The organism is Saccharothrix mutabilis subsp. mutabilis (genome assembly GCF_039521145.1).
Taxonomy (GTDB): domain Bacteria; phylum Actinomycetota; class Actinomycetes; order Mycobacteriales; family Pseudonocardiaceae; genus Actinosynnema; species Actinosynnema mutabilis.
Genome location: NZ_BAAABU010000001.1, coordinates 625217 through 682887, shown reverse-complemented (window position 1 = coordinate 682887; position 57671 = coordinate 625217). Strand labels below are relative to the sequence as shown.

Below are 57671 nucleotides of genomic sequence, written 5' to 3'. Positions count from 1 at the left end.
CTTGGCCGCGAACTGGCCGTAGAACCGGTAGTTCATCAGGAACAGGTCCGGCGGTTTCCCGCCCGCGATGGACGTGGACAGCCGCGCGATCAGGTCCTTGCGGTCGCTCGCCTCCACCAGCTCCACGTCCGCGCCCGGGTTGGCCTTCTCGTAGGCGGCCTCCAACGACCGGTAGGCGGCCAGCTCGTGCGGGTCGCCGAACACCAGCAGGCTCGTCGCCGACCCCTCCTCGGCGCCCGCGCACCCCGCCGCGACCAGCGCCGCCGCGACCACCAAGGCACGTGCTCTCATCGGGAAACCCCCTTCAGGTCGCGTTGGGCGACCACGAAGACCACCAGCGCCGGCACGGTCGCCACGACCGCGCCCGCCAGGAACACCGGGAAGTCCGCCGCGTCCAGCGTCGCCAGCGACCGCAGCGCCAGCGGCAGCGTGAACAGCTCCCGGTCGTACAGGAACACCAGCGGGTCGAGGAAGTTCGACCAGGTCAGCACGAACGTCAGCGCGGCCACGCCCGCCGTCGCCGGCCGCACCAGCGGCAGCCCGACCCGCCACCAGGTGCGCAGCGGCGACAGGTCCTCCATCGCGCACGCCTCCCACAGCTCGCCCGGGACCGCGCGGAAGGCCAGGTAGTAGACCAGCGGGAACAGCGGCGACGTGGCGATCAGGGCGGGCGCGACCAGCGGCACGAGCGTGTCGGTCAGCCCGGCCAGCCGGAACACCGCGAAGCGCGGCACCAGCAGCGCCACCGCCGGCACCATCAACGCCACCAACGACAGCGCCGCCACCCAGCCCGCGACCCGCCGCGGCAACCGGGCCATCGCGAACCCCGCCATCGACGCCACCGCCACGCTCAGCGGCACCGCCACCAGGCACACCAGCGACGAGTTCAGCGTCGCCCGGACCAGCCCGCCCAGCTCCGCCGCGAGCCGGTAGCCCTCGGTGGACACCGGCGAGGGCACCAGGTCCGGCGTGGTCGGCGGCGGCAGCCCCGGCCGGTGCAGCGACCCGGAGACCAGCAGCGCCAGCGGTGGCAGGAACACGGCGAGCACCGCCACCGCACCCCAACGCCGCCACACCCGCGATCCCCGCTCCCTCCACGGCTGCGCCCCGAAGCTGGGTCACAGTGCCACAGCCGCCCGAACCGGGACAACGGTCGGGCGTAAACCGTGAAACACCCCCGCAATTCGGCCCTACCGGGCACCCGGGCCCGTCGGGACCATGTGCGGCAACCCTGCCCACCGGAAGGCCTGCCATGCGCCGCAGAACGGTCATCGCCCTGCTCGGCACCTCGATGCTCTTACTCCCGGCCGCCGCCGTCCCCGGCGTGGCCGACCGCGTCGTCGGCACCCTCGCGGTCGAGAACGACAACCCCCTCGGCCCCGCCGGCAGCGACGAGTGGTTCGCCCGCCAGCGCCTGCACCCCGAGACCGTCGACATCGGGGCCAACCTCGGCAGAGCCGTGCGCGAGGCGACCGCCTTGCGCGACGGGCACTCCCGCACGCTGACCGCCCAGGCCGCCTGGCAGTCCCTCGGCCCGGGGCTGGGCGGCCGGATCTCCGACATCGCCGTGGACCCGACCCGCCCCGACACCGTGTACGTGGGCGCGGCCTCCGGCGGCGTCTGGAAGAGCACCGACGGCGGCACGACGTTCAGCTACTCGTGGCGGCGCGACCTGCCGCAGTCCACCGGCGCGCTGGCGGTGAGCGGCAACGGCACCCTCTACGTCGGCACCGGTGAGGGCGCGCCGGGCTCGGCGTCCTACTCCTTCCCCGGCAACGGCGTCTACCGCTCGACCGACGCCGGCGCGACCTGGCAGCACCTGGGCCTGGACGGCACCGACCGCATCGGCCGCATCTCGATCGACCCGACCAACCCGAACCGGATCTTCGTCGCCGCCGCGGGCAAGCTCTACCAGCCCGGCGGGACGCGCGGCATCTACGCCACCACCGACGGCGGCACGACGTGGCGGCAGGCGCTGGCCGGCGCGAACACCACCACCGGCGGCATCGACGTGTCGATCAGCCCGTCCGAGCCGAACTACGTCTACGCGGCCATGTGGGACCACACCCGCAAGCCGGAGGGCCGCACGTACGGCGGTGTCGGCACCGGCGCGTACCGGTCCTCCGACGGCGGCCAGACGTGGACGCGCCTGGGCGGCGGCCTGCCCGCGCCGGACGCCAACAACGGCCGCCTGGGCATCGCGGTCGCCAAGTCCGATCCGACCCGGCTGTACGTGATCTCGGCCGACACGCCCGGCAACTTCCAGGGCTTCTGGACCTCCACCAACCGCGGCGACACCTGGACCAAGATCACCAACACCGGCTCGCTGTCGTCCTCGCAGTCGACGTTCGGCTGGTGGTTCGGCCGGATCTTCGTCGACCCGGCGGCGGCGCAGCACATCTGGGTGCCGGGCGTGCCGATGCTGGAGTCCTCCAACGCGGGCACGAGCTGGACCAGCAACAGCTCGTCGTTCCACGTCGACCAGCACGCCGTGGCCGTGGACCCGCGGGTGTCGGGCCGGGTGTTCATCGGCAATGACGGCGGTGTCTACCGCTCGACGTCGAACGGCTCGCTCAACGGCACGTGGACCAAGGCCCGCAACCTGTCCAACATGCAGTTCTACACCGTGGCCGTCTCGCAGCAGGACCCGACGCGGATCAGCGGCGGCTTGCAGGACAACGGTTCCGTGCGGTCGTGGGCGGGCTGGGGCCAGATCTACGGCGGTGACGGCCTGGCCAACCTGATCGACCCGACCAACCACAACAAGGTCTACGCGTGCGCCCAGAACGGCGCGTGCGTCCGGTCCACCGACGGCGGCAACACGACGTCGTCGTTCGGCAGCACGACCTCGACCCGGCGCGGCTGGCTGACCCCGGTCGTGCTGGACCCGAACAACCCGGCGATCGTGTACTACGGCGGCAACCGGCTCAACCGGTCCACCAACTCCGCCCAGACGTTCTCGGTGATCTCCAACGACCTCACCCACGGCACCTGGGCGACGATCAGCGCGATCGGCGTGGCCAAGAGCGACGGCCGGGTCGTCTACGCGGGCACCGAGGACGGCCGGATGTGGGTCACCCGCGACACCGGCACGACGTGGCGGGAGATCACCGCGGGCCTGCCGACGCGGTTCATCACCCGCGTCACCGTCGACCCGACCGACGCGAACCTCGCCTACGTCACGGTTTCGGGCTACCGCAACGGTTCCGACCTCGCGCACGTGTTCCGCACGTCCGACGGCGGCACCACGTGGACCGACATCTCCGGCAACCTGCCCGACGCGCCGGTCAACGAGATCGTGCAGGACCCGCTCAACCGGTCGATCCTGTACGTGGGCAGCGACGTCGGCGCGTTCGTGTCCACCAACGGCGGCGGCAACTGGTCCCCGCTGGGAACCGACCTGCCGATCGTGCCGGTGACCGACATCGCCCCGTCCGTCGCGAGTGGACAGACCGTGCTCACCGCCGCCACCTACGGCCTGGGCATCTACCAGCTCCGGCCCTCGACGGCCCCGGCGAACGACTTCGCGATCTCGGCGACGCCGTCCTCCGCCGCCGTCGACCCGGGCGGCACGGCGACCGCCACGCTGGCCACGTCCGTCGTCTCGGGCTCGGCCGAGTCGGTCGCCCTGACCGCCACCGGCCTCCCGGCGGGCGCGACGGCCACGTTCAGCCCGACCTCGGTCACGGCGGGCGGTTCGGCCACTGTCACGATCGCCACGTCGAGCACCACGCCGGCGGGCACGTACCCGATCACCCTGACCGGCACGGCGGCCTCGGCCACCCGCAGCGCGACCTTCACGCTGACGGTCAACCAGACCGGCGGCGTGTGCACCGGCACCAACCCCAACGACGTGGCGATCCCCGACAACACCACGGTGACCTCCACGATCCCGTTGACCTGCCAGGGCACGGCGTCGGCGACGTCCTCGGTGGAGGTGCACGTCAAGCACACCTACATCGGTGACCTGGTGGTGACCCTGGTCGCGCCGGACGGCAGCACGTACGTGCTGCACAACCGGTCCGGCGGCGGCACCGACAACCTCGACAAGACCTACCCGGTCGACCTGTCGGGGGAGAACCGGTCCGGGACCTGGACGCTGCGGGTGCAGGACGCGGCGGCCCAGGACGTCGGCACGCTCGACACCTGGACGCTGACGCTGTGACCCCTCCGGTGGGGGCGGCACGGCGCCGCCCCCACCGGCGTCACCGCACGGGGTCGGTCACGCAGTTGTCCCGGTCGGCGGGGTCGCCCACCACCCGCACCCGCCCGTCCCACCGACTCAGCGGCGAACCGCGCCGAGGCCCCGCCGGGACGGCGCGGGCTTGGGCTGCTCCTCGGTCTCGTCGCTCATGGCCGCGTACGCCGCCAGCCACCCCGACGCCCGGTAGTCACCTCGACGGGTGAACACCGCGAGCCCCTTGTCCGGCTCCTCGCCCTCCGGGAAGGGCACCTCACTGGCGGCCTTGGTGCTCACGGCCGGCCCGAACCGCTTCCCCCGCCACGCAACCGCTTGCGCGGCAACGGTTCCCGTCACCCGGGCGAGGTCGTCCCGCACCTCCAGCACCGCGCCGGTGACCCGTTCGCGCAGCAACGCCGTGTACCCGGCCTGGTCCAGCCCGCACTCCGCCGGCGGACGCCCCGGGGGCCAGTCGGGCGAGCGCACCCCGCGGGCCACCGCCGACCGCCACATCTCCGGCACCAACTCGTGCGCCCGCGCCCGCGTGGCCATCTGCTCGCACAACCACAGCAACCGGCCCGCACCGCGCCGCGGCGTCAACGCCCGCCACCGCACCCGCTGGTCCAGATCGGCCGCCACCACGGCGATCCACGGGTGCACGGTCCCCAGCGCGCCCTGCGCCGCCAGCCACGACAGGAACCGGGGAGCCTGCTCGAACACCGGGTGCAGGGTGGACATCGGGATGCCCGCCGCGACCCGCCGGGTCCGGCCCGCGAACAGGTGCGGCGACCGGGCGGCCAGCAGCAGCCCGGCGCGGGCCAGGTCACCGGGAGCGGTCGTCGTCTGCGACCCCAGGCCCTTCACCGACGCCGTGTTGGTCACCTGGGACGCCCGCCCGCCGGCCTTGACCACCGTCGCCACCGCCGGCCGCACCGGGTCGGGCACCGGCAGGCCGGCCAGGTCCCGCACCGCCACCGACAGCACCAGCACCAGCGCGTCCTCGGCCGCCTCCGGGTCCGGCGGCACGGGCAGCAGCCCCAGGGCGTAGCGCAGGCGGTGACCGGTGTGGGTGGAGACCATCATCCGCGCGGTCAGCCGGCCCAACTCGGTGATCGCGAGCGCGCCGTCCCGCTCGATGAGGTGCCCTTCCGACACCAGGAACGCGACGGCGTCCTGCACCGGTTGCAGGGCGTCGTCGCCCTGCGCGTGGGCCAGGGTCTCCACCCACCACGCCTCGGCGTCGGCCAGGCACGTGATCCGGCCCTGCAACACCTCGGCCAGCACGTGGTCGGGCAGGCTCTCGTGGATGCGCGAGTACACCGAGTACCCCGCCACCAGCCGGGTCTGCCACGCCGCCCGCTGGTGCTCGTCCACCACCAGGTACGACCAGCCCTCGGTCTCACCCGCGCCGATCCGCCCGGCCCGGCCGAACATCTGGAGCACCATCGAGGTGTCCATCGGCTCGCCGCCCACGGTGGTGTCCCGCACGATCACCGCGCGCGCCGGCAGGTTCACGCCGGCGGCGACGGTCGAGGTGGCCACCAGCACGTCCGCCTTGCGGTCGCGGAACGCGCGTTCGGCGGCGTGTTTGTGTTCGTAGTCCGCGTAGTGCATCCGGACGCCCACCTCGGCGCACACGCGGGTCAGGCCGTCCACGTCGTCGGCCGCGACGCTGTGCACGGGCGCGCCGCGCTCGGCGGCGATCGCCATGGCCGTGGACCGGACGTTGCGCTTGGACCCGCAGAACACCAGGACGCTGCCCTGCTCGGCGGTGTGCCGGGTGGTCAGGTCGACGACGACCTGTTCGCGCATCCGCGCCGCGGCGGCGAAACCGGACGCGGCCGGGACGGTCGGCAGCTGCCAGGTCACCCGCGACGGCCGCCAGGTCGTGGCGACCAGGTCCGCCTCCAGCCACTCGGCGACCTCGGCGGCGTTGGACACGGTCGCGGACAGGCCGACGATCCGCACCGGCGAGTCCGCGCCCCGGACCCGGGCCAGCAACGCCTCCAGCAGCGCGCCGCGACCCGGCGTGCCCAGCAGGTGGATCTCGTCCACCACCATGCAGCCGACCTCGCCCAGCGCGGCCTGCAACGAGGCGGCCCGGCAGATCGCCTCGAACTTCTCCGTCGTGGCGACCCACAGGTCGGCGGCGCGGACCCGTTCGACGTCCACGGCGTACTCGCCGGACAGCCGTTCCACCCGCAGGCCCTGCGCGCGCCAGGACTCCAGCTCGCGATCCAGCTCGTCGGTCAGGGACCGCTGCGGCACCAGCCAGGCGGCCTTGCGGCCCTCCTCCAGGATCGTGCGCAGGACGGCCAGCATGCCGATCGCCGTCTTGCCCGCGCCGGTGGGCGCGGTGATCAGCAGGTGCCCGTCGTCGTCCAGGATGCGCGGCGCGGCCTGGGTCTGCGCCGGGTTGAGCACCGGGAAGGGCAGGAACGGCAGGTACTCCGGCGGGACCAGGTCGGCGACCGGGGTCGGGTCGGGCGCGGGTCCGGGCGGGTCGTGCAGCTTCCACAGGACGTCGAACGCGAGGCGCGCGGCCCACGCCTTGTCGTCGCCGACCGGTTCGCACCGCTCGGGCACGATGCCGCCGACCGCGGACAGCCAGGCGGTGGCGCGCAGGGGTTCGCCGGGTTGGCGGGAGACGGTTTCCTGCTCCAGCCAGTGCTTGAGGGACCGGTGCTCGACGCCCTCCTGGGTGAGCAGGGCGCGCAGCTCGTCGAACTCGGGGCGGTCGGGCAGGACGACGCGGGCCCCGGTGACGCCGGGCGGCGGTTTCAACGTCGGGTCGACGGTCTTGCACCACCAGACCGGGGCGGGGTCGGTGAGCAGGTGCGCAGGGAGGGTCGGCGTGTCGTCGGCCTGGGTGGGGACGGCTTCGGAGCCCGCGAGGATCGACCGGATGCGGGCCGCCATGACCGTGGTCGACATGCGCCGCACGGGCCGCGCCGGGGTGCTTTCGGCGGTGTCGGTGTCGGCCGGGTCGGTGATGTCGGTGCCGGTGTCGGCGGTGTCGGCCGGGTCGGCGGTGCTGGGGTCGGTGTCGGCGGCGGGCCCGGCGCTGGTGGCGGGTTCGGCGGTGGCGGTGTCGGCGGTGGCGGGGTCGGTCGTCGCGGGCTGTGGCCTCCGGCCCCCGGTTCCATTCTCCTCCGGGGCACCGACAATCCCGTCCCGTCGCGAGGGGCGTTCGAAGACGCGGGCTTCCTGGGCCAGGGCGGCGAGCTGGGCGTCTTCGGCCGCGCGTCGCGCCACCGCTTCCGGGCGCAGGTCGCCCAGCACCGACTTCTGCGACAGCTGCAACTCGCGCAGCGTGAACGACGCCGGGCACGTCACGCACACCACCGCCGCCTGCAACTGCTGCTTGCCGCGGTGCGGGTGGGAGCGGAACAGGCCGTGCAGCTCGCCTGCGCAGCGCGGGCAGCGCTTCTCCACCGGGATCGGGGACAGCTGCCAGCCCGGCTCGGCGTAGCGGGCGATCGCGGGTGCGGGGCGGACGCCCCACCGGCTCTCGACGACGCCCGCGACGGACGTGTCGGCGCCCGGCGGGCTGGACGATCCGCGCACCACTCCCGCCCTCCCCGTCCGGCCGCTGAGCACGCGATGCTAACCCGTTCGCCGTACCCGCCGCAGGCGGCGCAGGTCAGACGGGGGCGGAGGCCGGCAGCTCCTGCGCCAGGCCCACCGCCGCCCGCACCGGGTCGCGGTCGAACCGGCTCGGGAACGCGTCGTGCACCCGCCAGCCCGCCCCGTGCAGCGCCCGCCACCGCGCCAGGTGCGCCGCCGCGCCGTCGGGGTGCGGCCGGGTCTCGACGGCGACCGCGTCCACGCCCTCGCCGACGACCAGGTCCAGCCGCCACTCGCCGACCGGGTAGCCCGTTCGCACGGTCCGCCCCAGCGCGCGCAGCGCCTCGGCCACGCGGGCGGTCCACTCGTCGGTCGGTTCCGCGCCCCCGGTCCCGGTCGGCGGCACCTCCGCGTGCCGCAGGTACGCGCCGACCAGCCCGACCGGCCGGGTCGCGGAGGTCACCAGGTGGACCCGTAGGCGGGCGCGGGTGGTCAGCACGGCCAGGAGGTTGCGGTCGCCGGCGAAGCGCCACGCGTTCGGCTTGTCCTCGTCGGTCAGCGCCAGGCTCACCACGACCTCGTCGAACTCCGAGCCCTGCACCCCGTGCACGGTCCCGACGCGCACCCCGCCCCCGGTGATCTCCTCCAGCGACAACCGGTCCAGCAGCGCCGCCTCCAGGGCGTCGGCCTGCGCGCGGAACGGCGTCACCACGCCGATCGACCGCACCCCGGCGGCGATCCGGCGGCCCACGTGGGCCAGCACGGCGTCCGCCTCGACCGGGTTGACGCCCTTGCGGTCGCGGGCGCCCGGGACGTGCTCGGTGTCGATGCAGTCCACGTCGGCGACCGCCGGGTGGGTGGTCAGCAGCGCGATCCGGCCGTCGTAGAACTCGCGGGCGGCGAACCCGATCAGGTGCGGCGCGCAGCGGTGGTGCTCGGTCAGCCAGTGCACGCCGGCCGCCGCCGCGCCCGCGTCGAACAGGCTCACCTTGGGCACGTCCAGCCGGTCGGCCAGCTCCCCGGTGCCCTCGGCGGCCACCGCGTCCCGCACGGCCTGGTCGCCGACGAACGACACGTGCCGCAGCTGGCGCGGGTCGCCGCCGATCACCGCCCGCCTCCCGCGCAGCAGCGCGGGCGCGGCCAGCGGCTGGTCGACGTGGCCTGCCTCGTCCACCACGACCAGGTCGAACATGCCGGGCACGGCCGGGAGGATGTCCTCGACCTCCGCGAGCGTCCCGACCCACAGCGGCAGCGCGGCGACCAGGTCGTGCGGCGCGACGTCGGCCAGCGCCCGCCGCCGGGCCGCCGGTCCCGAGCGCAGCGCCCGCGCCAGCGCCGCCACCGCCCGCCGCGGACCCGCGCCCCGGCCACCGGTCCGGGCCGCCAGCCACGCGGCGGTCGCCCGGTGCCGGCCGGCGTCCTCCTCGGCGAGCAGGTCGCGCAGCGCGGCCAACGCCGTGCCGCCGCTCGCGGCCAGCCGGACGTGCGCGGCGGACTGCTCGGCGGCCCGCACCGCGGCCTCCAGCTCGACCGGGTCGCACGCGTCGGCCGCGCCCGCCAACCGCCGGGCCGACCGCAGCGCCCACCGCGTCCGCAGCCCGCCGAACAGCCCTTCGCGGGGCTCCAGGAGGTCGCGCACACGTGCGAGGTCGACGTCCTCGAACGCTTTCGGCGCGACGGCCCGGTGCGCCGCCATCAACGCCTCCCGCCGCACCGCCTCCGCGGCCAGGTCCTCGTCCCGCAGCGCGTCCGCGACCGCGCGTTCGACCCGCGCCACCGCCGCGTCGGCCGACCGCCGCGCCCGGTCCAGGTCGTCCGCGTCCCGGTCGGCGGGGGCCAGGCCGTCGGCCAGCTCTCGGGCCATCTCCTGGCGCAGCTCCGAGTCGCCGAACAGCACCGGCACCGGACCGCCCGCGCGGCGCAGCGCGGCGCCGAGCACGTCGGCGGCGTTGCGGGTGCGGCTGGCCAGCAGCACCGACTGCCCGGCGGCCACGGCGTCCAGGGCGATGGCGGCCAGCGTGTGGGTCTTGCCGCTGCCCGGCGGCCCGCCCACCACGGTCACCGGGGCCGACCGGGCCGCGCGGACGGCGGCGCGCTGGCTGGGCGTCAGCGGCAGCACCTCGGTGACCGGGCCGCCGTCCGGCTGGACCTCGACCGGCGCGTACAGCCTGGCCAGGGCGGTGTCCTCGATGCCCGACACGGCCGCCCACGTGTAGAGGGCGGTGCCGCGCCCGGTGCTCACCACGGGCTCACCCGCGTGCAGGCCCGCGCCCTTCACGACGACCAGTCGGTCACCCCCGACGAAGGTCCCGGGGTCGTGGAAGGCTTCCAGCACGGGCACGTCCGGGAACCCGCCCGCCGCCAGGGCCGCCGCGATCCACTCGTCGGTCGGCGCCAACCCGGTCTCCAGTTCGGGCGCCCGCTGCCACCGCGCCAGCGGGTACACCGCGAGGTCACCGGCCGGGTGGATGCCGTACCGCCGCCCGCCCGCGTGGTGCAGCCGCACCGGCCGCGACACCAGCGGCAGGCACACCCGCCGCCGCTTGCCCTCGACCTCCGCCGGCCCGCACAGGAACGCCCACCCCAGCCGCAGCAACCGGTCCTCGCGGTGCAACGCGTCGAACGCCGCCAGCCGCTGCACCGCGTCCTTCAAGTACTGCCCGGCGGGGCACGGCACCGGCTCCGCGTCCGCGCCGGCGGTCAACGCCGTCCACGCCACGGGCGCGTCGGCCAGCCACACCAGGCCGGCGGTCTTGGCGACGTCCACGTGGACGCGTTGCGGCTGCTCGGACGCGCTCAGCCGCGCCAGGGTGCGCAGCACTGCGGAAACGGTCACGGCGGCATCCTGCCGCACAGCGCCCCGACCGTGAGCCCACCCGGCGGCATCGCCCGGCGGCATCGCCCTGCGCCTGGCCCGCACCGGCACCTGACCTCAGCTGGGCGCGCGGTCCGCCTCGACGGCGGTGATCACCCCGAACGCGAACAGGTGCACCAGGCAGTGGTCGGTGTACGTGTCGCCGCGCCACGCCGCCACCTCGTCCTCGGTGATCCTCTCCGGGTCCCGCGCCGCCAGCACGGCGAGCGCGGCGCCCCGGCGGTCGGCCGGCGGCAGATCGCCGGGCAGCGGGACACCGCGCGTCACGGCCTCGTGCACCGCCTCGCGGGCGGGTTCGGTCAGCAGGTGACCGCCGAGCAGGGCGGCGTCGCGCAGGGGCGTGCCGTCCTCAGGCCAGTGCTCGATCGCCGGGGCCTTCGCGACCGCGCCCGGGTCGTCCAGCAGCACGGCGGCCATGCGGCCGAAGAAGTGCAGGGCCACCACCGCACCCGGTGAGCCCGGGTCGCCGTCCACGAGCGCCCGTTCCCGCCCGCGCAACAGGTTCCAAGCCGGGACCAGCAGTTCGGGAGCCGGTGAGAGGGCCTCGACCACCGGGACGACGCTGCCGAACACAGCCTCGACCTCCCGGCGCACCTCGGCGACGGCGGCGTTGTCGACGGGCGTGACGAACTTGGGCATTCAGGCCTCCGGGCGCGTGCTGGGACGGGTGGTGACGGCGATGACCAGCACGAACGCGGTCAGCGCGGCGAGGGTGCGGGCGATGTTGAACGCTTCCCAGCGGTCGAGGATCGCGGCGTAGTCGGCGGGTGGCGTGCCGACGGCCCACTGCTTGATCCGGCCGTTGATGGGAACGTTGCCGAACATCGTGATCAGGAACGACGAGAACGCCAGCACGGCGGCGCCGGCGGCGGCCCACCGCGCGCGGCCCCGCACGAGCACGGCCAGCACCAGCGACCCGAGGACGGCCACGGCCATGGTGCCCTGGACGACCCGGCCGTTCACGCGCATGAGGGCGGTGTGGAAGGTCAGCCGCACGTCGAGCGGGACCACGTCGAACGCGGACGCGACGTTGACCGCGCCATAGGTGTAAATGCCGGCGAGGAGGCCCGTGGCGAGCAGGGCCGCGCCGGAAACCACTCTGATCTTTGACACGCTGTCAAACATAAGCGCATGGGCTAAACTTTGACAACATGTCAGACGTAACGCGCACCCGTCGCCGGCGCGCCGACGCCGACCGGAGTGCGGCGGCCGTCCTGCGCGCGGCGTTGGCCCTGCTCGCCGAACGGCCGAACGCGAGCGTCGAGGACATCGCGGCGGCGGCGGGGGTGAGCCGGCAGACCGTCTACGCGCACTTCAAGACACGTGACGCACTCATAGGTGCGGTGATCGACGCCGTAACGGCAGAGGTGACTTCCGAACTGGACAACGCGCGCCTGGACGAGGGTCCGGCGGCGGACGCGTTGTTGCGCCTGCTGGACGTGAGCTGGAACGCCCTGCGCCGCAACCCGGTGCTGCTCCACCTGTCCGCGCCGGAAGGCGACCACGCGCGACACGTTCCCGTGGTGGACCACCTCCACCGGGTGCTGGCGCGCGGGCAGGAGTCGGGCGAGTTCACTGCGGACGCGCCGATCCCGTGGCTGGCCAAGGCGATCGTGGTGCTGGGCCACGCGGCGGGGGAGGAGGTGGCCGCCGGGCGGATGAGCCTGGACGAAATGCCGAGCACGCTCGCGGACAGCGTGCTGCGCCTGTGCGGCGCGAAGCAGGCCCAGCGGACCGCGCGGGACGCCGGGGCGCGCCGCATCGGTTCGTCCACAGTGGACTAGGCTTCCTGCTCCTTCTCCATGGCGCGGTTGAAGTCGGACTTGCCGGCCTGCCAGCCGTCCTCGTCCGCGCCCAGCCGCCAGTAGCCCGAGATGGACATGCGTTCGCGCGGCACCCGGCGTTCCAGCCGCAGGTGCCCGCGCAGCGTCTTCACGGCGTTCGCCTCGCCGTGCACGAACACGTGCACGTCACCGGGCGGGAAGTCCAGCGTCCGCACGGCCTCCACCAGCGCCTCGCCGCGCCGACGGCCGTTGCGGTGCAGCCACGTGACACCGGGCACCGGGTGCTCGTCCTCGGGCCCGTCGACCTCCACGAACACCTTGGCCACCGCGCCCGGCGGCAGCGCCTCCACCGAGGCGGCGATGGCGGGCCACGCGCTCTCGTCCCCGGCCATCAGGTGCCAGTCGGCGTCCGGGTCGGGCGCGTAGCCGCCGCCGGGACCCGCGAAGTGCAGCACGTCCCCGGGCTGCGCCTTGGCCGCCCACGGCCCGGCGACGCCCTCGTCACCGTGCACCACGAAGTCGATCCACAGCTCATGCCCGTCCCACCGCCGCACGGTGTAGGTGCGGGTGCGCGGCCACTGGTCGCGCGGCATGCTCGCGCGGATCTCACCGAGGTCGAACGGCTCGGGGTAGACGACGTCCTCGCGCGGGAACTGCAGCTTGACGTAGCTGTCGGTGAACGGCCCCACCTCGAACCCGTCGACGGCGAACACCACCCGGATCATCTGCGGCGCGATCCGCTCGGCGCGCAACACACGACCACTCCTGGTCCGGGACCGATCGGACATACGACGCAACTCCTCGCCACCAAACGACACACGCGAGTTCCACCGTACGCGCCCACCTCGCAGCCCCGCCGCCGCCCGGTGGTCCGCCGGTTTCGGCGCGGTCCAGTGCGGTCGGGTTCAGTGCGGTCGGGTTCAGTGCGGTCGGGTTCAGTGCGGTCGGGTCCTAGGGCGGTCGAGGATCAGGGCAGTCGGCGGCGGCCCGCGAAGCCCAGGTCGGCGCGGTGGTACCAGTCCAGACCCGCGTCGCCCTCCAGCCAGCACAGCAGCACCGGCACGCCGTCCAGGTCGGCCGGGAAGTCGACCAACAACGGCGCGAACCCCTTCAGCTCCGCCCCGGTGCCCTGCACGGTGCTCATCAGGTCGTCCAGCCGCGCCTGCGCCGCCTTGAACTCCGCCAGCCCGCCCAACGGCGACGTCTCGCCCGCCCCCAGCGCGGCGGACAGCTCGGCGGCATCGGCCCGCAACGCGACGATCTCGTCCAGCACCGGCCGCAGCCGGTCCAGTTCGCGCCGCGCCTCGGCCAGGGTGAACAGTCCCATGTCGTCCTTGCCCGATGATGGTGTGGTGCGCCCAGGCTAGTCCGGGCAACCGTGTCTCCCGCGCACGAGTTCGCCCGGCACGTCGTCACGCTCGGAGCACGGCGAGGATCTTCTCCGGCGGGTTGGTGACCGACGAGTCCCGGCACGGCCAGTAGTCGGTGAACGCCCGCCGCGTGCGCGGGTACCGAGTGGTCAGCTCGCGGATCGCCGACGCCGCCGAGATCGGCGCCAACTGCGCGCCCACGCAGTAGTGGATGCCGTGCCCGAAGGTCAGTTGCTGGCGGGCGGTGGTGCGGAACGGGTCGAACTCCGCCGCCGTGGGCCCGTGCACGGCCGGGTCGCGGTTGGCCGCGCCCACGTTGATGAACACCAGTTCGCCCGGCTCGATCACGCTGTCGTGCACCTCGACGCGCTCACGGGCCACGCGCGGGGTGAGGTTGCGGACCGCCGGGTTGTGCCGGGCGCCCTCCTCGACCACCAGCGGCGCGGTCTCGGGCGCGGCGGCCAGCGCCGCCCACCCGTGCGCGGTGCGCGGGGACAGCAGGACCCCGAGCAGGTTGCCGATGGTGCCCGCGGTGGTCTCGTGACCGGCCACGATGAGCAGCAGCACGTTGTTGACCAGCCACCGCGCGCTGTCCGGCTCGGCCGGGTCGGTCACCCGGACCAGGTCGCTGATCAGGTCGTCGGCCGGGCGCCGCGTCCGGTCCGCGACCAGCCGGCCCAGGTACTCGGCGACCGCCGCCGCGGCGGGCCCGGTGACCGCCGGGTTCTCCGCGGTCAGCGCCTGCGTCCACGGCACCAGCACGGCGTGGTCGGACTCGGGCAGGTCGAGCAGTTCGCACAGCACGTTGAACGACATGGGGTTCGCATAAGTGCTCACCAGGTCGAGCGGAACGTCGTGGGGCAGCGTGTCCACCAGTTCACGCGCGATGCGTTCGATGCGGGGCCGCAACGCCTCGATGCGGCGTGGCGTGAACACGGCCGCGATGGGCTTGCGGAGCCTGCGGTGCAGCGGGTCGTCGGAGTTGAGCGCGGAGACGGCGTTCATCGGGTTGACCATGCCGGGCAGGCCGAGCCGCGAGAGTTGTGCGAGGTAGGCGGCTTCCAGGGCGTTGCCGTCCTTGGACAGGCGTTGGTCGGCCGCGAGTCTTCGGGCCTCGTCGAGGCCGACGGTGACCACGGCGACCGTGACGCCGGTGGGCAGCACCGCCCGGGTCACCCACTGCCCGCGATCGCGCAGGGCGTCCTCGACCTCGTGGTGCTCGTGGGCGCGCAGGCCCTCCCCGCCCAGGAGGACCTGTGTGCGCGGTTCGGTCGAGGTCGTCAACGGGTCTCCTCACGGGGGAACGCCCCGCGCACCACCAGTTCCAGCAGGGGGCGCGGGTCGGTGTGGTCGTTGCGGGCCACGCGGTGCAGGATGACGCCCTCGCAGCACGCGGCGATGGCCTGCGCGGCGGTGAGCGGGTCGGGCGCGCCGAGTTCGGTGAGCACGGCGACCACCGACTCCTCCATCACGGCGCGCACCCGGCTCAGGGCGTCGCGCAGCCCCGGCTCGTGGCCCGCCTCCAGGAACACCACCAGGCGCGCGGCGGTCCACGTGCGGTCCGGGCCGGTCAGGTGGTCGAGGAACGCGCAGATGACGTCCACCAGCTCGGCGGGGGTGGTCGGGACGTGGGCGCTGCCGCCCATGTCCCGCAGTTCGTGCGCGGCGATCCAGTCCACCACGCCCGCCAACAGCGCCGCGCGGGTGCGGAAGTGGTTGGACGTGGAGCCTTTGGGCAGGTTGGCGTGCTCGTCCACGCGTGCGTGGGTGAGGGCGCGGAGTCCTCCGGTCCCGAGGAGCTCGACGGCGGCGTCGAGAGCGCGGGTCCGCGTTGCCGTCACCCGGACACTATAAACGTAGTGACAACCGGCCGATCCACTATGACCCCAGTACCGTTGGCACATGGTGGAGTTTCCCGCTCTTGAGGGCGTCTCCCACCGCTTCCTCGACCTCCCGGGGCTGCGTGCGCACGTGGCCGAGGCCGGTGACGGAGACCCCGTACTGCTGCTGCACGGCTTCCCCCAGCACTGGTGGGAGTGGCGCAAGGTCGTCCCGGGCCTGGCCGGGCGGCGCCGGGTGGTCTGCCCGGACCTGCGCGGCGCGGGCTGGACCGACGCGCCGCGCCGCGGGTACGGCTACGAGCCCCTGCGCGACGACCTGGTGGCCCTGCTCGACGAGCTCGACCTGGACCGCGTGGACGTGGTCGCGCACGACTGGTCGGCGATCGTCGTGTTCCGCATGTGCCTGGACGACCCGGACCGGTTCCGGCGGTTCGTGGCCATCGGCGTGCCGCCGCTGTTCATCGACCTCGACCGGCGGATGCTGGGCGCGCTGCGGCACGCGTGGTACCAACTCGCGCTCGTCACGCCCGGCGCCGGCCCCTGGCTGCTGCGCCGCGGCGGGCTGCCGCACTACCTGCTGACCGGCTTCGCCGCCCCGGGCGCGTCCACGCCGGCCGACGTCGAGATCTTCCTCGAACGGCTGCGCGACCCGGCCCGGGCGAAGGCGGGCTCGCTGCTGTATAGGAAGCTGATCACGCCCGAGTCGGTCCGCATCTTCTCCGGCGCTTACAAGAAGGCGCACCTGAAGACGCCCACCCGTGTGCTGTTGGGCACCCAGGACCCGGTCGTGCGGCCGGACCTCGTGCACGGGTACGAGGACCAGGCGGACGACCTGGAGGTGGTGGCGGTGGCCGGCGCGGCGCACTTCATACCCGAGGAACGGCCGAAGGACGTCGTCGCGCGCGTACTGGAGTTCGTTGACGCGCCTTAATCGCGTTCCAGCGACGCTTTCAGACGCTTGGGAGCCGCCACGCGGTAGCTCTCGACGAGCAGTTCGGCGACTTCCTCCCAGTCGGTGTCGTCGTCCAGGACCAGACCCACGACGTTGGCCGCCCAGCGGGGCTTGAAGAACGGGTGCGGCGCGTTGGACAGCGCCGCCAGGTCCGCGCCCGCCGCGCGGAAGGTCAGCACGCTGCCCGCCGCCAGCCCGGACGCCTCGGCGTAGGACGGCGGACGCCCCTCCTCGATCTCCAGCACGTGCCCGAACGCCCGCTGCCCCACGCGCCACCGCGTGCCCCGCCAGGCCCGCTCCTCGACCACCTCCGGCAGGCCGGCGCACACCGCCCGCAGCCGCTCCAGCACCTCGTCGGGCACTTCCGCGTAGTCCGCCACCGTTCCCCCTCGATTCGACCTGCGCCGATTCTGCCCGGTCGGATCACGGCGAGGTTGCTTTGCCGCCGAGTGATCCGTTTTTGTCGGTGCTCGTCGTTAACCTCCCGCCATCACGTTGTGATCGACTGGTTGGAGGAGCCGTGGGCTGGCTGGACGCCGCTGCCGGGTATCAGGTGCGGCTGGGTGAGGGCGGGCGCGTCCAGTGCCGCAACGCCAAGGGGAAGGTGCTGTCCTCGGTGCCATCGTCCATCAAGGACGATCCGCAGGTCGTGCAGCTGCGCCAACTGGCCGAGTGGCTGGCGCGGCACGAGGCCGAGTGCCTGGCCACCGTGGACGGTTGGATGGTGCGGTCGCTGCCGGTGCCCACCGCGCTGCTCGCGGAGGTGTGGGCGGACGCGGCGTGGGCCGCGGTGCTGCGCGACCTGGTCGTGGTGGCCGACGGCGAGGTCGGGTTCCTGCGCGACGCCGACGCCGAGCGCGGGCTGGGCGTGGTGACGCTGGACGGCGACACGGTGCGCCGCAAGCCCGAGGCGGTGACCGTGCCGCACCCGGTCCTGTTGGCGGACCTGGAGGAGCTGCGCGAGTTCGGCGCGGAGCTGGGCGTGGAGCAGAAGGTGCAGCAGCTGTTCCGGCAGACCTTCGCCAAGCCCGCGCGACTGCCCGCGCGCAACACCGTCGACGACTTCTCCGGCGGCAAGTTCGAGCAGCTCAACCACGCGCTGGGCCGGTGCCGCACGCTGGGCTACCCGGTGCGCGGCGGCGACGCGGTGTACTCGGCGTTCGAGGGCGGCCGGGTGGTGGAGGCCCGGTTCTGGATCGGGTCGGACTACCCCGAGGGCGAGACGTGGACCGGCGACCTGAGCTGGGCGCTGGAGAACGGCACGACCGTGCCGCTGGCCGAGGTCGGGCCGGTGGCGTGGTCGGAGGGCATGCGGATGGCGTCGGCGATCCACGCCGGCCGGGTCGTGGAGGAGGCGGTCGCGTCATGAGCACCGAGAAGGCACTCATCGCGGCCGGCGCCGTGCTGCCGGGCGTGGGCTCGGCCGGTGAGGACCGGGACACGGTCACCGCCCGCCACTACGCGCACCCGGCGCTGGCGGACCGGGTCGTGGTCCGCCTGGTGCCCGCGGTCCTGGGCCGCGCGGAGGACCTGACCTGCGAGTTCCTCGGGTTCGCCGAGCCGGGGAGGGTCGCCGAGGTCGGCACCGGCCGGCGCAGCGCGCTGGGCTTCCCGGCGTGGGCGCTGGTCAACGACCCGAAGAACGCCCACCACGCGCTCAACCTGGTCAAGGAGGTCGAGCGGCTGGCGCGGGTGGCGAAGTCCCGCGCGGGCGCGGCGAAGGACGGGTTCACCGCGCTGGGCGACATGCTGGGCCGCTCCGCGCCGCACTTCCTGCCCACGTTCTACGAGCAGGCGGGCCGGATCTTCGTGCAGCACGGCAACCAGACCTACGCGGCCACCATGTTCGGCAAGGCGCGCGAGGCGGAGGAGGTCCACGACCTCGCCGTGGACCCGGAGCGCACCCGCGAGGTGTTCCTGGAGTTCGCGTTCGCGGGCGCGTTGACGGCCAAGGCGCTGTCGGCGCACGCGAAGGGCTTGGCGCGCAAGCACGACGCCGACGCGGCCTACGAGCTGTTCCTCACGCTGTGCGTGGAGCGCACCAAGGGCGGCCTGCCGCCGTACACGGGCATGCCCGAAGACCTGCGCCGGCTGGCCCGCGCGGCCAAGCGCGACCTGCGCGCCGAGGACGAGCGCCTGCTGCGGGCGGTGCTGGAGAGCACGGCGGTCAGCCGCGCCACGGCGTCGTTCTGGAAGTCCTACCGGGACTCGTTGATCCGCCTGGCCACGGCCGACGCCGGGGTCCGCGCGCTGCTGCTCACGTTCGTGCCCGCTTCGGCGTCCACACTGGACACCTGGCTGGAGATCCTGACGGCGTGCGGCGCGATCCGCGAACTGGTGGAGCCGGGCGGGGCGGCCGACGCCGCCGAGTGGCTGTCGTCCGTGCTCGGCGTCCGGTCGAGCGGGTGGCGCGAGCACGCCCGGTCCGCGGCGCTGCTGGAGCTGGTCGAGGCGATGGCCGACCGGCTGGTGGCCGACGGCAAGCCGGTCCGGGCGCTGCGGTCGTGGCGGCAGGGCGAGCTGGACCTGCTCGACCTGATGGTGTCGCGCGGCGTGCCGATCGCCGAGGGCGACCACGCGGACCGCGAGCTGTACGTGCAGGGCTGGCTGGCCGACGAGGAACCGGGCCGGCGCGACCTGACGGCGCTGGCCGCGTCCGAGCGGTTCGTGCGCGGTCTGGGCGACGGATTGGTGTCCTACCTGCGCAACGTGCGGCAGAAGGCGTCGGTCTCGTCCGAGGTGCTGGTCGCCGTGCTGTCCGTGCCGGGTCTGCGCACCGCGTTGCGGCACTGGGTCTCCCGTCGGGCCGGGCGTTCGGCGCTGGGGCTGCCCGCGCTGGGCCGGCACCTGGAAGACCTGGCCGTGGTCGCGGTGCCGGAGGCGTTCGCCGACATCCCGGAGGCGGCCGAGGCGCTGGCCGCCACCGACGTGGGCGCGGCGCTGCACGCGACCCTGCGCGCCGGCCTGCTCGACGAACTGGGCTGGCCGGCCCTGGAGGAGGCGGTCGCGAAGCTGCGCGTCGGCGGCCCGAAGGACGAGGGCGTCACGATGTGCGGCGAGGGCTGGCCCGCGCTGGTGCTGCGCCGCGGCGAGACCTTCGTCGTGGTGGGGCCGGACGGGATCCTGGCCGAGCACGTGTCCCGCATCCCGGCCGACGACCGCAACCGGTGGGCGTTCGCACCCAGCGCGTACTGGTTCGACGGGGTCCTGCTGGTCCGCTGGCACGGCCAGGACGGCGAGCGGGCGTACTGGAGCGACGCGCCCGACCACGTCTTCGACCCGCAGACCGGGCGCAGCGCGTACTACGGCGGCCACGGCGTGCCGCGCGCGTCCATCGCGCTGGCCGACGGCTCGCGCTTCTCCGGCGGCCGGGCCGTGCGGCCGGGCGACACGAAGCTGCCCGAGCCGGCGCAGGCGCACGGCGACGGCACGTCGCTGTGGACCTGCGCGTGGGGCGAGCGGACGCTGCGCTGGCGGGAGGTCGATCCGGCGACGGGGGAGAAGGGGCGGGAGAGCCAGCCCCGGTTCGTGGAGGACTTCACCGCAGACGGCACGACCATCGCGTTCGACGACTGCGACCTGCGGCCCGCCGTCGAGGCCACGCTGGGCAGCCCGCTGGGCGCCGCGGCCGGCCTGCACGGCTGGCGCGTGCGCCGGGAGGCGGACGGCGTCGCGGTCGGCGAGGGCGTCGACGGTCGGCGGGTCCGCCTGGTCGCGCCCGGCCGGGCCAACCCGGTCGGCTCGCTGCGGCTGCCCGGCGGCGGCCGGCTCGACCTGGTCGGCGGCCTGGCGGCGGTCACGTTCCACGACGAGCACGGCGTGGAGCTGGGCGAGGTGAAGGCGGAGCCGAGCTTCCAGCGGTTCGCCGCCGGCACGCCGCTGGTCCCGCCGCTGGACTGGTGGCACGTCCTCAAGCCGCGCGACGAGGCCGGGTCGGCGGCGCTGCGCGCGGTGTCCCGCGAGGCCGTGGACGCGATGCTCGCGGCGGCCCTCGACGCGCCGGCCGACGCGCGCAGCCGGTCGGAGCGCTTGGCGGCGTTCACGCGCGGCGACCACGACCACGGGCTGGTCCGCGCGGTGCTGCGCGCCCTGCCCGGCCTGACCCACCCGGGGCTGCTGGCGGGCGTGGTCGAGCTGGTGCGCCGGGCGGCCGACCTGCTGCTGCGGTACCGCCGCTACGGCGAGATCGCCGAGCTCGCCCGCGCGGTCGACACGTCGGTGTTCGCGCCACGCGGCCCGGTGGTCACCGAGGAGGCGATGAGCGCGGCGCTGTCGTGGTTCAACTCGGCCTCGGGCGGCCCGGGCACCGTCGAGACCCGCGTGCCCCGGCAGGTCGCCGAGCTGGCCGCCCTCGCGGCGGAGGCCACACCCGCCGGCCGCGAGCTGGGCGAGCACAGCCCCACGTGGTGGTGGCAGTGGCTGCCGGACCTGGCCGCGCTCGCGCACCGCGCGGCGTCCCCGCTGACCCCGCCGGAGCACCGGGACGCGGTGACGCTGCTGCTGGGCGCGATCGCCGAGCACGGGCTCGCCGACGCGCCGGGGCACTGGCGGATGGTCGGCGCGGTCGTGCCGGAGGGAACGGCCAACCCCAAGCACCGCGTCACGCCCGTGGCGGGCGGCTTCCTGGCGGTGTACCAGGAGAACTGGCGGTACAACGCCGACAACCGGTACGACGGCCTGCAATACGCGGCCACCCCGGGCCGGTTCGAGCTGCCGCGCGGCTGGACCCTGGAGTTCGCGCACGAGATCGCCACGACGTTCGGGTCCGAGCGGATCCGGCGGTTCCTGGCGGCGCTCGCCGACCGCGGCCCCGCGCCGTGGTTCCCGGCGGCGGTGGCCGAGTTCGCCGAGCGCACCGGCCTGGGCACGGCCGAGTCGACCGTGCTGCTGGCCGGCATGCCGGGCGTGGACGCGTGGCAGTCCACCTACCTCGGCGCGGCCGAGCGCAAGCTGCTCGGCCTGTCCGCGGCGGGCGCGAAGACCGCGAAGGAACGGCTGCGCCCGCTGGACGACGCGTTCCGCCGCCGGCTGCTCGCGGCGGCCGTGCCCGCCGACCCGGCCGACCTGTGGACCACCGGGCCGGACGTGGCGGCGGTGGCCGAGGTGTGGATCGCCGAGCTGGGCGTGCGCCGCCCGGTGCCCGACGACGTGCTGGCCGACGCGGTGAAGCTGCCGATCCGCTCCAGCGGCGAGTACGTGACGGCGGTGGTCAACCCGGAGAGCACACCGTGGCTGACCGTGGACCGCGACCAGCGGCTGGAGGGCGGCGCACTGGTCGCCCGCCACCCCGAGGGCTTCGGCACGCAGGCGTTGCAGGCGGCGCCCGAGGTGCTGGCGTGGCTGGCCTACCGGTTGCCGGCGGCCTCGCCGCTGCGCGCCTCGCTGCCGGTGGCGCTGGACCTGGTGCGGCAGCGGGTCGCGCACCCCGGGTTCTTCGTGGAGATCAGCAACTGGATGGAGTCCAAGCCGCTGTACGCGCTGCTCGGGATCGCCGAGCCGGCGCAGGGCGAGGTGTTCCAGGCGCGGCCGTGGCTGTCGGTGATCCGCAGCGACGACCACTACAGCCGGGTCATCGCGAACGTCGGCCTGGTCGGCCCGGGCGACCGGCGGGAGTTGGCGGCGCTGGCCGAGTTGGGCTACGCGCAGGGCGTGGTGGCGGCGCTGGACGTGCTCGGCGCGGAGTCGTTCACGGCGGCGTGCGCGGCGCGGGCCGACGTCGATCCGGACGTGTACTTCCAGGACCCGCTGGTGTCCGCGCCCGACCTGGTCGCGGAGGTGGCGGCGACCACGGGCCTGCCCGAGGACGCGGCCGTGCTGTACCTGCAACTGCTGGCGCTGCCGGACCCGACCGACGCCAACGTGACCCGGTGGACCGGGTGGAAGCCCGCGCGGCTGCGCAAGGCCCGGGAGGCGCTGGCGGCGACCGACCTGGTGCTGACCGCCAAGCGGGCGCGGGCGGGGCGCTCGCTGTTCCTGCCGGGCGGGTGGCTCGCGCTGGGCAGCCCGCACGTGCCGCTGGAGTCGTGGAAGGCGCCGATGTTCGGCTTCACCACGCAGCCCGCCGGGGTGATCGTGCCCCGCGAACCCGTCGCCGACCTGTTCGCCCGCGCCTGGCGGCGGGTGCTCGACGGCGACACCCCCGCCTACGAAGAGCTGAAGACCGGAGGACGACGGTGACCGCCGCACGGCAGATCGAACCGGCCGAGCACGCCTACCGCGAGGAGTTGGCGTTCCTGGCCGCCTACGACGACGGCCCGCGCCCGCCGGGCTGGCGGCTCACACCGCGCGCGGTGGTCACGTTCGTGATGGGCAGCGGCGGTGACGCGCTGGCGCTGCCCGCGCCGGTCGAGGGGCTGCCGGCGCGGCTGGCGATCCGCCCGAAGTTCGTGGGGGAGCGGGCCCTGGTGGAGCGGGCGGTGGTGACGCTCGCGGGTGAACGCGGCCTGCTGCTGGTCGGCGAACCGGGCACGGCGAAGTCGATGCTGTCGGAGCTGTTGGCGGCGGCGGTGTCGGGCACTAGCCAACTCGTCGTCCAGGGCACCGCGGGCACCACCGAGGACCAGTTGCGCTACGGCTGGAACTACGCGCTGCTGCTCGCCGAGGGACCGACACCGCGTGCGCTGGTGCCCTCGCCCGTGCTGAACGCGATGCGGGGCGGCGGCGTGGTGCGGGTCGAGGAGGTCACCCGCTGCCTGCCGGAGGTGCAGGACGCGCTGGTGTCGATCCTGTCCGACCGGCGCATCGCGGTGCCGGAGCTGTCGGGCACCGAGGGCGAGGCCGTGCACGCCGCGCCCGGGTTCACCGTGATCGCCACGGCGAACCTGCGCGACCGGGGCGTGTCGGAGATGTCGGCGGCGCTCAAGCGGCGGTTCAACTTCGAGGCGGTCGGCCCGATCGGGTCGCTCGCGGCGGAGACCGAGCTGGTGCGCCGCCAGGCCACGGCGGCGCTGGAACGGGTGCGCGCGCCGTTCGCGGTGGACGACGTGGTGCTGGAGGTGCTGGTCACGGCGTTCCGCGACCTGCGCAACGGGGTGTCGGAGGAGGGCTGGGCGGTGGAGCGGCCGTCCACGGTGATGAGCACGGCGGAAGCGGTCTCGGTGGCGACCGCGCTGGGCCTGTCCGACGCGTACTTCCCGGGCGACCGCGACCCGCTGTCCCTGCTCCCGGGCCACCTGCTGGGCGTGGTCCGCAAGGACGACCCGTCCGACGCGGCCAAGCTGCTGGGCTACTGGGACGGCGCGGTGCGCCGCCGAGCCGAGACCGGCGCCCGCACCTGGCGCCAACTCTGGGAACTCCGCGATGTCCTCGACGCCTAACCCGCCCCCGCCCGCCGCCCCCGCCAAGCGGCGGGGACCGGCCGACCCGCCCGAACCCGCCGACCCGCGCGGCTCTGCCGACTCACAAGAGCCGACTGACCCACGCGGCTCGGCCGGCCCGCCGCGATCGGCCGGCCCGCGCGAGCCCGCCGACCCGCGCGAGCCCGCCGGCCCGCGCGAGCCCGCCGGCCCGCGCGAGCCCGCCGGCCCGCGAGAGCCCGCCGGCTCACGCGGGCGGGCCGACGCGCGCGAGTTCGCCGCCCGCCTGGCCGAGCACCGGGCCCCGGTCCTCATCGGCGTGCGGCACCACTCGCCCGCCCTGGCCGCCGTCATGCCCGACCTGCTCGCGGCGGCCGACCCGGAGGTGCTGCTGGTCGAGCTGCCCGAGGAGCTGGGCTCGTGGCTGCCGCACCTCGCGGACCCCGGCCTGACCGCCCCGGTCGCGCTGTCCGGCGCGCACCGCGACGGCAGCGGCCTCGCGTTCTACCCGTTCGCCGACTTCTCACCCGAGCTGGCGGCGATCCGGTGGGCGTTCGCGCACGGCGTCGAGGTCCGCACCTGCGACCTCCCCCTGTCCCTGCGCGGCGAGGGCCACACGCCGGCCGCGAGCACCGGCACACCGCTCGCCGACGCGCTCCAGCGCGCGGTGACCGGTCGCGACGGCGACGACCTGTGGGACCGCCTGGTCGAGGCCGCCGCGCCCGGCCAGACACCGGAGTCCGTGCGGCGCGCGGCCCTGCTCGTCGGGTGGGCGCTGCGCGGCGACGCCGCAGGCGGGCCCGGCGTGGACCCGTTCGACCTGCGCCGCGAGGCGTGGATGCGGCAGGCCGTCGCCCGCGTCGGCGACCGGCGTTGCGCGGCGGTCGTCGGCTCGTTCCACGCGGCGGCGCTGCTCGATCCCGCCACCGATGAGTCCACAGTGGACGAAAAGTTCGACTTGGTGACCTCGCTGGTGCCCTACGGGTTCTCGTTGCTGGACGAGCGTTCCGGCTACCCGGCGGGCATCCGCGACCCGGAGTGGCAGCAGGCCGTGTTCGAGGCCGGGGGAGACCCGGTCGCGATCGAGGCCGCGGCGGCGGCGTTCATCGTGCGGATCTGCGCGCGGGTGCGGGAACTGGGGCACCCGGCCGGTCCCGGCGAGGCGCGGGAAGCGCTGCGGATGGCGGTCGACCTCGCCCGCCTGCGTGGCCTGCCGGCGCCCGGCCGGGGTGAGCTGGTCGAGGCGGTCCAGTCCGTGCTGACCCACGCCGAACCGCTCGGGCGCGGCCGGGTCGTGGCGCGGGCCGCCGGTGACATCCTGGTCGGCCACCGCACGGGCGTCCTCGCGCCCGGCGCCCCGCGCTCGGGCCTGGCCCCGGCCGTCGAGGACCTCCTGGCCGACCTGCGCCTGCCCGGCCCGGGCACCCGGGAACCCGCGGACCTGCGCCTGGACCCCCTCCGGTCCACTCTGGACGCTCGCCGCGAGATCGCGCTGCGCCGCCTGGCCGTCCTCGGCGTCTCCTACGCCGAGGAGACCGCGACCGCCGGTGTCGGCGGCGGCGACGCCCTGACCACCCGGTGGACCGCCGCGTGGTCCCCGGCCACCGCCGCGACCCTGCCGGTGGCGGGCCGGTGGGGCGCGACCCTGCCGCTGGCGGCCCGCGGTCGCCTGCGCGCCCGCCGCGCCGAACGCGAGCAGCGCGGCGGCCACACGCCCGTCGACGTCCTGGCCGACCTCCACGACGCCGCCCGCTGCGGCCTGCCCGACCTGGTCGGCGACCTGCTCACCGACACGGCCACCGTGCTCCCGTCCGCCGGCACCCTGAACGACCTCCTCGCCGCCCTGGCCCTGCTGGACCGCCTGGGCGCGGGCCACGTCCCCGGCACCCCCGCGGACGTCCTGACCGCACACCCCCTGCTGGCCCGCGAACTGGAAACCGCCGCCGTCGCCCAACTCGACGGCCTGGCGGGCTCCGAGGACCCGGCCGACGCCCACGCCCTGGTCGAACTGGGCCGCCGCCACGACACCCACGGCACCGGCATCCGCCTGGCGTCCGCGCTGCGCCGCCTGGCCGACGAGGGCGTGCCGATGATCGCCGGCGCGGCCGGTGCGGCCCGGGTCCTGCTGGGCCTGTCCGCACCGCACGAACTGGGCGAGCGCGTGGCGTCCTGGATCGACAACGCCACCACACCCGAACGGCGAACCGTGCTGCGCCAGGGCCTGACCGGCGTCCTGGCCGCCGCGAGCCCCCTCCTGGAGACGCCGGAGGCCCTCAACCCCCTGCTGGACCGCGTGAGCGCCCTGCCGGACCAGGACTTCCTGGACCGCCTGCCCGCGCTGCGCGGCGCGTTCACCTCCGTCGGCCCGGCCGCGCGCTCACGGGTGCTGGCGGTGGTCGAGGAACGCACCGGCGACCGGGTCGACGTGCCGGGCGCGCCCGACCCCGAGGTGCTCGCGGTGTGGCTGAACGCCGAACTGGCCGCCCTGGAGTCCCTGCGCTCCCACCACCTCGGCGACGCACCGTCCTTTGTGGACTCTCCGGCCGTCGAACCGGAATCACCCGCACCCGCCACCGCCGGCAACCTCGCGGACATCATCAGGTGGCGCCTGGTCCTGGGTTCCCGCGGCGACCGCCCCGCCGGTGCCGCCCGCTTCGCCGCCGCCCTGGACGAGCTGTACGGCGCGGACCGCGGTGAAGGCGCTCGGCGCGGCGACCTGGGCGCGGACCGGTCCGCCCCGTTCCCCGACGTCCGGGAGTGGTCCGAGGAGCTGGCGGACCTGTTCGGCGAGCGCGTCCGCGAGGAGGTCTTGGCCGCCGCCGCCGAGGGTGGGCGCATCGAAGCGGCGATGGCGATCGACCCGGAGTCCGTGCGGCCGTCGGTCGAACTGCTGCGGACCGTGCTGTCCCTGGCCGGCGGCCTGTCCGAGCAGTCCCTGGCGCGCCTGCGCCCCCTGGTGGCGCGCCTGGTCGCGGAACTGACCGCCCAGCTCGCCAACCGCGTCCGCCCGGCGCTGACCGGCATCCAGCTGCCGACCCCGACCCGACGCCCCGGCGGGCGCCTGGACCTGCCCCGCACCCTGCGCGCGAACCTCGCCACCGCTCGGCGCACCGAAGACGGCCGCGTGCTGGTCGTGCCGGAGCGCCCGGTGTTCCGCACCCGTGGCCGCAAGGCCACCGACTGGCGGCTGGTGCTGGTGGTGGACGTGTCCGGCTCGATGGAGGCGTCCACGGTCTGGTCCGCGCTGACCGCCGCGGTGTTCGCCGGGGTGCCCGCGCTGACGACGCACTTCCTGGCGTTCTCGACGGAGGTCGTGGACCTGACCGACCGGGTCGCGGACCCGTTGTCCCTGCTGCTGGAGGTGCGGGTCGGCGGCGGCACGCACATCGCGGGCGCGTTGCGGCACGCCCGTTCCCTGGTGACCGTTCCGGAACGGACGATGGTGGTGCTGGTCAGCGACTTCGAGGAGGGCGGCCCGGTCGGGTCGCTCGTGGCGCAGGTGCGCGAGCTGGTCGCGTCGGGCGTGACCGTGCTGGGCTGCGCGAGCCTGGACGACAGGGGCAGGGCCCGCTACTCGACGTCCGTCGCGGGCGCGCTGGTCGCGGCCGGCATGCCGGTGGCGGCGCTGAGCCCGCAGGAACTGGCCCGTTGGGTGGGGGAGAAGGTGCGCTCATGACCCTGCCGCCGGTAGCCCCCGCGGTCCTGGCCGACGTCCTCGACGCCCTGCCGCCGCGCCTGCGCAAACGCGTGGACACCTCGCTGGACCGCGCGTCGAGCTGGGAGATCACCACGTCCCCCACCGAAGCCCGCGCGGAACTCGACCCCGAGACCACCCTGACCTGGACCCTCCACGACGGCGTCCTCACCGACGCGACCAACCTGGCGTGCACCTGCCTGCTGGCCCCGAAATGCCTGCACCGAGGCGTAGCAGTCGCCGCCGCCCCCATCACCGACCCCGCAACCACCCCACCCGACGCCACGGACGCACCACCCGCCCTCGCGCCCACCCATCCCCTCGAATCCACCGACCCAGCCACCGAATCCGCCACCACTCCCAGCGGACCGACACCACCTCCCCGGGTCGATGGGGAGTCCGCCGTCAGCCCCGCCGAACAGGACGCCGCGAACGCGCTGTGGGCGGCCTGCGCGACGATCCTGCGCGCCGGCGCGGCCGGCAGCGGCGTGGTCGTCCGGGCGGAACTGCTGAGGGCCGTGCACACCGCCCGCGTCACCGGCCTGCACCGGGCCGCCGCCGGCGGGCTCCGCATCGCCACGGCGTTGGCGGCGTGCCAATCCGGCGACTCCTCGTTCGACCGCGAAGTCCTGGCGGCCGAACTGGTCGACCTGATGCTGCTCTGCCACGACCTGCGCACCACCCCCACCGCAACCACGGCCCACCGCGGCACCGCGCGACGCGAGTACCGCCCCATCGGTTCCCTGCGCCTGTACGGCCTGTGCACCGAAGCCGTCGTCACCACATCGGGTTACGGCGGGGTGATCACCCACCTGGTGGACGACACCGGCACCCTGTGGACCGTCCCGTCGATCCTCCCCGGCGGTCCCGAACGCGTCCCGGCCGCCGCCAACGGCCCGGTGGCGATCGGCGAATCCGGCCTGGCCCACCGCGCCCTGGGCAGAGCCGGCCTGCTCCTGTCCGGCGGCACCGCATCCCCGGACCACCGCCTGGGCGCAGGCAAACAGGTCCGCGCGGTAGCGGCCTCCGGCGCCCCCTGGGACGCCGAACCCCTGACCGCCCTCTGGTCCCGCCCCCTGACCGACCAACTCACCGCCGCCTTCGCCGCACTGGACCTCCCGGAATCCCACCGCCCCCCAACCCTCCTCTTCGCCGAAGGCGAGGTAACAGCCCCGGCAGGCCATGCCCTGCGCATGACGACCGCGACCGGCACCCTCGACCTGACCCCGGGCAACGACACCGCCAGGGAGAACCTGCGCGTCCTGGCCAACTTCCCCGGCCTGCCCCTGCGCGTGATCGCCCGCCCCACCCTCGACCACCCGGGCACCGCCACACCCCTGGCCGTCGCCAGCCCGGCCCTGGCCCTTCCCAAGCCCCTGGACACCCACGCCGACCTCTCCCTGGACCACCTGCAACGCTCCTACATCACCCACCGGTCAACCCCCACCCAGCACCTCACCCCAACCTCCGCCGCCATCCCCACCCCACTGGCCCCGCTCAAGAACGTCCTGCACCGCATCACCCTCGGCGGTCGCCCAGCCGCCGCCCCACCCTCCACCGCCAGAGCCGCAACCACCCTCGCCACCACCGGCCTGACCACCACCGCCGCCCTCCTGACCGACCTGGCCACCACCTGCCGAGACCGAGACCGCGACGCCTTCGGCCGAGTCGTCCGAGACGACACCGAAGCCTTCCCCACGGCCTGGCTGAGAGCCGGCCTGCACGTCCGCGAGTTCACCCGAGCCGTGGCCCGTCAGGCCTGGTTGGAGGTGGTCGGCTGATCGCGCGGACGTTTCACCGCCTCGGCCCGGGGTAGACAACTCCACAGTGGACGCAGTGTGACTGTGGCCATCACTCGAACGTGGGGTGGTGGTGTCATACGGGCGACGAGGTGGGTCTGATGAACGGGTGGGGTGGGCGGCTGTTGGGTGTGGTGGGCATGCTTGCGGCTGTGGTTGTCGCGCCGGTGCCCGCCGTGGGCAACTCTTACGTCGGGGTCGGGGACGCGCAGTCGTTCTGGCTGCACCTCAACGGCACCCCCACGCCCGAGTGGATGCTCGCCGCCGAAGCGCGCCGGCACGCCTACATCGTGCTCAACGCCTGGGAAGGCGACAAACTGCGCCGCATCAAGCACCACAACCCCAAGGTGCAGGTCTTCGTCTACAAGGACCTGTCCTCCACCCGCAGCTACGCCTGCCGCGGCGGCGTCGACGACAAGCACCTCCCCGCCGGCGTCGGCTACTGCGCCGCCGACCGCGAGCACCCCGAGTGGTTCCTGGAGAACGCCAGGGGCAAGCGCCTCGAATACGACGGCTACCCCGGCCACTGGCAGATGGACATCGGCAACACCGCCTACCAGAACACGTGGGCGGACAACGTGATCGCCGACGCCAAGGCGAGCGGGTTCGACGGCGTGTTCATGGACAACGCCCTGTTCCCCTGCGACGCCTACCACCCCGGCGTCTGCCCGCGGAAGTACCCGACCGACGCCGCGTTCCAGACCGCGTACCAGCAGATGCTCGCCAACACCCGCCCCAAGTTCACCGCGGCGAACCTCAAGACCGTCGCCAACCTGTCCAACGCCCGCCTGCACGCCGGCGTCTGGGACGCCTACACCGAACACCTCGACGGCGGCTTCGACGAGTGGTGGCTCGCCTTCTCCAACGACAACCTGCTCCCCGAGTACGACCAGGGCTGGAGCCGCCAGGTCGCCGAGGTCGCGGCCAACGAGCGGCGCGGCAAGATCACCTGGGTGCAGCCGCACTTCTCCCCGGGCCGCGAACAGCCGTTCCGGTACGCGATGGCGAGCTACTACCTGGTCGTCGGCGACAAGGCCGCCATCGCGGAGGTGGAGAAGACCGACGACTACGGCGACCCCACCGCCCGCGACCCGATGTACTACTGGAACCTGGGCTCCGCCGAGCAGCCGTACCGCGAGATCGCGCCCAAGGTGTACCGGCGGGACTTCACGTGCGGCGCGGTGATCGTCAACGCCAACCCGACGAAGTCCGGGCCGGTGCGCATCGACCTGGGCCAGCCGTACGCCGACGAGCGCAACGTGCCGGTCACGGCGGTCTCGCTGCCCGGCACGTCCGGGACGGTGCTGCGGAAGTCGTGCTGATCTCGCGCGAACGTTGGTCGGTATGACGATCACGCGCCTGCACCACGTGGGCACGAGGGCGCGGACCCCGGGCCGTTCGGCGCGGCCAACACGCACGCCGACTTCCCCGCCGACTTCCTGGAACTGGTGATCCCGGTGGCCGGAAGCGTCCCGCCGTTCGTCCCGGCGCGCGAAGCACTGGGAGCAGCCGCCGACTTCCGCGCCGCCCGACGAGCCGCTGACTCCGCCGCCCGATGAGCCGCTGACCGCGCCGCCCGACGAGCCGCTGACCGCGCCGCCCGACGAGCCGCTGACCGCGCCAGCCGGTGAGCGACCGGCGCGTCGGCCGGTGAGGCGGCCGGCCTCCGGCCCCCGGTTCCATGATCGCACGGGGTACCGACAAATCCGGGAGGCTCAGAACCCGCCGGAGTGGGCGCGGCGGTAGGTGGTGGGGCTGACGCCGTAGGTCGCTCGGAACAGGCGGCTCACGTGCGGGGCGTCGTACAAGCCCCAGCGGGCGGCTATGGCGGCTACCGTGCGGTGGGCCAGGAGGGGGTTTTCCAGGTCTCGGCGGATGCGGTCCAGGCGGCGGGACCTGATCCAGGACGCCAGGGAACGGTCCGTCTCGGCGAATAGGCGGTGGGCGTAGCGGACCGAGATGTGGTGGGCTCGGGCCACGGTGCGCGGTGACAGGGTCGGGTCGCTCAGGTTGGCCTCGCAGTAGGCGATCATGCGGGCGGTCAGGGCCGAGGGGTCGGGCCGGGGCGGGGTCGCGAAGGTCAGGGAGATCAGGTCCACCAGGGCGTCGGCCAGGTGGGTGCCCGAGGCGTCCACGTTCGGGAGTTCGTCGGCCAGGCCGGTGAAGAACGCCGCCACCAACCCGGTGACGCCTCGGGTGGCCGGTACGGGGGTCGCGACGACCTCGCGCAGGGCGTCCGGGCCGGCGGCGAAGGAGTGGCGGGGGCAGGCGATGACGACCGTGCGGATCTCGCCGTCGGGCGCCGCGAAGTGTTCCAGCGCGTACGGCCTGGTCGTGTCGTAGACGGCCAGGTCACCCGGCCGCATGACCTCGCGGCGACCGTCCTGCGCCACGCCCATCGTGCCGGACAGCTGGAGCGCGACCTTGTAGACGTCGTTGTCGCTGGAGCTGATCCGCCCGGCCGGCCGGTTCACGGTGACCGGCGACGTGCGGATGTCGGAGACCAGCAGCCCACCGGTGGCCTGGGCGCGGATCGTCGCGTGGAACGGCGGGCCGTCGTGCGCTCGGACGAGCAGGGGCGCGAACGCGGTGGACGCCGCCGCCTGGAACCGCTCGACCCGGTCCGCGGCGGGCTCGGTGTGGTCGGTGGTGAAGTCCGGCACGGGTGCCTCCCCGCCCACAACCGTACCCGGATCGACAACGCCGCGTGCACGCGTCGGCGCGGTCCGGGACCGGGGTCGTCGTAGCGTGGTCCCGCCACGGCGCGGGCCGAGGAGGGGGAGCCGGCGGTGGGCGAGCACCCACCGCCGGGAGTCACGCGTTCGCCACGGCGAGGTCTTGGGGGGCCTCCGCCGCGGGCGCGGGCCGCTCGCGCCGTGGCCTCCGCCTGCTCACCAGGGCGTACACCACGGCACCGAGGAGGCCTGCCAGCGCCAGGGCCGCGCCGAGCCCGAGACCGGGCGGGGTCCAGCGGATCTTCACCTCGCCGCCCTCGACGTCCGCCGGCAGGTCCACGACGAGCACGCCCGCCGGACCCTGCCGGGTGGTCAGCTCACGGCCGCCCACCTCCGCCCGGTACCCCGGCCACGCCAGGCGCGCGAACACGAGCTGACCGGGGCCGCGGTCCTTGGTGAACCGCACCGACTCGTCGCGGTCGTCCGGCGAGACGTTCTCGCTCACCCGCACCCCGGGGGAGGCGTACGACAGCCGGCCGCCCGGCCACGGCAGCGGCTGCTCGCGGCGCAGCGACGTGTGCGTGGCCGTCCGGTCGCCGATCCGCCACCCCGGCGGCGGCTGCACGTCGGGCAGCACGTCGTTCTGCACCACGATCGTGCCCACCCGCAGCAGGTCCACCAGCGGACGCCCGTCCACGGCGGTCGGCGCGAGGATGCGCCCGAAGCTCGCCGGGCAGGTCGTGCCGTGGTAGCTCATGCAGGTCGCGACGCCGAACTCGCGGAAGGACATGCCCGAGTACGCCGCGGTCGACTTCAGGTCGGCCACCAGGCCCACGTTGCCCGGCAGCACCGTCCCCACCGGGAACGTCGTGCCCTCGTGCGGCAGCGCCTGCCGCTTCAACTCCGACACCGACCGGGGGAACCCGTAGGCCGCCACGTCCAGGTTCGCCGGGAACCACGAGGTCTGCATGGCCAGCGCCGCGGCCACGCCCGCGACCAGCGCCGCGTACGTCGCCGGCGGCCGGACGAACCGGGCCAGCGCCACGGCCACCGCGACCCCGACGGTCAGCAGGGCCAACGCCGCCAGGTGCTGCCGCCACTGCCACGGCTGCGCCGCGAAGGTCAGGTACCCCGACAGCACCAGCGCCGCCGCCGTCAGCGCCACCCGCCGCCGCACGTGGTCGAACCGCGGCCCGCCGGTGAACGCCACCGCGAACAGCACCCCGATCGCCAGGTACACGACCTCCAGGTGGCGCAGCGGGAACCGGAACATCCACATGTTCGACGGGCCCACCGCGAGCAGCGCGTACACGGTGGCCACGACGAACACGCCCGAAAGCTCCCGCCACCGCTCGCGCAGCCGCCGCCAGTGCAGCCACGGCAGCAGCGGCACCAGGAACCACGCGAAGTACACGCCCGGCGTGTGCAGGCGGTAGTCCAGGTTGAACGTCCGGATCATCGGCCGGTGGCTGGGCATGCTCATCGACAGCAGGTCCGACAGCCGCGGCATGAGGATGCCGTCGCTGGCGAACCCCTGCCCGGCGCGCATGGTCACCGACGACGTCCCCAGCAGCGGCAGGTACACCAGCGGCACGAACAACGCCACCAGCCCGCCGATCAGGAACAGCTTCACCAGCGCCGGCCGGTCGCGCCGCAACCGGTTCTCCACCAGCAGCGCCCCGAGCACCACGCACACGCCCAGCAGCCCGTAGGGGTTGCCGGTGGTCACCGCGAGCGCCCCGAACAGGATCGCCCACAGCGGGCTCGCCGCGCCCCGCGCCGCCCGCCGCGCCGCCCACCACGTGTAGGGCAGCCACGCGAACGCCATCAGCCCGGCCACCCACGTCGCGGTGTCGAAGTACAGGGTGAACCCGCTGAACGGCAGCGCGATCGCGATCACCGCCGACGGCCCGCGCCCGGCGCCGTGCTCCCGGCACACCAGGTAGACGCCCAGCGCCAGCAGCGCCAGGATCTCCGACTTGACCACCAGCGCGGCCAGGGCCAGGTCGTCGAACCGGGACACCAGCACGTAGTTGCCCAGGTTGACCGGGTTCCAGATGCCGAACAGCGCCTCGGCGGGCAGGTTGCCGCCCATCCAGCCGTCGACGTCCAGCAGCGGCGGCCAGTCGCCGTCGACCAGCCGTTGACCCAGGTGGTGCCAGGTCGGCATGAACTGCACCGCGCTGTCGTCCCACACGTAGAACAACCGGTTGCGCAGGTACGGCACCTGCGCGAGCAGCACGACAGCGGCGCACACGCCGAATGCGACCAGCGGGCCCCACACCCGCCGCCGGACGAGCGTCGTCACGACGTCCGTTCCTCTTCCCTGATCGGTGGCGCGACGGGCTTCGACCGCCCGGTGAGCACCAACTGCGCGATGATGAACGTGAACGGGACCGCCACCGCCGCCGCGAGCAGGGGTGCGATCCGCTGGTTGACCGCGAACCACGTGACCAGCACGTACAGCCCCGCGGTGGTCACCGCGAAGTTGGTCGCGTTGGACAGCGGGAACAGCAGGAAGCTGCGCCAGGACGGCTTCGTGCGGAAGGTGAAGAAGCAGTTCATGAAGTACGAGCCGACCATCGCCAGCACGAACGCCGCGATGTGCGCGGCCATGTAGGGCAGCACGAGCTTGAACAGCAGGTACAGGCCGTAGTACACGCCCGTGTTGAGCACGCCGACCAGTCCGAACCGGACGATCCGGCCGAGTTTCCCGGTCACGGCGTGGACCGCTCCGAGAACGGGCCGGCCACGACCTCGCCGCGCACCTCGGCGGCGTGCTCGGGCAGCTCACGGCCCAGCGGCAGGGTCACCGGGATGTGGCCCGCGCCCGCCGACTCCTTGACCAGGAAGTGCGGCCGGCGCTTGGACTCGAAGTAGATGCGGCCGACGTACTCGCCGATCACGCCCAGGAACAGCAGCTGGAGGCCGCCCAGCACGAGCACCGCGCACATCAGCGTGACGTACCCGGGCGCGTCCACGCCGTTGCGCACGGCGTCCACCAGCACGAACACCGCGTAGGCGAACGCCAGCGCGGTCACCAGGCCGCCGAGGTAGATCGCGACGCGCAGCGGCTTGGAGTTGAACGACACGACGCCGTCGATGCCGTAGTTGAGCAGCTTGCGGAAGGTCCAGCTGCTGCTGCCGGCCGCGCGGGTGACGTTCTCGTAGTCGATCACGGCCGTGTCGAAGCCGATCCAGGCGAACAGGCCCTTGGAGAACCGGTTGTACTCGCCCAGCGACAGCAGCGCCTGCACCGCGCGCCTGCTCAGCACGCGGAAGTCGCCGACGCCGTTCTCCAGCTCCACGTCGATGACCCTGTTGATCATCTTGTAGTAGAGGCTCGACACCAGCTTGCGCAGCGTCGCCTCGCCCTTGCGGGTGCGCCGCGCGATGACCTGGTCGTAGCCCGCGCCGATCATCTCGACCATGCGGCCCAGCAGCTCCGGCGGGTGCTGGAGGTCGGCGTCCATGATCGCGACGTAGTCGCCGGTGGCGTGGCTCAGCCCGGCCAGCATGGCCGCTTCCTTGCCGAAGTTGCGGCTCAGGGCGAGGTACTTGAAGCGCGCGTCGCGCTCGGCGATGGTGCGCAGCAGGTCCAGCGTCTTGTCGGTGCTGCCGTCGTCGACCAGCAGGACCTCGAAGTCCCCGCCCAGCGGCGGGAGCACCCGGCTCAGCGCCGCGTACAGCTCCTCCAGTCCGGCTTCCTCGTTGAAGCACGGCACCACGACTGAGATGCGCACAACTCCCCTTGAACCCCTGTTGGCCGAGTACCCCTGGGACTATCGCCGGCGGTCCCCACCCATTACCGACGCCGGGCACCCGTATTGCGTTGCTTTGTCCGTCCTGGTCGTCCCGGCCGCCATTGTGTCGGTAGCCTGTCCGGCGCCGGCACGCGGGGATGGGGGGCGGCGGTTCCGATGGCACGTGCACGACCTTTGGCGGTGTTCGTCGCGCTGGTGCTCGCGCTGGTCGTGGCCTGCGCCGAACCCGCGCACGAGCCGGCCGGCGCGACCGAGGTCGCCTACCTGCAGGTGGTCGCCCACCACGACGACGACGTGCTGTTCATGAACCCCGACGTGCGCGAGGCGGTCCGGTCGGGCAAGCGCGTGATGACGGTGTTCGTCACCGCCGGCGAGGCCGAGGCCGTCGACGCGAACGGCTACTCGGCGTCGCGCCAGGCCGGGGCGCGGGCGGCGTACGCGCGGATGGCGGGCGTGCCCGACGAGTGGGACGGCGCGGCGATGGACCTGGCCGGCGGCCGGGTGGGCGAGCGCTACACGCTCAAGGCGAAACCGCAGGTCGCGCTGGTGTTCCTGAACCTGCCGGAGGACGCGGACCCCCGCGCCGACGGCGGCCGGGGCGCGCTGCGGCGGCTGTGGCAGGACCGGGCGGGCGGCGTGGTCTCCGTGGACACCCTCACCCCGACCGGCGGCAGGATGACCGAGCCGTCCACCTACACCGGCAACGCCCTGATCCGCGTCCTGGTCAAGATCATGGACGGCTTCCGCCCCACCGTGCTGCGCGTGCAGGACAGCGACCCGGACCCGGACTACCCGCAGTGGCAGCCCTGGCACGACCACCCCGACCACGTCATGAGCGCCCGGTTCGCGGAGGAGGCGGCCCGCGTCTACCAGCGCTCACCGGACCGCCCGCGCCTGGTCGTGGTCGGCTACCGCGACTACAACACCGACCGCGCCCCGGTGAACCTGAGCCCGGACCAGCAGGCCGAGAAGCTCGCCGACTTCGCCGCCTACCAGGCCCACGACCGCTACGCGGGCGGCCACCCGTCCTACGACGCCTGGCCCCGCCGCATGTACTACCGCTGGGACCGGGGAACGGCCTGGGTGGGCAGGGCCGACGACGGCCTGCGCGCGTACGCGGCCCAGGGCCGCCGCCTGCTGGGCTGGCGCCAGGTCGGCTCGGGGTGGGAGCGCTTGGGGGACCTGGGGTCGCCGGGCGGCAAGCTGGCTTTCGGTCTGTCCGTGACGAGGGGCAGGCACGGCATGACGGTGTGCGGCCGGCGCCTGGACACCCGGGACATCCGGTGCCGGGACGACCGCGGCTGGCACTCGCTGGGCAGCCCCGACCCGGGCGACCGTCGCGTGGGCACACCCGCGGCGGCGGCGCACGGGGACGGCCGCGTGACCGTGTTCGTCCGGGACGCGGGTGGTGGCATCAGCCGGTCCGAGCAGGACGCCGACGGCCGCTGGGGCGGGTGGACCAGGCTGGGCGGGTCGGGCGTGGTGGACGGCTTGGCGGCCGTGACCGGCGCGTCCGGGGTGCCGGAGGTGTTCGGGACGACGGTGGACGCGGTGGTCCACTGGGCGGGGTCGTGGGACCGGTCCTACCCGTCCACGCCGCCGGCCGGTCCGCCGAGCGTGGCGGTCGGGCCGGACGGGACGCTCACCGTGGTGCACGCGGTCGCTCAGACGGGTGAAGTTGTTCGTACTGCCCGATCGGGTGGCGGCTGGTCGCCGCCGGTGCGCGCCCCCGGTCCGGGTGGGCCGGGGCAGCCCGCCGCGGTCCACGGCCGGGACGGGGTGGTGGTCGTCGGGCGGGACGCGGCGGGGGCGGTGTCGGTGAACGGCACGTCCGTGGGCGGGCAGCCGCTGGACTACCCGACGGCGGCGGTGGACGGGAACGGCCGGGTGGTCCTCCTGGCGATCGCCGCCGACGGCCGCCTGCACACGTCGGTGGAGCAGGACGGCGGACGGTTCACGCCCTGGCAGGCGGCGGGTTAGTCGGACGTGCCGGGGGCCAGGCGGGCGCGGGCGGCGGGTCGGCCGGGGCTGGGCGCGGGCGTGGGCGGCGGGGTAGCCGGAGTTGGGCGCGGGGCGGTGCGGGCGCGAGGGGTGTGGGCGCGGGGCGGTGCGGGCGCGGGGCGGTGCGGGCGGTGGGTTAGCGGGGGTTGCCGCGTGGGCGGAGGCGGCCGGTGGGTAGGGGTGGGGCGGGTAGGCGGGGGCCGGGGTAGCCCTCCACGCGGCCGAAGCGGTCCGACTCCGACTGCCACTCGTCGCGGAACCGGGCGATCTCGTCGTGCGTGCGGCCCACGAAGTTCCACCACATCACGATCTCCTCGCCGAACGGCTCGCCGCCCAGCAGGACCACGCGGGCCGGCTCGTCCGAAGGGTTGGTCAGGTGGAGGGCGTCCGCGCCGGTCGCCGTGCAGCCGAGTTCACCGCGCCCGAGGCGGGTGCCGTTGAGGGTGGGAGCGCCCTGGTCCACCAGGACGCCGTGCTCGTGGGCCGGGTTCACGGTCAAGGTCAGATCCGCGCGCGGGGCCAGGACCAACTCCGCGCCCAACAACGGGCTGAAGGTGTCCACCGGGGACGTCTCACCGCACAGGGTGCCCAGGAACACCCGCACCACCGCGCCCTGAACCTCGACGGGCTCGGGGGCGTGGTGCTGGAAGTTCCGCGGGGCGTCGCGGTGGCGGTCCGGCAGGGCGATCCACAGCTGGACGCCGTGCAGGACCGCGGTGTCCGCCGTGGACACCTCGGAGTGGCAGATGCCGGCGCCACCGGTCATCAGGTTCAGCTCGCCGGGGCGGACCACGGCGTGCACGCCCAGGCTGTCCCGGTGTTCGATCTCGCCGGTGAACAGCCAACTCGCCGTTTGCAGACCGGTGTGGGGGTGCGGGGCGACGTCCATGCCGCCGGTCCGCGACACGTCGTCGGGACCGTAGTGGTCGGCGAAGCACCACGCGCCGATCATGGTCCGGTCGCGTTGGGGCAGCGTGCGGCGGACCGACATCGCCCGGGGACCGCCCAGCGGCACGTCGCGCGGCGTCAGGACCTCCACCGGCCGGTGCGCCGACGTGCTGCCGCACACCAGTTCAACCGGTGCCGCTTCGACGTTGCTCATGATCGGACCACGCGCATGATGCCGATCAGCCCATCGTAGAGAAAGTGCGGTGATGCGTTGGCGGCTCGCCGACGCCAACCCCGCCCGGGTTCGTGGCGTCGGAGCGGGGGGAAGGGCCCGTTCCGGCGGGCCCTTCGCGCTACTTCTGGTTGATCCGCAGCATGTTGCCGGACGGGTCGCGGAACGCGCAGTCCCGGACGCCGTAGGGCTGGTCCATCGGCTCCTGGAGGACCTCGCCACCGGCCGCGCGGACCCGTTCGAAGGTCGCGTCGACGTCGGAGGTCGTGAAGATCACCCCGCGCAGCAGGCCCTTGGCCAGCAGTTCGGCGGCGGCGTCCCGGTCGGCGGCGGTGGCGTTGGGCGTGGCGACGGCGGGTTCGAGCACGATGTCCAGGTCGGGCTGGTCGGGCGACCCGACGGAGACCCAGCGCATGCCCTCGAAGGAGACGTCGTTGCGCACCTCCAGGCCGAGGGCGTCCCGGTAGAAGGCGAGGGCCTTGTCGTGGTCGTCGACCGCGATGAAGCAGGTGGAAACCTTGATGTCCATGCCGGTCACGCTACGACCGGGGGTCGGGTTTCGCTTCTCCGTTCCTGATCGGTCGCAGGTACATCTTGGCGACGCACGCCGGGATCGCCGCCCCGTCCTCGTGGTCCCGGGCCCGGTAGGCGCTGGGGGACTCGCCGACCAACTCGGTGAACCGGGTGCTGAACGACCCCAGCGACGTACAGCCGACCGCGAAGCACACCTCGGTCACCGACAGGTCGCCCCGCCGGAGCAACGCCTTGGCCCGCTCGATCCGCCGGGTCATGAGGTAGCTGTAGGGCGTCTCACCGAAGGCGGCCCGGAAGCTGCGCGAGAAGTGGCCGGGGGACATGAGGGCGACCTTGGCCAGGGCGGGCACGTCCAGTGGTAGGGCGTAGTCCCGGTCCATGGTGTCGCGGGCGCGCCTGAGCCGGACTATGTCGTCCAACGGCACCCGAGCACGCTCTTTCACGCTCTTACGATCTCATAGGTGCGCCGGAGGGCTCTCAAGAGCGAAGAGCGAAAGATCAAAAGCTAAAAGCGGCGCTCGCCGCGCGGCAGGCCCCCGGGGGTGGAAGGGCGTCGGTTCGTTCCCCGTACGGCCTGCCGGAGGCAACCACGCTTCACCGTTCTTGGCAACCGGTGGAGCGTGGTTGCCAAGAACGGTGAAGCGTGGTTGGGCTGCGCCCAGGCCGTACGGGGAACGAACCGAGGCCCTTCCTGTGGCTTGGCAGCCCAGGGGAAGGCTTGGCGCGCTTCGTGTGGTTAGAAGGTGGCTAGGAAGTGGTTTCGGAAGGTGTCCATTGGCCATATCGGGCTTGACTGGGTGGGTCGCAGGCCGTTGGTCCAAGCCCAGTTGGCGGCTCGTTCCACCAATCCCGCGTCGCGGGTTACCAAGGTGATCGGGACGTCTCGGGAAGTGCTTGCGCCGGTCACCACGTGGGCCGGTTGGTGGTCGCCCAGGAACAGCAACACCAAGTCGTCATCCCCGTGCTCTTCCACGTAGGACACCAGCGCCTTGATCGAGTATTCCACCGACCGCGCGTAGTCGGCTCGGACCTCCCGCGGATCGCGGCTGAAGATCGTTTCCGGGGCCGCCTCGCCCGAGGTCATCTCGTTGTAGATGGAACCGTCGCCCAGCGCGTCCCAAGGGACCATTCGTGGCAGCGGGGACCAAGGTGCGTGCGACGTCACCAAAGGGATGGTGGCCATGACTGGGTCGTTGCCCTTCAATCGGGTGAACGCCGCCAAGGTGAACTGGTCCGGTGTTGTCGCGTACCCGAACCGTGGACCCCGGTACCCCAGTTCGTCGGCCGCGTACACGCAGTCGTAGCCGAAGAACGCGCCCTCCGGCCACGCCCGGGTGATGCCCGGCATGACGCCGACCGTCCGCCAACCCGCCCGCCGGAACGCCCCGTTCAACGTCAACCGGTCGCTGCCCACCAACGTCCGGTACCGCTGCTGGTTGTCCACCCACAGCCCGGACAACAGGGTCGCGTGCGCTAGCCAGCTCCCGCCGCCGGTCGTCGAGGACGTCAGGAACCCGCTGCGCGACTCGAACCCGACGGCACCCAGCCGCCGCGTGCCCTCGTCCAACACCCGTGCCACGCCGGGGTCGTCCACCGCGACCCGACCGTAGCTCTCCACGAAGACCACCAGGACGTCCTTGCCCCGCAACGAGGTCAGCAACCGGTCACCGGGGACGTCCCGGAACGCGTCGACCGACGCCGCCTCCGCGAACGCCTCCCGGTCGGCCAGCCCCGCCCGAACCTGCCGCGCGTGCTCGTAGACGAAGGCCGCCGTGCTGTCCGACGCCACCGGCGCCCCGGGCACGGCGAACGTGATCCACCCGACCGCCGACGCGGCCACCACCCGGGTCGTCACGAGCCGCCGCCGCACGGCGATCCGGCTCACCCGCTGCACCGCCAGCGCGGTGATCCCGACCAGGCCCAGGGCGACCGCCACCGCGCCCGCGACCGCCGCGACCGCCGCGACCGGCCCGGCCGTCACCGCCACGAAATCGACAGCCGGCTCGAACATCGGCCAGTCCAGCACCAGGTCGAACGGTCGGTACAGCACCAGGTCGAACCCGATGTCCAGCACCTTCACCACCGCGACGACCCCGAGCGCGACCCCGCCGACCCCGGCCACCGCCCACCGCCACCGGCCCGGCACGGCCAGCACGAGCATCACCCCGAGCAGGCCCTCCACCGGGACCCGCAGGAACGCGCTCGTCGTGAACTGGTCGAGGTCGCCCGGTGCGACCAGCGCGAACAGCACCAGCAGCGCCGCCGCCGCGCTCACGGGACCGCGCCTCGCGCGCCCCGCCGGCAAGAACTCGTCCACCTCCGGGACAACGCGAGACGGGTGCACCCGGTTCAGACCTTCCCCTACGGTGGGCCGCGTGACCCGCCCCCACGTCCTGCTCAGCGTCGCCGTCAGCGTGGACGGCTACATCGACGACGGGTCCGCCGACCGGTTCCCGCTGTCCAACGCCGAGGACTTCGACCACGTCGACCGCCTGCGCGCCGAGTCCGACGCCGTCCTGGTCGGCGCGGAGACCCTGCGCCGCGACAACCCGCGCCTGCTCGTCTACAGCGCCGACCGTCGAGCCGACCGGGCCGCGCGCGGCGCGCCCGAGTACCCGCTCAAGGTCACCGTCACCGGCAGCGGCGACCTCGACGCGGACCTCCTGTTCTGGCACTGCGGCGGGGACAAGCTCGTCTACACCACCGACCACGCCCGCCCGCGCGCCGTACGGGCGCTGGGCGACCTGGCGACCGTCGTCGCGCTCGGCGACCGCCTCGACTTCGGCCGCCTGGTGGACGACCTCGGCGCGCGCGGCGTCGGGCGGCTGATGGTGGAGGGCGGTGGGCGCGTGCACACCGCCTTCCTCGCCGCCGGGCTGGCCGACGAGGTCCGCATCGCCGTCGCGCCCCTGTTGATCGGCCGGGCCGACGCGCCGCGCTTCCTGCACCCGGCACGGTTCCCGGGTGGTCCCGCGCGGCGCTTCCACCTCGCCGACGTGACCCGGCTCGGCGACGTCGCCGTCCTGCGCTACTTCCCGAAGACCTGAGCCGCCAAGGCCTTCACCGTGTCGCGCCGCAGCACCGCGACCACCAGCGCGACCAGGCCCAGCACCGCCGGCAGCCGGGCGCCCTCCGCACTGTCCAGGATGAACAGCTCGGTCGAGACCGCGCCGACCATCACCCCGAACAAGCCCAGCGCCGCGACCCCGCACAGCCGGGGGAGCAGCAACCCCAGCGCGCCGGCGATCTCCAGCGTCCCGGTCACGTAGCGCAGCCACTGGCCGAAGCCGATGTCGTCGAACTTCTTCACGAACCCCTCCCCGAACAGCAGCCACCCGCTGTAGAGGAAGTAGGCGGCCAGCGCGAGCCGCAACGCCCACACGACGACGTTGCCCACCTTCACCGGAACCGACGCGGCCTGGTCAGACACGGGCACTTCCCTTCACCGGCGCGGCCCCCACGACCGCGCGAACCCTGTTCCGCCACAACCACCGCACGTCGCGGCCGAACGACCACACCAGGGCGGCCAGCGCCAGCGCCACCAGCGCCCACGCGAACGCCGTCACCCCGGCGGCGGCGACCACCAGCAGGACGCCCTGCAGCGCCGCCACGGTCTTGCGCGCGAAGCTCGGCGGCAGCTCCCCGCGCAACCACGGCGCCACCCACGACGCCGCCACGAACAAGTACCGCATCGCGCCGATCGCCAGCGCCCACGGCCCGAACACCAGCGCGGCGTGCACGCTGAGCACCAGGATCAGGAACGCGTCGACCTCCATGTCGAACCGCGCGCCCAACGCCGAGGCCGTGCCCGTCCGGCGCGCCACCCGACCGTCCACGAAGTCGCCGACCAACGCGACCGCCGCCAGGCCGACCACCACGGCGGGCGTGGCGGTCTGGTCGGCGACCAGGGCGGTCACCGCGCCCACCAGGAGGCCCCGGGCCAGCGTCACGCGGTCGGCGGGGCCCGGCGCGCGGACCCCGGCCCGCGCCATCGCCGCACCCAGCAGCACCCACGTGGCCAACCCGTAGGCCAGGCCGGCGAGCCAGCCCGCGCCGCCCAACCCGATCGCGCCGTCGAGCGCGGCGAGCAGGAGGACCTGGCCGCCCGCCCACGCGGCCCGTTCCGGGACGGCCGGCGCGGCGGTGTGCTGAAGTGTGCTCATCGTGCCCCTCGGTCGGTTTTCGGAGGTTGCTGGATGACACGCTCCGCGAGGGCGGTTTGGTTCACCGGACCGGGTGACAGCGAGATCCGCCCGGTGGACGTGCCCGACCCCGGGCCCGACGACGTGCTGGTCCGGACGCTGTTCAGCGGCGTCAGCCGGGGCACCGAGACGCTCGTCCTGCACGGCGGGGTGCCGGCCAACCAGCACGCGGTGATGCGCGCCCCGTTCCAGGAGGGCGACTTCCCGTGGCCGGTGAAGTACGGCTACCTCAACGTCGGCGTGGTCGAGCAGGGCCCGCCGGACCTGCTCGACCGGCCGGTGTTCTGCCTCTACCCGCACCAGACGCACTACGTGGTCCCCGCGTCCGCCGTGACCCCGGTGCCGCCGACCGTGCCGCCGGAACGGGCGGTGCTCGCCGGCACCGTCGAGACCGCCGTGAACGCCCTGTGGGACGCCCGACCGCTGGTCGGCGACCGGGTCGCGGTGGTCGGCGGCGGCATGGTCGGCTGCGCGGTGGCCGCCCTGCTGGCCGACTTCCCGGGCGTGCGGGTGCAGCTCGTGGACACCGACCCGGCCCGCGCGTCGGTCGCCGCCGCCCTCGGGGTCGGGTTCGCCGGGCCGGCGGACGCCCGCGCCGGCCTCGACCTGGTCGTGCACGCCAGCGCGGCCGAGGCGGGCCTGGAGACCGCGCTCGGGCTGCTCGCGCCGGGCGGCACGGTGGTGGAGCTGAGCTGGTACGGGTCGCGGCGGGTCGCCGTGCCGCTGGGGGAGCACTTCCACTCGCGGCGGCTGACCGTGCGCGGCAGCCAGGTCGGCGCCCTCGCCCGCCCGGACCGCACGTTCGGCGAGCGCATGGCCCTCGCCCTGGACCTGCTCGCCGACGCCCGGTTCGACGCGCTGATCAGCGGCGAGACCGCGTTCGAGGACCTGCCCGCCGCGCTGGCCCACCTGCCCGCGCTGTGCCGGCGCGTTCGGTACGGTGCCGGGACATGATCACCCTGGCGACGACCGAGGACGTCCGGGCGCGCGGCGCGGCGGTCGCGGTGCTCCCGGTGGGCAGCTTCGAGCAGCACGGCCCGCACCTGCCGCTGGCCACCGACACGATCATCGCGTGCGCCATCGCCCGGGGGCTGGCCGACGCCTACCCGGTCCAGCTGCTGCCGCCGATCACCATCTCCTGCTCCCACGAGCACGCCGACTGGCCCGGCACGGTCAGCATCTCGGCGCGCACCCTGCACTCGGTCATCATGGACGTGGCCGAGTCCCTGCGCGGTCTCCCGCTGGTCATCGTCAACGCCCACGGCGGCAACTACGTGCTGTCCAACGTGGTGCAGGAGTCGCGGCGGATGGCGCTCTACCCGACCTCGGCGGACTGGGCGGAGGCGCGCGCGGCGGCCGGCGTCGAGACCCCGTCGGCCACCGACATGCACGCCGGCGAGATCGAGACGTCGATCCTCCTGCACGCCCACCCCGAGGTCGTCCGCCCCGGGTTCGAGACCGCCGACCACGTCGCCGACGACCGGCGGCACCTGCTCACCACCGGGATGGCGGCCTACACGTCCTCGGGCGTGGTCGGCCGGCCGTCCCGCGCGTCAGCCGACAAGGGCCGGGACCTGCTCGCGGCGCTGGTCAGCGGCTTCGCGCGGCACCTGGCGACGCTGTAGCAGCGGGACGACCCCCGGCAGGCCCGCCGCGAACGCCAGCACCCCGTAGACCACGGCGGTGGTGACGCCGAGCGCCGCGCCCAGCCCGGTCGCGCCGAACGCCACCGCCAGGAACGCCTCGCGCGGCCCGAACCCGCCGACGTTGACCGGGATCGCCATCACCACCAGCGCCGACAAGGCCAACGGGACCAACTCGTCGAGCGGGGCCGACACCCCGGCCGTCCGGGCGGCGACCAGGAACAACGTGACGTGGCCGGCGGTGGTGGCGAGGGAGAACCCGACCACCCGTGCCGACAGCACCTCCCTGGCCCGCCGCCACAGGCCGAGCGCGACGATCCCCGCGACCACCCCGGCGACCAACACGGGCTGATCCGGCATCCCGGGCACGTCGACCGGCCACAGCGCCAGGGCGGCCACGGCGGAGACCACCAGCACGACCTGACCGGCGACCCGCTCGACCACGACGGCCCGCAGACCTCGCTTGACGTCCCCAGCCTTGCGTCCGTGCTCGACCGCCCGGTGCACGTCCCCGAGGACCCCGGCAGGCAGCACGGCGTTGAGGAACAGCCCCCGGTAGTAGTCGCCGACCGCCGTGCGGACCTCGATCGCCAACCCCATCCCGCGCGCCACCTCGCACCACCGCAAGGCGCTGAACAGCGTGGTCACGGCACCGATGAGCAGCGCCGCCCCGACCGACCACCACTCGACGGCCCGGACCCCGTCCAGGAACGCGCCCGCGCCGACCTTGGCCCCGAGCGCCCCCAGCACCACGACCGCCAGGCCGACCCGCACGACGCCTTTCACGGCACCGCCAAGAGGTCCACGTGGTGCACCACGGCCCGCGCCGCCTGCCGTCGCCGCCGGTACGCCTCCGCCTCGCCGGTCAGCCCGGGTTCCTGCTCGCACGCCGCCTCCACCCACCCGCGCAACCACTCCCGGCACAACGCGCCCGGCCCGAGCCGCCACGGACTGGGCCGGGTCTGCACCGACGCGCCCAGCCGTTCGAACGCCTCGACGGCCACCGCCGCCGCGTCCGGCCCCAGCAGCCCGTCGCGCCGCTGGTGGGCGTTGAAGGCGTCCCGGAAGCGGGCGTCGAGCGGCTCGGCCGGGTCCAGTTCGACCCGACCCACGACCGACAGCGTGAACAGCGCGGGCACACCGGCTCCGACGCAGGCGGCGGCCAACGCGTTCACCTGGTCGCGGGTGAGCAGGTCCAGCAACGCCGACGCGGTCACCAGCGACGCGCCCGCCAGGTCCGCCGCGCGCAACGCGGTCAGGTCGCCCAACCGCGTCTCGACCGACACGCCGCTCAAGGACGCACCCGCCAGGTCCAGCAGGCGCGGGTCGCGGTCGTGCAGCACCCAGTGCTGCGCGCCGCCGAGTCGCGCGGAGAGCCACCGCCCCATCGATCCCGTTCCACACCCCAGGTCACGGATGACGGGCACGCCGCGGTTCACCACCAGGGCACGCGCCCGGTCGGCGAGTTCGGTCGAACGTGCCGCCGCGTCGGCGTCTTCCCGCAGGGCCAGCCACTCGGGCGCGAATCCGGTCATGCGCGCAGACTAGCCAGCACCACCCCCACGCCCGTGACCGTTTCGTCCCAGGTGGACAGCTCCGCCCGCCGCGCCGACGCCGCCGCGCGCAGCCGTGCCCGCAGGTCGGCGTCCTCGAACCACCGGCGCAGCGCCGCGGACCACGCCGGCACGTCACCGCCGGGCAGCAGCAGGCCGCCGGTCCCCAGCGCGTCCGGCACCGCACTGGCCATGACCGGGATGCCGCGCGCCAACGCCTCGGTCACCACCATCCCGTACGTTTCGGCCCGCGACGCCAGCACGAACAGGTCGGCGGCGGAGTACCGCCGCTCCAACGCGTCCCCGGACAGCGGTCCCGTCCACTCGAACCGGTCCGCACAGGACCCCGCCGACTCCCGGACGGCGGCCGAGTACGCCGGATCCGGCGCGGGCCCGACGACCGCGCACGTCCACGGGTGGTCCGAAACCGCCGTCAGCGCTTTGATCAGCACGTCATGGCCCTTGCGAGGGGTGATCGACGCGACGGTGAGCAGCCTCGACACCCCGTCGGTGCCGGGCGCCACGGCTGTCCGGTCGACCCCGGGCGGCACCACGTGCACACGGGACAGCCCGTGGTGTTCGGCCAGGCGCGTCGCGGCGGCCGGGCTGGTGGCGATGACCGCCGCCACCGCGCGCAGGCACCGGCCCTCGGCGGCGTCCAGCCGGGCGGCCACCTCGGCGGGCAGTCCCGTTTCCGCGGCCAGCGGCAGGTGGACCAGGACGGCCACCTTGAGCCGCTCGGTGTGCGGCACCACGACTTCGGGGACGCCGCAGGCGACCAGACCGTCGATCAGGACGACCGCGCCGTCCGGAACGGCGCGCAGGGCCCGGTCCAGGGCGGCTCGGGCGTTGTCGTCGGGGTGCGGCCAGGTGCCGGGGACGAGCACGTCCCGCAGGCCCGAGCCGGCCGACACCCGCCGGTCGTAGGCGTTCCCGCCGCTGGGCGCGGCCGGGTCGTCCACGCCGGCGGGCAGCACGAACCAGCAGGTCACAGCGCCCGCTCGTAGCTCGCCCAGGCCACGTGCGACTCGTGCACGGTGACCTCGACCCCGCTGAGCCCGAGCGCTCCCGGGCCCAACGCGCCGGCGTGGACGCGGTCGGCGAGCCTGTCGGCGATGTGCCGGGCGAGGAACTCCGTCGAGGTGTTGATCCCGGCGAACTCGGGCACCTCGTCCAGGTTCCGGTAGTTCAGTTCCGCCAGCACCGCGCCGAGTTCGCGGGTGGCCAGTCCGATGTCGACGACGATGCCGTCCGGGTCGAGGTCGGGTCGTTTGAACCGGGCGTCCACCACGAACGTTGCTCCGTGCAGGCGTTGCGCCGGACCGAACACCTCGCCGCGGAAGCTGTGGGCGACCATCACGTGGTCGCGGACGGTGATGCTGAACAGGGTGACCTCCACGAGGTGAGCGGGTTACGGTGCAACCACGCCCGAGCGTAACGACCGCGCGGACGAAGGGACCGGATGCACGAGCAGGCTTTCCGCGACGAGGACGTCGCCGAGTCCGACCTGGTGACACGCAGGGGGACGTTCCGAGCCGTGGCGTTCCGCGCCGACGGCCACGAGCACATGGCCCTGGTGCACGGCAAGACGAGGATGCGGGAACACGTGCTCGTGCGCGTGCACTCGGAGTGCATGACCGGTGACATCTTCGGTGCGATGCGGTGCGAGTGCGGCGACCAGTTGGACGCCGCACTGGACAACATCGTCCGCGAGGGCAACGGGGTCCTGGTGTACCTGCGGGGCCACGAGGGGCGGGGCATCGGGTTGGTGGAGAAGGTCCGGACGCACGTCCTGCAGGACGAGCGCGGCCTGGACACCCTGGACTCCGCGACCGCCCTGGGCCTGCCGGTGGACGTGCGCGACTACACGGCGGCGGCACGGGTGTTGCGCCACCTGAGGGTCCGGTCGGTCCGCCTGATGTCCAACAACCCGGACAAGATCAAGGCGTTGGAGCACCACGGCATCCGGGTGACCGCCAGGGTCCCGTTGCTGGCCCCGCCGAACCCCCACAACATCGGCTACCTGGCGGCCAAGCGCGACCGCCTGGGCCACGACCTGCCCCAGCTCGACGGCGCCGCCGAGGCCGGGGCCCCCGGGCGGCTGTCGAGCTGACCGGCGGCGGTCAGTGGTCGGAGGCGAGGGAGCGGCTGATGTAGTGGGCGCTGAGCGTGGCGAAGATGTACGCCTGCAACACCTGGATGAACGCTTCGAGCAGGGTGATGCCGATCGCGAACAGGAAGCTGATCAACGACACCGGCTTGAGCAGCGGCCCCGCGTGCAGCAGCAGGAATTCGCCGCCCAGCACGAACACCATGACCAGCAGGTGGCCCGCGAACATCGCCGCGAACACCCGGATGGCCAACGTGAGCGGGTCGAAGAAGAATTTCAGGATGACTTCGGTGGGGATCAGCAGACCCCACAGCACCGGTTTCGGCACACCCGGCACGATGAACTGGTTGCGCAGGTAACCCTTCAAGCCGTGCCGCTTGATGCCCACGTAGTGGTACACCGGGAACACCAGCAGGAAAGCCAACGCCATCGGGAAACCGATGTGGGCCATCGTCGGGAACTGCACCAGCGGGACGATGCCGAAGATGTTGTTCACCAGCACGAAGCAGAACAGCGTGAGGATGAACGGCACGTACGGCTGGAAGTCCTGCGCGCCGATGCGTTCCCGCGCGATGGTGTTGCGGCCCAGGTCGTAGACCGACTCGGCGGCGAACTGGAACCTGCCCGGCACCAGCGCGAGCTTCCGCGTGGCGGCCAGGAAGAAAGCGGCGATGATCACCACCGAGAGCACGACGAGCACCATCGGTTTGGTGACCCACCCGAAGATCGCGGGTGGGAAGAAGTCCGCCACGCCGGGCGGTGTGAAGGTGTTGTCGGCCATTGGGCGTTCCCCCCGTCCAAGGTCTTGACGCGGACCTTACCGGATCTGCTTTCCTGCGGCGCAAGGGGGTTCGGCGGATTTCGCGAATGGCGATGGAAACCTCCCGCGGGGTGAGGTCCGCGAGATGTTTTCCATTCGCGGGGTAGAGTCGCGTTGGACCGACCGGGTGAACGAGGGGGATGGCTGTGGAGATCCGTCGGGGCGGCTTGGCCGACCTGGCGCCGGTGCTGGCGATGCTGGACGGCGCGGTGGAGTGGCTGGGCGCGCAGGGGCGCACGGGGCAGTGGGGGACCGAGCCGTGGTCCACCAACCCCGACCGGGTCGAGAAGATCACCGCCAAGCTGCGGGACGAGACCGTGTGGATCGCGGAGGTGGACGGGGAGCCGGCGGGCGCGCTGACCCACTCCGAGCGGCCGATGGAGTACGTGCCGCCGGTCGAGGAGCCGGAGCTCTACATCAGGCTGCTGGTGACCTCCCGCGAGCACGCGGGCAAGGGCGTCGGCAGCGCGCTGCTCGACCACGCCCGTGCGCAGGCGCGGGCACAGGGCGTCGACCTGGTCCGCGTCGACTGCTACGCGGGCGGTGACGGTCGGCTCGTGGAGTACTACAAGCGCAACGGTTTCCAGCCCGTGCAGACTTTCCTGGTCGGCGAGTGGCCGGGGCAGTTGTTGGCCGACCGGGTGGGACGCCGCTGAGTGACCGCGCGTGTACGCGGCGTTTTTGTTGCGGTACAGGGGTTTTCGACCCCGGTTGAGCCGTACGGCCACGGCGTGATGGGCCGGTCGGGTGCGCGGAAACCGTTGCCGCTTCGCGCATCCGCAGTGTCGGGACGCCCGGGGTCGCGCGCTGCCCGGAGCGGGCCGGATCGTCGCCAATCCTGGTGGGACCCGAGCGGTCTGAGGAGTGGCGATGGCGGTCCTGGTGTTGGGGCGGCCCGCGGTGCGGGGCGGTGGTGTCACGCGGCACCCGGCGCGGCGGATGGTGCGGATCCTGTTGGGGGTGCTGGCGGTCCGGGCCAACCGGGCGCTGCCGCTGGAGTGGGTGGTCGACGCGCTGTGGCCGGACAAGCCGCCGCCCTCGGCCGCCGCGAACGTCCGCACGCACCTGGCGGAGCTGCGCCGCATCCTGGCCAACCTCGCGCCCGGCGGGCCGTGCATCGTCACCTCCCGCGACGGGTACGTGCTGGCCGCCGCGCCGGACGCCGTGGACGTCACGCGGTTCCAGCGGCTGGTGCGGGAAGGGCGTGAGCTGCGCGCGCACGGCGAGAACGCCGCCGCCGCGCACTCGTTGGAGCACGCGGTGGGGTTGTGGCGCGGCCCGGTGATGGCCGGGTTGCCGGTGCCGGACGTGGTGCGCCCGGACGTGACCGTGCTGGAGGAACAACGGGTCTGCGCCATCGAGGACCTCGCGGAAGTCCGCCTGGCACTGGGGTTGCGGGCCGAGCTGGTCGCCGCGCTGGCGGGCCTGGTGGTCGAGTACCCGTTGCGGGAACGGCTGTGGCGGCTCCTGGTGGCCGCGCTGGCCGCGTCCGGTCGGCGCAGCGAAGCCCTGGCGGTGTACCGGCGGTTGGTCCGGGTGCTGGAGGTGGAGTTGGGCGTGGCGCCCAGCGCCGCCACGACGTCGCTGTACGAGGCGGTCCGCGACGGGCGCGCCTGACCGCCGGGCGACCACTTCCGCGTGTGCGCTCCCGTGTGCATCCCATTTCTACACTCGCCGCTCCTGTCCACGGAAGGAGTTCGGATGACGACCGCACTGCTCGAAAGCGCCGAGGAACTGGTGGCCCGCTGGCGCGCGGGGCTGGACGACGTCGACAACCCGGCCGGCCCGCTGTTCGCCAACGGCGAGTTCGCCGAGGGCGACATCGTGGCGTGCAACCCGCCCGGCAGCCGCTGTTCGTCCTGCACGGCGTCCCGTCCGGTGTACTGCTGCTGACCGGACATGACTGGTGACGAGGTCGGCGAACTCGACCGGACCCTGGATTGGCTGATCGGTCCCGCGGTGGACCGGTTGGCCCGCTGCCTGGCCGAGGTCGCCGACCTCGGCGCCGCCGAAGCGGGCGCCGTGCTCGCCGCGACCCGCGACGTGCTGCTGGACGTGGTGCGGCGCAAGGTGATCCGCGTGCTCGTGCTGGAACTGAACGCCGCCCGCGTCACCGGCCGGCTGCGCGCGCCGGACCCGGCGGGCCGCTGGTCTGAGTTCCTGGACACCGCCGCGCGGCCCGCGTTCTGGCACGACCTCACCCGCCACTACCCGAACCTGGTCACCCGCCTGCGCGCCACCGTCGACAACCGGGTCGACGCGATCCACGCGATGGTCCGGCGGTTCGCCGCCGACCGCCACCGCCTCGACGCGCTGCTGGGGGCGCGGGCGGGCGAGCTGCTCAAGGTGGAGTTCGGCGCGGGCGACAGCCACCACGGCGGCCACACCGTGACCCTGGTGCACTGCACCGGCGGCACGGTCGTCTACAAGCCCCGGCCGATGCGGGTGGACGAACGCCTGGCCGAGCTGCTGGCCGTGCTGACCGACGGCGACGAGCACCCGATCCGCGTGCCCGGGGCGCTGGTGCTCGACGGGTACGGCTGGGCCGAGCACGTCGCCCACCGGTACTGCGCCTCCGACGCCGAGCTGGACCTGTTCTACCGCAACCTGGGGCACTGGCTGGCCGTCATGCGCCTGGTCGCGGGCACGGACCTGCACGCGGAGAACATCATCGCCTGCGGCCCGGTGCCGGTCGTGGTGGACTGCGAGAGCGTCTTCACGCCCCGGCCGCCGCACCCGCCGACCGGCGCGGGCGAGGCCACCGACCTGGTCGCCGAGCAGCTCAACGGGACCGTGCTGCGCACCGGCCTGCTGCCCGGTCGCGGCGCGGGCCTGGGGTGGCGCGGCGTGGACGGCTCGGCGATGGGCGGCCTGCCCGGCGAGCAGCCCGACATCGGCCTGCCCGACCTGGTGGGCGCGGGCACCGACTCCGCGCGCGTGGCGATCGTGCCGTCCCAGCCGCCGCCGACCCGCAACCTGCCCAGCCCGCAACCCCACCTGGCCCGTCACTGGCCGCGCGTGGTCGCCGGGTTCGACGAGATGGCCGGCCGCATCACGGCGCTGGACGGGCAGGGCCGGCTGGAACCGCTGCTGGCCACGTTCGCCGACTGCGTGGTGCGGGTGATCGTGCGGGACACCGAGTCCTACACCGAGCTGGCGCGGATGCTGTGGCACCCGGCCGGCCTGCACGACCAGGACGCCGCCGAGCGCAAGGCACGGGCGCTGCTGGCGCGGCACTCGATCAACACGCGCGGGCCGGGCGACCCGGACGTGCACGCGGCCGAGGTCGCGGAGCTGCTGGTGGGCGACATCCCGGTGTTCACCACGACGCCCGCCGAGGGCTGGCTGCACACGCCGGGCGGCCTGGTGTGCGGTCCGCGGGTGGACCAGGTGGCGCTGGCCCTGCACAACTGGCGGACGGCGGACTTCGCGCTGGAACGCCGGGTCACGCACGCGGCCCTGGTCAGCGCCTACCTCAACCAGGGCGCCGAACCCGATCTCGGGCGCATGTCCGCGGGCGTCGCCGTGTCCGATGTGGACGTTCGGCGGCGGCGGTCGGCGGCGCGGTTGCTGGGCGAGCTGTCGGCGGAGGCGGTGCGCGGGAGTGACGGCACGGCCACGTGGTTCGCGCCGATCCTGGACCGGTCCGGTTGGCAGACCACACCGTTGACGCCGGACCTGTACGGCGGGACGTTGGGCGTGGCGGTGCTGCTCGCGGCGTACCGGCGGGAGGTGTCGGCGGGGCGCGCCGACGCCGTCGAGGGTGTGCCGGAACTGCTGGACGGCACCGTGCGCACGGCCCGGTTGACGCAGAAGTGGTGGGCGGCGCAGGCCGAGCACACGCGTCGGCGGCCCGACCCGGCGGGCGGGTACATCGGCCTGGGCTCGCAGCTCTGGTGCTGGCTGACCCTGGACCGGCTCGGGCTGGACTGCGTGGAGGACGCGCTGTTCCTGGCCCGGCAGGTGCCCGCCGCGCTGGACGCGAGCGAAGGTCCGGACCTGGTGGTCGGCACGGCCGGGGCGATCGTGCCGTTGCTGGCGCTGGCCGAGCGGACCGGCGATGCCCGGTGGACCGCGTTGGCGTTGCGGGCCGGCGACAAGCTCGCCGGGGACGCGGTGCGCGACGGGGGTGTCGTGCGGTGGCCCGCGCCGAACTTCCCGGGCGGCATCGGCGGGTTCGCGCACGGGGCGACCGGGATCGGGTGGGCGCTGGCCCGACTCGGCGCCGCGACGGGGGAGCGCCGGTTCGACGGGCTCGTGGAGGGCGCGGCGGCGTTCGAGGAGACCTGGTACAGCGCCGAGAGGCAAGCGTGGATGGACCCGCGCGAGCCGGACACCGTCGCGGCGGCCTGGTGCCACGGCGCGATCGGCGTGGGGCTGGCGGCGGCCGACGTGCCGGCGCTGGGCGAGCGGGACGTGCTGCGGCGGGCGGCGTCCTCGGCGTGGCGGGACGGCCTGGGCTGGACGCACACGCTGTGCCACGGTGACACCGGCGTCTGGGAGCTGCTCACCACCGCGCTGGCGGCCGGGGTCGCGCCAGAGGGGCTCGACCGGGCGACGCTGGACGCGACCGTGCTGGGCAGCCTGGAGGCCAACGGCGTCACCACGGGCCTGGCGCGCGAGGTGTACTCGCCGAGCATCATGTCCGGGTCGGGCGGGGTGGCCTACCAGCTGCTGCGCATGCACCCGGAGTGCGACCTGCCGTCCGTGCTGCTGCCGGGCGGGGCCGGATGAGCGAACCCGATCCGCGCGACGGCAACCTGGTCACCCCGCACTGGCAGCTCGACGACTCGGCGGCCACCCGGCGCGGCCTGCGCGGCGTGCCGGCGGCCACCTGGCCGGTGCTGGGCACGATCTGGCGGGCCGCGCCCGGTGCGGCGGTGGCGGTCGCGGTCATGCAGGTCGTGTCCGGGCTCGCGGCGGCGTTCGGGCTGTTCGCGACCACCGGCGTGCTGACGCAGCTGCTGGCGTCCGGGCCGACGACCGAGCGGGTGGTCGCCGCGCTGCCGGACCTGCTGCTGGTGGGTGCCGCGTTCGGGTTGCGCGGCGCGATGGACGTCGGCGTCGCGCTCGCCCACGCCCGGATCACGCCGTCGGTGCGGCGCGTCGCCGAGGAACGCCTGTACGCGGCGAGCCTGGGCGCGGACCTGGCGGCGTTCGACGACTCCGAGTTCTACGACCGGATGCACCGCGCCCGTGACCGGGGGCTGTTCTTCCTGGAACGCGCGGCGGACAACCTGGTCGAGCTGGTCGGGTCGGTGATCGGGATCGCGGCGGCGGCGGGCAGCCTGGCGTTGCTGCACCCCGTGCTGCTGCCGGTGCTGTTGCTGGCGGTGCTGCCGGACGGGTGGGCGGTGCAGCGGGCGGCGCGGTTGGCGTACGCGAGCGTGGGCCGCACGGTCGTGCTGGACCGGCGGGTGCAGATGGTGTCCGACCTGGCGACCGAACGGGAGCCTGCCGCGGAGATCCGGGCGTACCAGGCGGAACCGTTCGTGCTGGACGAGTACCGGGTCGCGGCGGACCCGTTGCGCGACGAGGACGTCCGGCTGGCGACCGCGCAGGCACGGGTGCGCGGGGTCGGGCGGGCGCTGGCCGGGCTGGGGCTGGCGGTGACCTACGTGGTGCTGGGGCTGCTGGTGCGCTACGAGTGGGTGCCGTTGGCCGTGGCGGGAACGGCGGTGATCGCGATCCGGGTGGCGACGACCGCGCTCAACCGGTTGGTGCTGGCGGCGAACCAGTTGGTGGAGCAGGGCATGTACGTCGCCGATTACCAGGAGTTCTTGGCCTCGGCGCGGCGTCCGGCGGATCGGCCCGAGGTGGGCCTGGACCCGAGCCGGGTGCGCTTGGAGGGTGTTTCGTTCTCCTATCCGGGAAGTGGGCGTGTTGCGGTCGACGGCATCACGTTGAGCATCGAGCCGGGGGAGACCGTGGCCCTGGTCGGGGAGAACGGTTCGGGGAAGACCACGTTGGCCAAGTTGATCGCCGGTCTCTACGCCCCGACGGCCGGTCGGGTGCTGTGGGGTGCGCAGGACATCGCGGAGGCCGACCGGTCGAGCGTGGCGTCCCAGGTGATGATGGTGTTGCAGGACCCGGTCCGCTGGCCCCACACCGCGCGCGTGAACGTCCGCGTCGGGCGGCATTCGCGGGTGGACCCGGACGGGGTGGCGTTGAAGCAGGCGGCGGGCCAGGCCGGGGCGGACGTGGTGGTGGACGGGCTGCCCGCCGGGTGGGAGACGTTGCTGTCCAAGCAGTTCCGGGGCGGGGTGGAGCTGTCGGGCGGCCAGTGGCAGCGGTTGGCGGTGGCCCGCGGCCTGTACCGCGACGCGCCGCTGCTGATCTGGGACGAGCCGACCGCGCCCCTCGACGCCAAGGCGGAGTTCGCGGTGTACGAGTCGCTGCGGGCGCTGGCGGAGGACCGGACGGTCGTGCTGATCACCCACCGGTTGGCGAGTGTGCGGCACGCGGACCGGATCTTGTTGCTGCACGAGGGGAAGCTGGTCGAGCAGGGAACGCACGCGGAGTTGTTGGCGTCGGGTGGGCGGTACGCGGACCTGTACGAGTTGCAGAGCCGGATGTACGCCGATGCCTGAGCTGGTGTACCCGGGTGACGAGCGGTACGAGTCGTGCCGCAGCCAGTTCATCGGCCGTCCGGTGGAGGTGTTGCCGCGGGCGGTGGCGTTGTGCGAGGGGGCCTCGGACGTTGTCGAGGCGCTGGCGTGGGCGCGTGCCGAGGGGTGGCCGTTCGCCGTGCGCGGTGGTGGGCACAGCAATGCCGGTTTTTCGAGTACGAGTGGGTTGTTGATCGACCTGTCGCCGGGTGGTGCGGTCGAGGTGGCCGGGTCGTCGGTGACCGTGGGGGCCGGGGTGCGGGTTGGTGCGGTGGCGGCTGCCCTGGGGTCTCGGGTGTTGCCGGCCGGGTCGTGCCCGTCGGTGGGGGTGGTCGGCGCGGCGTTGGGGGGTGGGTTCGGAAGTCATGGGCGGTTGCACGGGTTGACGTGCGACTCGTTGCTGGGGGCGGAGGTCGTGCTGGCGGGTGGGGAGGTCGTGCACACCGATGACGAGCCGGAGCTGCTGTGGGCGTTGCGCGGGGCCGGGGGTGGGAACTTCGGGGTGGTGACCCGGGCGACTTTTCGGACGTACGAGGCGAGGCCGCGGGTGCACTTCCGGTTGGAGTGGCCGTTCGGGCGGGCGGCGGAGTTGATCCGGTGGTGGCAGGGCTGGGCCCCGTTCGCGGAGGACGCGATGTCGGCGGAACTGGTGCTGCTGTGCCCGCAGTACCCGGAGGAGGAGCCGGTGGTGCTGCTGGTCGGGGCCGGTCCCGCCGTGCCGGGGTGCCCGGAGCCGGTGGTCGCCGAGGTGGTGGCGGTGTCGGCCGAGGACGCCGGGGTGCTGCACGCGACCCCGTACTCGGCGGTGTCGCATGACCCGACCAGCATTCCGTTGGTGTCCGAGCGGCCGGGGATGTCGACGGCGAAGACCGAGTTCTTCGCGCGGCCGTTGCCGGAGGAGGCGGTGGCGGGCCTGCTGGGCCATTTTGTGGCGCGGCGGGCGATGGGCGAGTTGAGGGAGGTGTCTTTCACGCCTTGGGGTGGCGCTTACGCGCGGGCCGAAACCGGAGCTTTCGCTCACCGCACTGCTTTGTACTTGGTCAAACACACGGTTTTGGTGGGGCCGGGAGGTGCGGCCAAGCGCGCGGGCGAGGTGCTGGCTTGGCTCGCCACCAGTTGGAACATCCTCCACCCGTGGGGCACAGGCGGCGTCTACCCCAACTTCCCCGATCCGGACCTACCCGACTGGCTGACGGCCTACTACGGCGACCATGTGGAACGACTGAGGGCCGCGAAGCGCAGGTACGACCCGCAGAACGTGTTCCGATTCGCCCAATCGATCCC

The 57671-nt window shown here is 74.0% G+C and carries 46 protein-coding genes (2 of these 46 running past the window's edge); 20 read left to right on the top strand and 26 right to left on the bottom strand.

What is annotated here, in order from left to right; translation table 11 throughout:
* Together ABD126_RS03110 and ABD126_RS03105 are read right to left on the bottom strand one after the other, a co-directional pair.
* Window positions 1–291: the start of an ABC transporter substrate-binding protein gene (locus ABD126_RS03110; RefSeq protein WP_343932038.1), read on the bottom strand. It extends 1023 nt beyond the left edge of the window; the window shows 291 of its 1314 coding nt (coding positions 1–291); its start codon is at window positions 289–291; its stop codon lies beyond the left edge, outside the window.
* Complete coding sequence (locus ABD126_RS03105; protein WP_343932037.1) at window positions 288–1055, bottom strand: carbohydrate ABC transporter permease; 768 nt, start codon at window positions 1053–1055, stop codon at window positions 288–290. The genes ABD126_RS03110 and ABD126_RS03105 overlap by 4 nt, the downstream gene beginning before the upstream one ends.
* A 197-nt stretch (window positions 1056–1252) precedes the next feature.
* On the opposite strand from ABD126_RS03105, the gene ABD126_RS03100 reads away from it, so the two are divergent.
* Window positions 1253–4165 (top strand): proprotein convertase P-domain-containing protein, encoded by a 2913-nt coding sequence (locus tag ABD126_RS03100; protein ID WP_343932036.1) that lies wholly within the window; start codon window positions 1253–1255, stop codon window positions 4163–4165.
* A gap of 117 nt (window positions 4166–4282) precedes the next feature.
* Here ABD126_RS03100 and ABD126_RS03095 read toward each other — a convergent pair whose 3' ends face one another.
* The 4 genes from ABD126_RS03095 to ABD126_RS03080 form a co-directional block, all read right to left on the bottom strand.
* Entirely contained in the window at window positions 4283–7747 is a 3465-nt protein-coding gene (locus ABD126_RS03095) for a DEAD/DEAH box helicase (protein WP_343932035.1), read from the bottom strand.
* 76 nt (window positions 7748–7823) lie between these two features.
* Window positions 7824–10583 (bottom strand): AAA domain-containing protein, encoded by a 2760-nt coding sequence (locus ABD126_RS03090; protein WP_343932034.1) that lies wholly within the window; start codon window positions 10581–10583, stop codon window positions 7824–7826.
* Window positions 10584–10679: 96 nt separating this feature from the next.
* Complete coding sequence (locus ABD126_RS03085) at window positions 10680–11261, bottom strand: hypothetical protein (protein WP_343932033.1); 582 nt, start codon at window positions 11259–11261, stop codon at window positions 10680–10682.
* Window positions 11262–11735, bottom strand: coding sequence for an anthrone oxygenase family protein (locus ABD126_RS03080; protein ID WP_343932032.1), 474 nt, complete (start codon window positions 11733–11735; stop codon window positions 11262–11264).
* 38 nt (window positions 11736–11773) lie between these two features.
* On the opposite strand from ABD126_RS03080, the gene ABD126_RS03075 reads away from it, so the two are divergent.
* Complete coding sequence (locus ABD126_RS03075) at window positions 11774–12406, top strand: TetR/AcrR family transcriptional regulator (RefSeq protein WP_343932031.1); 633 nt, start codon at window positions 11774–11776, stop codon at window positions 12404–12406.
* Here ABD126_RS03075 and ABD126_RS03070 read toward each other — a convergent pair.
* From ABD126_RS03070 to ABD126_RS03055, 4 genes are all read right to left on the bottom strand, one after another.
* Complete coding sequence (locus ABD126_RS03070) at window positions 12403–13161, bottom strand: siderophore-interacting protein (RefSeq protein ID WP_343932030.1); 759 nt, start codon at window positions 13159–13161, stop codon at window positions 12403–12405. The genes ABD126_RS03075 and ABD126_RS03070 overlap by 4 nt on opposite strands.
* 212 nt (window positions 13162–13373) lie before the next feature.
* Window positions 13374–13733: a DUF2203 domain-containing protein gene (locus ABD126_RS03065; RefSeq protein WP_343932029.1), complete on the bottom strand. Its 360-nt coding sequence runs from the start codon at window positions 13731–13733 to the stop codon at window positions 13374–13376.
* 85 nt (window positions 13734–13818) lie between these two features.
* A complete protein-coding gene (locus ABD126_RS03060) occupies window positions 13819–15060 on the bottom strand; it encodes a cytochrome P450 (RefSeq protein WP_343932028.1) in 1242 nt (413 codons plus the stop codon).
* Entirely contained in the window at window positions 15057–15617 is a 561-nt protein-coding gene (locus ABD126_RS03055) for a TetR/AcrR family transcriptional regulator (protein ID WP_343932027.1), read from the bottom strand. The genes ABD126_RS03060 and ABD126_RS03055 overlap by 4 nt, the downstream gene beginning before the upstream one ends.
* Before the next feature lie 61 nt (window positions 15618–15678).
* On the opposite strand from ABD126_RS03055, the gene ABD126_RS03050 reads away from it, so the two are divergent.
* Window positions 15679–16548, top strand: a complete 870-nt coding sequence (locus ABD126_RS03050; RefSeq protein WP_343932026.1) for an alpha/beta fold hydrolase — start codon at window positions 15679–15681, stop codon at window positions 16546–16548.
* Here the strand turns inward: ABD126_RS03050 and ABD126_RS03045 are convergent.
* Window positions 16545–16949: an MmcQ/YjbR family DNA-binding protein gene (locus ABD126_RS03045; RefSeq protein WP_343932024.1), complete on the bottom strand. Its 405-nt coding sequence runs from the start codon at window positions 16947–16949 to the stop codon at window positions 16545–16547. The genes ABD126_RS03050 and ABD126_RS03045 overlap by 4 nt on opposite strands.
* 140 nt (window positions 16950–17089) lie before the next feature.
* Between ABD126_RS03045 and ABD126_RS03040 the strand changes: the two genes are divergently transcribed.
* The 6 genes from ABD126_RS03040 to ABD126_RS03015 all read left to right on the top strand — a co-directional run bounded on the left by ABD126_RS03040 (window position 17090) and on the right by ABD126_RS03015 (window position 30679).
* On the top strand, window positions 17090–17938 hold the full coding sequence (locus ABD126_RS03040; protein WP_343932023.1) for a DUF4132 domain-containing protein: 849 nt from the start codon (window positions 17090–17092) through the stop codon (window positions 17936–17938).
* Window positions 17935–22746, top strand: coding sequence for a hypothetical protein (locus tag ABD126_RS03035; protein WP_343932022.1), 4812 nt, complete (start codon window positions 17935–17937; stop codon window positions 22744–22746). The genes ABD126_RS03040 and ABD126_RS03035 overlap by 4 nt, the downstream gene beginning before the upstream one ends.
* Window positions 22743–23885 (top strand): ATP-binding protein, encoded by a 1143-nt coding sequence (locus ABD126_RS03030; protein WP_343932021.1) that lies wholly within the window; start codon window positions 22743–22745, stop codon window positions 23883–23885. The genes ABD126_RS03035 and ABD126_RS03030 overlap by 4 nt, the downstream gene beginning before the upstream one ends.
* Window positions 23869–27540, top strand: a complete 3672-nt coding sequence (locus ABD126_RS03025) for a DUF5682 family protein (RefSeq protein WP_343932020.1) — start codon at window positions 23869–23871, stop codon at window positions 27538–27540. The genes ABD126_RS03030 and ABD126_RS03025 overlap by 17 nt, the downstream gene beginning before the upstream one ends.
* Window positions 27537–29339: a hypothetical protein gene (locus ABD126_RS03020; RefSeq protein ID WP_343932019.1), complete on the top strand. Its 1803-nt coding sequence runs from the start codon at window positions 27537–27539 to the stop codon at window positions 29337–29339. The genes ABD126_RS03025 and ABD126_RS03020 overlap by 4 nt, the downstream gene beginning before the upstream one ends.
* 119 nt (window positions 29340–29458) lie before the next feature.
* The gene (locus tag ABD126_RS03015; RefSeq protein ID WP_343932018.1) at window positions 29459–30679 is read left to right on the top strand and encodes a putative glycoside hydrolase; all 1221 of its coding nucleotides are present in this window, start codon (window positions 29459–29461) and stop codon (window positions 30677–30679) included.
* 393 nt (window positions 30680–31072) lie between these two features.
* Here ABD126_RS03015 and ABD126_RS03010 read toward each other — a convergent pair whose 3' ends face one another.
* The 4 genes from ABD126_RS03010 to ABD126_RS02995 form a co-directional block, all read right to left on the bottom strand.
* Window positions 31073–32020, bottom strand: a complete 948-nt coding sequence (locus ABD126_RS03010; RefSeq protein ID WP_343932017.1) for an AraC-like ligand-binding domain-containing protein — start codon at window positions 32018–32020, stop codon at window positions 31073–31075.
* 151 nt (window positions 32021–32171) lie between these two features.
* The gene (locus ABD126_RS03005) at window positions 32172–34340 is read right to left on the bottom strand and encodes a hypothetical protein (RefSeq protein ID WP_343932016.1); all 2169 of its coding nucleotides are present in this window, start codon (window positions 34338–34340) and stop codon (window positions 32172–32174) included.
* Window positions 34337–34753 (bottom strand): GtrA family protein, encoded by a 417-nt coding sequence (locus ABD126_RS03000; RefSeq protein ID WP_343932015.1) that lies wholly within the window; start codon window positions 34751–34753, stop codon window positions 34337–34339. The genes ABD126_RS03005 and ABD126_RS03000 overlap by 4 nt, the downstream gene beginning before the upstream one ends.
* The gene (locus ABD126_RS02995) at window positions 34750–35775 is read right to left on the bottom strand and encodes a glycosyltransferase family 2 protein (RefSeq protein WP_343932014.1); all 1026 of its coding nucleotides are present in this window, start codon (window positions 35773–35775) and stop codon (window positions 34750–34752) included. The genes ABD126_RS03000 and ABD126_RS02995 overlap by 4 nt, the downstream gene beginning before the upstream one ends.
* Before the next feature lie 177 nt (window positions 35776–35952).
* On the opposite strand from ABD126_RS02995, the gene ABD126_RS02990 reads away from it, so the two are divergent.
* Window positions 35953–37776 carry a PIG-L family deacetylase gene (locus ABD126_RS02990; RefSeq protein ID WP_343932013.1) on the top strand — a complete coding sequence of 608 codons (1824 nt, stop codon included), beginning with the start codon at window positions 35953–35955 and terminating at the stop codon, window positions 37774–37776.
* A 157-nt stretch (window positions 37777–37933) separates the two neighbouring features.
* Here ABD126_RS02990 and ABD126_RS02985 read toward each other — a convergent pair whose 3' ends face one another.
* The 4 genes from ABD126_RS02985 to ABD126_RS02970 form a co-directional block, all read right to left on the bottom strand.
* Window positions 37934–38899, bottom strand: a complete 966-nt coding sequence (locus tag ABD126_RS02985) for a pirin family protein (protein WP_343932012.1) — start codon at window positions 38897–38899, stop codon at window positions 37934–37936.
* A 139-nt stretch (window positions 38900–39038) separates the two neighbouring features.
* Complete coding sequence (locus ABD126_RS02980) at window positions 39039–39446, bottom strand: VOC family protein (protein WP_343932011.1); 408 nt, start codon at window positions 39444–39446, stop codon at window positions 39039–39041.
* 10 nt (window positions 39447–39456) lie between these two features.
* A complete protein-coding gene (locus ABD126_RS02975; RefSeq protein ID WP_425542728.1) occupies window positions 39457–39831 on the bottom strand; it encodes a helix-turn-helix transcriptional regulator in 375 nt (124 codons plus the stop codon).
* Between the two features lie 356 nt (window positions 39832–40187).
* On the bottom strand, window positions 40188–41726 hold the full coding sequence (locus tag ABD126_RS02970) for a sulfatase-like hydrolase/transferase (protein ID WP_343932010.1): 1539 nt from the start codon (window positions 41724–41726) through the stop codon (window positions 40188–40190).
* Window positions 41727–41826: 100 nt separating this feature from the next.
* Between ABD126_RS02970 and ABD126_RS02965 the strand changes: the two genes are divergently transcribed.
* A complete protein-coding gene (locus ABD126_RS02965) occupies window positions 41827–42498 on the top strand; it encodes a RibD family protein (RefSeq protein WP_343932009.1) in 672 nt (223 codons plus the stop codon).
* Here ABD126_RS02965 and ABD126_RS02960 read toward each other — a convergent pair.
* A complete protein-coding gene (locus ABD126_RS02960) occupies window positions 42480–42881 on the bottom strand; it encodes a DoxX family protein (protein WP_343932008.1) in 402 nt (133 codons plus the stop codon). The genes ABD126_RS02965 and ABD126_RS02960 overlap by 19 nt on opposite strands.
* A complete protein-coding gene (locus ABD126_RS02955; protein WP_343932007.1) occupies window positions 42874–43614 on the bottom strand; it encodes a CDP-alcohol phosphatidyltransferase family protein in 741 nt (246 codons plus the stop codon). Before ABD126_RS02955 ends, ABD126_RS02960 begins: the two co-directional genes overlap by 8 nt.
* Window positions 43615–43647: 33 nt before the next feature.
* Between ABD126_RS02955 and ABD126_RS02950 the strand changes: the two genes are divergently transcribed.
* Window positions 43648–44607, top strand: a complete 960-nt coding sequence (locus ABD126_RS02950; protein ID WP_343932006.1) for a zinc-dependent alcohol dehydrogenase — start codon at window positions 43648–43650, stop codon at window positions 44605–44607.
* A complete protein-coding gene (locus ABD126_RS02945; protein WP_343932005.1) occupies window positions 44604–45278 on the top strand; it encodes a creatininase family protein in 675 nt (224 codons plus the stop codon). Before ABD126_RS02950 ends, ABD126_RS02945 begins: the two co-directional genes overlap by 4 nt.
* Here ABD126_RS02945 and ABD126_RS02940 read toward each other — a convergent pair.
* The 4 genes from ABD126_RS02940 to ABD126_RS02925 are packed head-to-tail and all read right to left on the bottom strand — an operon-like array spanning window position 45207 to window position 48236.
* Complete coding sequence (locus ABD126_RS02940) at window positions 45207–46082, bottom strand: lysylphosphatidylglycerol synthase transmembrane domain-containing protein (RefSeq protein WP_343932004.1); 876 nt, start codon at window positions 46080–46082, stop codon at window positions 45207–45209. The genes ABD126_RS02945 and ABD126_RS02940 overlap by 72 nt on opposite strands.
* Window positions 46079–46831, bottom strand: coding sequence for a class I SAM-dependent methyltransferase (locus tag ABD126_RS02935; RefSeq protein WP_343932003.1), 753 nt, complete (start codon window positions 46829–46831; stop codon window positions 46079–46081). The genes ABD126_RS02940 and ABD126_RS02935 overlap by 4 nt, the downstream gene beginning before the upstream one ends.
* Window positions 46828–47841: a glycosyltransferase gene (locus ABD126_RS02930; RefSeq protein WP_343932002.1), complete on the bottom strand. Its 1014-nt coding sequence runs from the start codon at window positions 47839–47841 to the stop codon at window positions 46828–46830. The genes ABD126_RS02935 and ABD126_RS02930 overlap by 4 nt, the downstream gene beginning before the upstream one ends.
* Window positions 47838–48236 (bottom strand): 6-pyruvoyl trahydropterin synthase family protein, encoded by a 399-nt coding sequence (locus ABD126_RS02925; protein WP_343932185.1) that lies wholly within the window; start codon window positions 48234–48236, stop codon window positions 47838–47840. The genes ABD126_RS02930 and ABD126_RS02925 overlap by 4 nt, the downstream gene beginning before the upstream one ends.
* Window positions 48237–48311: 75 nt before the next feature.
* Here ABD126_RS02925 and ribA point away from each other — a divergent pair, with 75 nt between their 5' ends.
* Window positions 48312–48962, top strand: coding sequence for a GTP cyclohydrolase II (gene ribA, locus ABD126_RS02920; RefSeq protein ID WP_343932001.1), 651 nt, complete (start codon window positions 48312–48314; stop codon window positions 48960–48962).
* 10 nt (window positions 48963–48972) lie between these two features.
* On the opposite strand, the gene atpB is transcribed toward ribA, so the two are convergent.
* Entirely contained in the window at window positions 48973–49740 is a 768-nt protein-coding gene (atpB, locus tag ABD126_RS02915) for a F0F1 ATP synthase subunit A (protein ID WP_343932000.1), read from the bottom strand.
* A gap of 179 nt (window positions 49741–49919) precedes the next feature.
* Between atpB and ABD126_RS02910 the strand changes: the two genes are divergently transcribed.
* From ABD126_RS02910 to ABD126_RS02885, 6 genes are all read left to right on the top strand, one after another.
* Entirely contained in the window at window positions 49920–50435 is a 516-nt protein-coding gene (locus ABD126_RS02910) for a GNAT family N-acetyltransferase (protein ID WP_343931999.1), read from the top strand.
* A gap of 214 nt (window positions 50436–50649) precedes the next feature.
* Entirely contained in the window at window positions 50650–51396 is a 747-nt protein-coding gene (locus ABD126_RS02905; RefSeq protein ID WP_343931998.1) for an AfsR/SARP family transcriptional regulator, read from the top strand.
* Window positions 51397–51480: 84 nt separating this feature from the next.
* Window positions 51481–51672 carry a DUF6229 family protein gene (locus ABD126_RS02900; RefSeq protein WP_121218870.1) on the top strand — a complete coding sequence of 64 codons (192 nt, stop codon included), beginning with the start codon at window positions 51481–51483 and terminating at the stop codon, window positions 51670–51672.
* Between the two features lie 6 nt (window positions 51673–51678).
* Window positions 51679–54513 (top strand): type 2 lanthipeptide synthetase LanM family protein, encoded by a 2835-nt coding sequence (locus ABD126_RS02895; protein ID WP_343931997.1) that lies wholly within the window; start codon window positions 51679–51681, stop codon window positions 54511–54513.
* Window positions 54510–56369: an ABC transporter ATP-binding protein gene (locus ABD126_RS02890; protein ID WP_343931996.1), complete on the top strand. Its 1860-nt coding sequence runs from the start codon at window positions 54510–54512 to the stop codon at window positions 56367–56369. The genes ABD126_RS02895 and ABD126_RS02890 overlap by 4 nt, the downstream gene beginning before the upstream one ends.
* On the top strand, window positions 56362–57671 hold the 5' portion of the coding sequence (locus tag ABD126_RS02885; protein ID WP_343931995.1) for an FAD-binding oxidoreductase. It continues 7 nt past the right edge of the window; only the first 1310 of its 1317 coding nucleotides appear in the window; it begins with the start codon at window positions 56362–56364; the stop codon falls past the right edge of the window. Before ABD126_RS02890 ends, ABD126_RS02885 begins: the two co-directional genes overlap by 8 nt.

Coding starts and splice junctions, on each gene's coding strand:
- ABD126_RS03015 (WP_343932018.1), top strand. CDS start 29,459: ATGAACGGGTGGGGTGGGCGGCTGTTGGGTGTGGTGGGCATGCTTGCG.
- ABD126_RS02890 (WP_343931996.1), top strand. CDS start 54,510: ATGAGCGAACCCGATCCGCGCGACGGCAACCTGGTCACCCCGCACTGG.
- ABD126_RS02905 (WP_343931998.1), top strand. CDS start 50,650: ATGGCGGTCCTGGTGTTGGGGCGGCCCGCGGTGCGGGGCGGTGGTGTC.
- ABD126_RS02955 (WP_343932007.1), bottom strand. CDS start 43,614: ATGAGCACACTTCAGCACACCGCCGCGCCGGCCGTCCCGGAACGGGCC.
- ABD126_RS02900 (WP_121218870.1), top strand. CDS start 51,481: ATGACGACCGCACTGCTCGAAAGCGCCGAGGAACTGGTGGCCCGCTGG.
- ABD126_RS02895 (WP_343931997.1), top strand. CDS start 51,679: ATGACTGGTGACGAGGTCGGCGAACTCGACCGGACCCTGGATTGGCTG.
- ribA (WP_343932001.1), top strand. CDS start 48,312: ATGCACGAGCAGGCTTTCCGCGACGAGGACGTCGCCGAGTCCGACCTG.
- ABD126_RS03020 (WP_343932019.1), top strand. CDS start 27,537: ATGACCCTGCCGCCGGTAGCCCCCGCGGTCCTGGCCGACGTCCTCGAC.
- ABD126_RS03075 (WP_343932031.1), top strand. CDS start 11,774: ATGTCAGACGTAACGCGCACCCGTCGCCGGCGCGCCGACGCCGACCGG.
- ABD126_RS02935 (WP_343932003.1), bottom strand. CDS start 46,831: ATGACCGGATTCGCGCCCGAGTGGCTGGCCCTGCGGGAAGACGCCGAC.
- ABD126_RS03065 (WP_343932029.1), bottom strand. CDS start 13,733: ATGGGACTGTTCACCCTGGCCGAGGCGCGGCGCGAACTGGACCGGCTG.
- ABD126_RS03100 (WP_343932036.1), top strand. CDS start 1,253: ATGCGCCGCAGAACGGTCATCGCCCTGCTCGGCACCTCGATGCTCTTA.
- ABD126_RS02910 (WP_343931999.1), top strand. CDS start 49,920: ATGGCTGTGGAGATCCGTCGGGGCGGCTTGGCCGACCTGGCGCCGGTG.
- ABD126_RS02975 (WP_425542728.1), bottom strand. CDS start 39,831: ATGGACCGGGACTACGCCCTACCACTGGACGTGCCCGCCCTGGCCAAG.
- atpB (WP_343932000.1), bottom strand. CDS start 49,740: ATGGCCGACAACACCTTCACACCGCCCGGCGTGGCGGACTTCTTCCCA.
- ABD126_RS02990 (WP_343932013.1), top strand. CDS start 35,953: ATGGCACGTGCACGACCTTTGGCGGTGTTCGTCGCGCTGGTGCTCGCG.
- ABD126_RS03050 (WP_343932026.1), top strand. CDS start 15,679: ATGGTGGAGTTTCCCGCTCTTGAGGGCGTCTCCCACCGCTTCCTCGAC.
- ABD126_RS02980 (WP_343932011.1), bottom strand. CDS start 39,446: ATGGACATCAAGGTTTCCACCTGCTTCATCGCGGTCGACGACCACGAC.
- ABD126_RS03085 (WP_343932033.1), bottom strand. CDS start 11,261: ATGCCCAAGTTCGTCACGCCCGTCGACAACGCCGCCGTCGCCGAGGTG.
- ABD126_RS02985 (WP_343932012.1), bottom strand. CDS start 38,899: ATGAGCAACGTCGAAGCGGCACCGGTTGAACTGGTGTGCGGCAGCACG.
- ABD126_RS03035 (WP_343932022.1), top strand. CDS start 17,935: ATGAGCACCGAGAAGGCACTCATCGCGGCCGGCGCCGTGCTGCCGGGC.
- ABD126_RS02945 (WP_343932005.1), top strand. CDS start 44,604: ATGATCACCCTGGCGACGACCGAGGACGTCCGGGCGCGCGGCGCGGCG.
- ABD126_RS02950 (WP_343932006.1), top strand. CDS start 43,648: ATGACACGCTCCGCGAGGGCGGTTTGGTTCACCGGACCGGGTGACAGC.
- ABD126_RS03025 (WP_343932020.1), top strand. CDS start 23,869: ATGTCCTCGACGCCTAACCCGCCCCCGCCCGCCGCCCCCGCCAAGCGG.